64 protein-coding genes (1 of these 64 cut by a window edge) are annotated in these 56,025 nt (G+C 44.9%); 25 read left to right on the top strand and 39 right to left on the bottom strand.

What is annotated here, in order from left to right; genetic code table 11:
* On the bottom strand, positions 1-289 hold the start of the coding sequence (gene uptA / locus FS736_RS14860) for an undecaprenyl phosphate transporter UptA (RefSeq protein WP_144478631.1). It extends 302 nt beyond the left edge of the window; only the first 289 of its 591 coding nucleotides appear in the window; it begins with the start codon at positions 287-289; the stop codon falls past the left edge of the window.
* Between the two features lie 308 nt (positions 290-597).
* A complete protein-coding gene (locus FS736_RS14855; protein ID WP_144478629.1) occupies positions 598-801 on the bottom strand; it encodes a hypothetical protein in 204 nt (67 codons plus the stop codon).
* Between the two features lie 212 nt (positions 802-1,013).
* Between FS736_RS14855 and FS736_RS14850 the strand changes: the two genes are divergently transcribed.
* On the top strand, positions 1,014-2,012 hold the full coding sequence (locus tag FS736_RS14850) for a potassium channel family protein (protein WP_144478628.1): 999 nt from the start codon (positions 1,014-1,016) through the stop codon (positions 2,010-2,012).
* A 20-nt stretch (positions 2,013-2,032) separates the two neighbouring features.
* Here the strand turns inward: FS736_RS14850 and FS736_RS14845 are convergent, their stop codons facing one another.
* From FS736_RS14845 to FS736_RS14835, 3 genes are all read right to left on the bottom strand, one after another.
* A complete protein-coding gene (locus tag FS736_RS14845; RefSeq protein ID WP_144478626.1) occupies positions 2,033-2,440 on the bottom strand; it encodes a YugN-like family protein in 408 nt (135 codons plus the stop codon).
* Between the two features lie 314 nt (positions 2,441-2,754).
* Positions 2,755-4,104 (bottom strand): glucose-6-phosphate isomerase, encoded by a 1,350-nt coding sequence (locus tag FS736_RS14840; RefSeq protein ID WP_144478624.1) that lies wholly within the window; start codon positions 4,102-4,104, stop codon positions 2,755-2,757.
* Positions 4,105-4,391: 287 nt separating this feature from the next.
* A complete protein-coding gene (locus FS736_RS14835; protein WP_144478622.1) occupies positions 4,392-5,555 on the bottom strand; it encodes an iron-containing alcohol dehydrogenase in 1,164 nt (387 codons plus the stop codon).
* Positions 5,556-5,758: 203 nt separating this feature from the next.
* Between FS736_RS14835 and FS736_RS14830 the strand changes: the two genes are divergently transcribed.
* Complete coding sequence (locus tag FS736_RS14830) at positions 5,759-5,992, top strand: DUF378 domain-containing protein (RefSeq protein WP_144478620.1); 234 nt, start codon at positions 5,759-5,761, stop codon at positions 5,990-5,992.
* 38 nt (positions 5,993-6,030) lie between these two features.
* Here FS736_RS14830 and FS736_RS14825 read toward each other — a convergent pair whose 3' ends face one another.
* The 4 genes from FS736_RS14825 to FS736_RS14810 form a co-directional block, all read right to left on the bottom strand.
* Positions 6,031-7,224 carry an ornithine--oxo-acid transaminase gene (locus FS736_RS14825; protein ID WP_144478618.1) on the bottom strand — a complete coding sequence of 398 codons (1,194 nt, stop codon included), beginning with the start codon at positions 7,222-7,224 and terminating at the stop codon, positions 6,031-6,033.
* A gap of 810 nt (positions 7,225-8,034) precedes the next feature.
* Positions 8,035-8,427, bottom strand: coding sequence for a S1 domain-containing post-transcriptional regulator GSP13 (gene yugI, locus FS736_RS14820; RefSeq protein WP_144478616.1), 393 nt, complete (start codon positions 8,425-8,427; stop codon positions 8,035-8,037).
* Positions 8,428-8,550: 123 nt separating this feature from the next.
* Positions 8,551-10,251, bottom strand: coding sequence for a hypothetical protein (locus tag FS736_RS14815; protein ID WP_144478614.1), 1,701 nt, complete (start codon positions 10,249-10,251; stop codon positions 8,551-8,553).
* Positions 10,244-10,801, bottom strand: a complete 558-nt coding sequence (locus tag FS736_RS14810; RefSeq protein WP_144478612.1) for an RNA polymerase sigma factor — start codon at positions 10,799-10,801, stop codon at positions 10,244-10,246. Before FS736_RS14810 ends, FS736_RS14815 begins: the two co-directional genes overlap by 8 nt.
* A 274-nt stretch (positions 10,802-11,075) precedes the next feature.
* Between FS736_RS14810 and FS736_RS14805 the strand changes: the two genes are divergently transcribed.
* From FS736_RS14805 to FS736_RS14795, 3 genes are all read left to right on the top strand, one after another.
* Positions 11,076-12,419 carry a sodium-dependent transporter gene (locus tag FS736_RS14805; RefSeq protein WP_144478610.1) on the top strand — a complete coding sequence of 448 codons (1,344 nt, stop codon included), beginning with the start codon at positions 11,076-11,078 and terminating at the stop codon, positions 12,417-12,419.
* Between the two features lie 93 nt (positions 12,420-12,512).
* On the top strand, positions 12,513-12,770 hold the full coding sequence (locus tag FS736_RS14800; protein WP_144478608.1) for a helix-turn-helix domain-containing protein: 258 nt from the start codon (positions 12,513-12,515) through the stop codon (positions 12,768-12,770).
* 250 nt (positions 12,771-13,020) lie between these two features.
* Positions 13,021-13,878 (top strand): alpha/beta fold hydrolase, encoded by an 858-nt coding sequence (locus FS736_RS14795; protein WP_144478606.1) that lies wholly within the window; start codon positions 13,021-13,023, stop codon positions 13,876-13,878.
* Positions 13,879-13,902: 24 nt separating this feature from the next.
* On the opposite strand, the gene FS736_RS14790 is transcribed toward FS736_RS14795, so the two are convergent.
* The gene (locus FS736_RS14790) at positions 13,903-14,163 is read right to left on the bottom strand and encodes a DUF1871 family protein (RefSeq protein WP_144478604.1); all 261 of its coding nucleotides are present in this window, start codon (positions 14,161-14,163) and stop codon (positions 13,903-13,905) included.
* An 84-nt stretch (positions 14,164-14,247) separates the two neighbouring features.
* Between FS736_RS14790 and FS736_RS14785 the strand changes: the two genes are divergently transcribed.
* Positions 14,248-15,417 carry a MalY/PatB family protein gene (locus FS736_RS14785; protein ID WP_144478602.1) on the top strand — a complete coding sequence of 390 codons (1,170 nt, stop codon included), beginning with the start codon at positions 14,248-14,250 and terminating at the stop codon, positions 15,415-15,417.
* Between the two features lie 54 nt (positions 15,418-15,471).
* On the opposite strand, the gene FS736_RS14780 is transcribed toward FS736_RS14785, so the two are convergent.
* From FS736_RS14780 to FS736_RS14770, 3 genes are all read right to left on the bottom strand, one after another.
* On the bottom strand, positions 15,472-15,921 hold the full coding sequence (locus FS736_RS14780; RefSeq protein WP_144478600.1) for a hypothetical protein: 450 nt from the start codon (positions 15,919-15,921) through the stop codon (positions 15,472-15,474).
* A 259-nt stretch (positions 15,922-16,180) separates the two neighbouring features.
* Positions 16,181-16,393 (bottom strand): hypothetical protein, encoded by a 213-nt coding sequence (locus tag FS736_RS14775; RefSeq protein ID WP_144478598.1) that lies wholly within the window; start codon positions 16,391-16,393, stop codon positions 16,181-16,183.
* 73 nt (positions 16,394-16,466) lie between these two features.
* A complete protein-coding gene (locus FS736_RS14770; protein ID WP_144478596.1) occupies positions 16,467-17,189 on the bottom strand; it encodes a peptidylprolyl isomerase in 723 nt (240 codons plus the stop codon).
* A 104-nt stretch (positions 17,190-17,293) separates the two neighbouring features.
* Here FS736_RS14770 and kapB point away from each other — a divergent pair, with 104 nt between their 5' ends.
* A complete protein-coding gene (gene kapB, locus FS736_RS14765; RefSeq protein ID WP_144478594.1) occupies positions 17,294-17,680 on the top strand; it encodes a kinase-associated lipoprotein KapB in 387 nt (128 codons plus the stop codon).
* 40 nt (positions 17,681-17,720) lie between these two features.
* Here kapB and kapD read toward each other — a convergent pair whose 3' ends face one another.
* Complete coding sequence (gene kapD / locus FS736_RS14760) at positions 17,721-18,344, bottom strand: 3'-5' exonuclease KapD (RefSeq protein ID WP_144478592.1); 624 nt, start codon at positions 18,342-18,344, stop codon at positions 17,721-17,723.
* A 274-nt stretch (positions 18,345-18,618) separates the two neighbouring features.
* On the opposite strand from kapD, the gene FS736_RS14755 reads away from it, so the two are divergent.
* Entirely contained in the window at positions 18,619-20,373 is a 1,755-nt protein-coding gene (locus FS736_RS14755) for a transglycosylase domain-containing protein (RefSeq protein WP_260983612.1), read from the top strand.
* A gap of 60 nt (positions 20,374-20,433) precedes the next feature.
* Here FS736_RS14755 and FS736_RS14750 read toward each other — a convergent pair whose 3' ends face one another.
* Positions 20,434-20,991, bottom strand: a complete 558-nt coding sequence (locus FS736_RS14750; protein WP_144478588.1) for a DUF5366 family protein — start codon at positions 20,989-20,991, stop codon at positions 20,434-20,436.
* A gap of 144 nt (positions 20,992-21,135) precedes the next feature.
* Complete coding sequence (locus FS736_RS14745; RefSeq protein ID WP_144478586.1) at positions 21,136-21,339, bottom strand: hypothetical protein; 204 nt, start codon at positions 21,337-21,339, stop codon at positions 21,136-21,138.
* Between the two features lie 308 nt (positions 21,340-21,647).
* Between FS736_RS14745 and FS736_RS14740 the strand changes: the two genes are divergently transcribed.
* From FS736_RS14740 to FS736_RS14705, 8 genes are all read left to right on the top strand, one after another.
* The gene (locus FS736_RS14740; protein WP_144478584.1) at positions 21,648-24,065 is read left to right on the top strand and encodes a Na+/H+ antiporter subunit A; all 2,418 of its coding nucleotides are present in this window, start codon (positions 21,648-21,650) and stop codon (positions 24,063-24,065) included.
* Positions 24,052-24,474 (top strand): Na(+)/H(+) antiporter subunit B, encoded by a 423-nt coding sequence (locus FS736_RS14735; RefSeq protein WP_144478582.1) that lies wholly within the window; start codon positions 24,052-24,054, stop codon positions 24,472-24,474. Before FS736_RS14740 ends, FS736_RS14735 begins: the two co-directional genes overlap by 14 nt.
* Positions 24,474-24,815 carry a Na(+)/H(+) antiporter subunit C gene (locus FS736_RS14730; protein WP_144478580.1) on the top strand — a complete coding sequence of 114 codons (342 nt, stop codon included), beginning with the start codon at positions 24,474-24,476 and terminating at the stop codon, positions 24,813-24,815. The genes FS736_RS14735 and FS736_RS14730 overlap by 1 nt, the downstream gene beginning before the upstream one ends.
* The gene (locus FS736_RS14725; protein WP_144478578.1) at positions 24,808-26,289 is read left to right on the top strand and encodes a Na+/H+ antiporter subunit D; all 1,482 of its coding nucleotides are present in this window, start codon (positions 24,808-24,810) and stop codon (positions 26,287-26,289) included. The genes FS736_RS14730 and FS736_RS14725 overlap by 8 nt, the downstream gene beginning before the upstream one ends.
* A 6-nt stretch (positions 26,290-26,295) precedes the next feature.
* Positions 26,296-26,772 carry a Na+/H+ antiporter subunit E gene (locus FS736_RS14720; RefSeq protein WP_144478576.1) on the top strand — a complete coding sequence of 159 codons (477 nt, stop codon included), beginning with the start codon at positions 26,296-26,298 and terminating at the stop codon, positions 26,770-26,772.
* Positions 26,772-27,062 carry a Na(+)/H(+) antiporter subunit F1 gene (locus FS736_RS14715; protein WP_144478574.1) on the top strand — a complete coding sequence of 97 codons (291 nt, stop codon included), beginning with the start codon at positions 26,772-26,774 and terminating at the stop codon, positions 27,060-27,062. The genes FS736_RS14720 and FS736_RS14715 overlap by 1 nt, the downstream gene beginning before the upstream one ends.
* Entirely contained in the window at positions 27,040-27,411 is a 372-nt protein-coding gene (gene mnhG / locus FS736_RS14710; RefSeq protein ID WP_144478572.1) for a monovalent cation/H(+) antiporter subunit G, read from the top strand. The genes FS736_RS14715 and mnhG overlap by 23 nt, the downstream gene beginning before the upstream one ends.
* Before the next feature lie 140 nt (positions 27,412-27,551).
* Positions 27,552-28,700: an FAD-dependent monooxygenase gene (locus FS736_RS14705; RefSeq protein ID WP_144478570.1), complete on the top strand. Its 1,149-nt coding sequence runs from the start codon at positions 27,552-27,554 to the stop codon at positions 28,698-28,700.
* Positions 28,701-29,667: 967 nt separating this feature from the next.
* Here FS736_RS14705 and FS736_RS14700 read toward each other — a convergent pair.
* Positions 29,668-30,054 (bottom strand): PaaI family thioesterase, encoded by a 387-nt coding sequence (locus FS736_RS14700; RefSeq protein ID WP_144478568.1) that lies wholly within the window; start codon positions 30,052-30,054, stop codon positions 29,668-29,670.
* Between the two features lie 125 nt (positions 30,055-30,179).
* Here FS736_RS14700 and FS736_RS14695 point away from each other — a divergent pair, with 125 nt between their 5' ends.
* Entirely contained in the window at positions 30,180-30,341 is a 162-nt protein-coding gene (locus FS736_RS14695) for an asparagine synthase (protein WP_144479017.1), read from the top strand.
* 30 nt (positions 30,342-30,371) lie between these two features.
* Here the strand turns inward: FS736_RS14695 and FS736_RS14690 are convergent, their stop codons facing one another.
* Positions 30,372-31,007, bottom strand: coding sequence for a DedA family protein (locus FS736_RS14690; RefSeq protein ID WP_144478566.1), 636 nt, complete (start codon positions 31,005-31,007; stop codon positions 30,372-30,374).
* Between the two features lie 202 nt (positions 31,008-31,209).
* Here FS736_RS14690 and FS736_RS14685 point away from each other — a divergent pair, with 202 nt between their 5' ends.
* Positions 31,210-31,551, top strand: a complete 342-nt coding sequence (locus FS736_RS14685) for a YuzC family spore coat inner layer protein (protein ID WP_144478564.1) — start codon at positions 31,210-31,212, stop codon at positions 31,549-31,551.
* A 39-nt stretch (positions 31,552-31,590) separates the two neighbouring features.
* Here the strand turns inward: FS736_RS14685 and FS736_RS14680 are convergent, their stop codons facing one another.
* The 5 genes from FS736_RS14680 to FS736_RS14660 form a co-directional block, all read right to left on the bottom strand.
* Entirely contained in the window at positions 31,591-31,773 is a 183-nt protein-coding gene (locus FS736_RS14680; protein WP_144478562.1) for a hypothetical protein, read from the bottom strand.
* Between the two features lie 95 nt (positions 31,774-31,868).
* Positions 31,869-32,465: a sulfite oxidase-like oxidoreductase gene (locus FS736_RS14675; RefSeq protein ID WP_144478560.1), complete on the bottom strand. Its 597-nt coding sequence runs from the start codon at positions 32,463-32,465 to the stop codon at positions 31,869-31,871.
* 95 nt (positions 32,466-32,560) lie between these two features.
* Positions 32,561-33,874 (bottom strand): Na+/H+ antiporter family protein, encoded by a 1,314-nt coding sequence (locus FS736_RS14670; RefSeq protein ID WP_144478558.1) that lies wholly within the window; start codon positions 33,872-33,874, stop codon positions 32,561-32,563.
* A 243-nt stretch (positions 33,875-34,117) separates the two neighbouring features.
* On the bottom strand, positions 34,118-35,629 hold the full coding sequence (locus FS736_RS14665) for a leucyl aminopeptidase (protein WP_144478557.1): 1,512 nt from the start codon (positions 35,627-35,629) through the stop codon (positions 34,118-34,120).
* A gap of 86 nt (positions 35,630-35,715) precedes the next feature.
* Entirely contained in the window at positions 35,716-36,093 is a 378-nt protein-coding gene (locus FS736_RS14660; protein WP_144479015.1) for a DUF309 domain-containing protein, read from the bottom strand.
* Positions 36,094-36,221: 128 nt separating this feature from the next.
* Between FS736_RS14660 and FS736_RS14655 the strand changes: the two genes are divergently transcribed.
* Entirely contained in the window at positions 36,222-36,695 is a 474-nt protein-coding gene (locus FS736_RS14655) for a divergent PAP2 family protein (RefSeq protein WP_144478556.1), read from the top strand.
* A gap of 15 nt (positions 36,696-36,710) precedes the next feature.
* Positions 36,711-37,478 (top strand): cobalamin-binding protein, encoded by a 768-nt coding sequence (locus FS736_RS14650; RefSeq protein WP_144478555.1) that lies wholly within the window; start codon positions 36,711-36,713, stop codon positions 37,476-37,478.
* A 35-nt stretch (positions 37,479-37,513) separates the two neighbouring features.
* Here FS736_RS14650 and FS736_RS14645 read toward each other — a convergent pair whose 3' ends face one another.
* The 5 genes from FS736_RS14645 to FS736_RS14630 all read right to left on the bottom strand — a co-directional run bounded on the left by FS736_RS14645 (position 37,514) and on the right by FS736_RS14630 (position 41,061).
* A complete protein-coding gene (locus FS736_RS14645) occupies positions 37,514-38,224 on the bottom strand; it encodes a 3D domain-containing protein (protein ID WP_144478554.1) in 711 nt (236 codons plus the stop codon).
* Positions 38,225-38,443: 219 nt separating this feature from the next.
* Positions 38,444-38,764: a YuiB family protein gene (locus FS736_RS14640; RefSeq protein WP_144478553.1), complete on the bottom strand. Its 321-nt coding sequence runs from the start codon at positions 38,762-38,764 to the stop codon at positions 38,444-38,446.
* A gap of 135 nt (positions 38,765-38,899) precedes the next feature.
* Positions 38,900-39,025: a YuiA family protein gene (locus FS736_RS24365; RefSeq protein ID WP_186326803.1), complete on the bottom strand. Its 126-nt coding sequence runs from the start codon at positions 39,023-39,025 to the stop codon at positions 38,900-38,902.
* Positions 39,026-39,181: 156 nt separating this feature from the next.
* The gene (locus FS736_RS14635; RefSeq protein WP_144478552.1) at positions 39,182-39,664 is read right to left on the bottom strand and encodes an NUDIX domain-containing protein; all 483 of its coding nucleotides are present in this window, start codon (positions 39,662-39,664) and stop codon (positions 39,182-39,184) included.
* A gap of 179 nt (positions 39,665-39,843) precedes the next feature.
* Complete coding sequence (locus FS736_RS14630; RefSeq protein WP_144478551.1) at positions 39,844-41,061, bottom strand: NAD(P)/FAD-dependent oxidoreductase; 1,218 nt, start codon at positions 41,059-41,061, stop codon at positions 39,844-39,846.
* Between the two features lie 375 nt (positions 41,062-41,436).
* Here FS736_RS14630 and FS736_RS14625 point away from each other — a divergent pair, with 375 nt between their 5' ends.
* A complete protein-coding gene (locus tag FS736_RS14625) occupies positions 41,437-42,432 on the top strand; it encodes an NAD(P)/FAD-dependent oxidoreductase (protein WP_144478550.1) in 996 nt (331 codons plus the stop codon).
* A gap of 69 nt (positions 42,433-42,501) precedes the next feature.
* Here FS736_RS14625 and FS736_RS14620 read toward each other — a convergent pair whose 3' ends face one another.
* Entirely contained in the window at positions 42,502-42,864 is a 363-nt protein-coding gene (locus tag FS736_RS14620) for a HesB/IscA family protein (protein WP_144478549.1), read from the bottom strand.
* Positions 42,865-43,039: 175 nt separating this feature from the next.
* Here FS736_RS14620 and FS736_RS14615 point away from each other — a divergent pair, with 175 nt between their 5' ends.
* The gene (locus tag FS736_RS14615; RefSeq protein ID WP_144478548.1) at positions 43,040-43,735 is read left to right on the top strand and encodes a DUF2225 domain-containing protein; all 696 of its coding nucleotides are present in this window, start codon (positions 43,040-43,042) and stop codon (positions 43,733-43,735) included.
* A gap of 99 nt (positions 43,736-43,834) precedes the next feature.
* On the opposite strand, the gene FS736_RS14610 is transcribed toward FS736_RS14615, so the two are convergent.
* Entirely contained in the window at positions 43,835-44,074 is a 240-nt protein-coding gene (locus tag FS736_RS14610) for a YuzB family protein (protein ID WP_079507135.1), read from the bottom strand.
* Positions 44,075-44,324: 250 nt separating this feature from the next.
* Here FS736_RS14610 and FS736_RS14605 point away from each other — a divergent pair, with 250 nt between their 5' ends.
* A complete protein-coding gene (locus tag FS736_RS14605; RefSeq protein ID WP_144478547.1) occupies positions 44,325-45,392 on the top strand; it encodes an NAD(P)/FAD-dependent oxidoreductase in 1,068 nt (355 codons plus the stop codon).
* A gap of 297 nt (positions 45,393-45,689) precedes the next feature.
* On the opposite strand, the gene FS736_RS14600 is transcribed toward FS736_RS14605, so the two are convergent.
* Positions 45,690-46,016: a YuzD family protein gene (locus tag FS736_RS14600; protein ID WP_144478546.1), complete on the bottom strand. Its 327-nt coding sequence runs from the start codon at positions 46,014-46,016 to the stop codon at positions 45,690-45,692.
* Between the two features lie 152 nt (positions 46,017-46,168).
* Between FS736_RS14600 and FS736_RS14595 the strand changes: the two genes are divergently transcribed.
* Positions 46,169-46,405, top strand: a complete 237-nt coding sequence (locus FS736_RS14595) for a NifU family protein (RefSeq protein WP_023626615.1) — start codon at positions 46,169-46,171, stop codon at positions 46,403-46,405.
* Between the two features lie 26 nt (positions 46,406-46,431).
* On the opposite strand, the gene thrB is transcribed toward FS736_RS14595, so the two are convergent.
* The 5 genes from thrB to yutH form a co-directional block, all read right to left on the bottom strand.
* On the bottom strand, positions 46,432-47,385 hold the full coding sequence (gene thrB, locus FS736_RS14590) for a homoserine kinase (protein WP_260983611.1): 954 nt from the start codon (positions 47,383-47,385) through the stop codon (positions 46,432-46,434).
* Entirely contained in the window at positions 47,382-48,443 is a 1,062-nt protein-coding gene (thrC, locus tag FS736_RS14585; RefSeq protein ID WP_144478545.1) for a threonine synthase, read from the bottom strand. The genes thrB and thrC overlap by 4 nt, the downstream gene beginning before the upstream one ends.
* Positions 48,440-49,738 carry a homoserine dehydrogenase gene (locus FS736_RS14580; protein ID WP_144478544.1) on the bottom strand — a complete coding sequence of 433 codons (1,299 nt, stop codon included), beginning with the start codon at positions 49,736-49,738 and terminating at the stop codon, positions 48,440-48,442. Before FS736_RS14580 ends, thrC begins: the two co-directional genes overlap by 4 nt.
* A gap of 186 nt (positions 49,739-49,924) precedes the next feature.
* Entirely contained in the window at positions 49,925-50,902 is a 978-nt protein-coding gene (locus tag FS736_RS14575) for a 2-hydroxyacid dehydrogenase (protein ID WP_144478543.1), read from the bottom strand.
* Between the two features lie 75 nt (positions 50,903-50,977).
* Complete coding sequence (gene yutH / locus FS736_RS14570) at positions 50,978-51,985, bottom strand: spore coat putative kinase YutH (RefSeq protein ID WP_144478541.1); 1,008 nt, start codon at positions 51,983-51,985, stop codon at positions 50,978-50,980.
* 349 nt (positions 51,986-52,334) lie between these two features.
* Between yutH and FS736_RS14565 the strand changes: the two genes are divergently transcribed.
* A complete protein-coding gene (locus FS736_RS14565) occupies positions 52,335-52,844 on the top strand; it encodes a phosphatidylglycerophosphatase A family protein (RefSeq protein WP_144478539.1) in 510 nt (169 codons plus the stop codon).
* Between the two features lie 46 nt (positions 52,845-52,890).
* Here the strand turns inward: FS736_RS14565 and FS736_RS14560 are convergent, their stop codons facing one another.
* From FS736_RS14560 to FS736_RS14550, 3 genes are all read right to left on the bottom strand, one after another.
* On the bottom strand, positions 52,891-53,655 hold the full coding sequence (locus FS736_RS14560; protein WP_144478537.1) for a TIGR01457 family HAD-type hydrolase: 765 nt from the start codon (positions 53,653-53,655) through the stop codon (positions 52,891-52,893).
* A gap of 160 nt (positions 53,656-53,815) precedes the next feature.
* Positions 53,816-54,253: a DUF86 domain-containing protein gene (locus FS736_RS14555; RefSeq protein WP_144478535.1), complete on the bottom strand. Its 438-nt coding sequence runs from the start codon at positions 54,251-54,253 to the stop codon at positions 53,816-53,818.
* A gap of 22 nt (positions 54,254-54,275) precedes the next feature.
* Complete coding sequence (locus FS736_RS14550; RefSeq protein WP_251542863.1) at positions 54,276-55,511, bottom strand: EAL domain-containing protein; 1,236 nt, start codon at positions 55,509-55,511, stop codon at positions 54,276-54,278.
* Positions 55,512-56,025 lie beyond the last annotated feature (514 nt).

Raw genomic sequence — 56,025 nt, 5'->3', positions numbered from 1 at the left:
CCGATAATTCAAGATGGTGTTTGTTGATCAATAAGTATTTCCCGTACTTCTCAAGCATCGGGCGCCCGCCCAAATAACCAAGCCAATAAAGAAAAAGCTGTGCCATCGTCCCTCCGATGGTGCCCGCGACCACTGCCCCTGTAAACCCAATGGTTCCCTCAGAAATCATATACCCACCATATCCAAGGACAATTTCACTTGGGATGATCTCAAGCATCAACCCGAGGGCAATTCCTAAGTATCCTAGGCTCGACAGCCAGTCCAAAACATTCATAATGAATGCATGCATTTTTTTCACTCCAATTCGATTGCATCTTCTCTTTTAAAAATATATTGAACAATGTACAAGTTTATCTCTATTTTTCACTAAACAGAACAAAAAGCGTAAGCGCCTCGTTCAGCCCCGACAAGCGCTGGAGGGCCGACCGGTGAAGTCGTTCTTTGACTTCATTGGGCGGACCGAAGCGACTCGAGGGGCTAGGCGCTGGAGCTAGATTAAGAATACTACATATATTTATCCACACCTAAACAATTTTCTAATTTCATAAACAATGAAAAAGAACCCGCCATTATGACAGGTTCTTTGAAAGAGAAACGTCAGCTGCGCCAACCGCCTCTTAGCAGTACCCTCAAGCCGATAAAAATGATGACGAAAGCGAAAAGTACGATAACAATGACACCTATAATGACGAAAATGCCTCCCGTAAGAGTCAACAGCATTGGACCATATTGAATCAATGCCCATCCAGCGACCATACAGGCGAGAAATAACAAAATGTTCGATCCCCAATTAAATGACATCTGATAATCCCTCCTTTCCCTATTCAGCATATGTCAGGAATAAGTATTGGTACGGGCTAATGAACTATTATGACTTTTTTGTGTAAAAAAGATTTTGCTCGACAAGAATAGAATTACATAAATTTTCCTAAGTCTGTTTTTCGATAGGGAAAAAAGGGAAAAGTAATTATTGCTTTCATACATATTGCGAGAATGAAAGAGGAGGAATAAAAATGTCTAACCTTTTGTATATGCGCTTCATCAGGCTGCCAATTCTGACAAGAATCCTGATGATTGCCGCTTTGATGATTTTCCTTTTTGGATCGGTCATCCATTTTATTGAGCCCAAAAGCTTTCCGACCGTTTTCGATGGTGTCTGGTGGGCGATCATTACCGCATCAACAGTGGGATATGGTGATTATTACCCGGTTTCTACTCCAGGAAGAATAACGGCCATGATCCTGCTCCTGGTCGGGACAGGATTTTTATCATCCTATTTCATTCACCTGTCAGCAGCAACGGTTACCAAACAGAACGCATACGCGGAGGGGAGAGTTGGTTATAGAGGGGGCGATCATATCATCATCATCGGCTGGAATGAGAGGTCACGCACAATTATCAGGTCCCTCATTCAATCCGAATCCATTATCCTGATTGACGACACACTGGGTTCGAATCCAATCAAGGAAGACAATTTGCATTTTATCAGGGGCCGTGCGAACAAGGATGAAACATTACTGAATGCCCGTATCTCAACCGCCAGAAAAGTGATCATTACTTCTGATCAAAATCTGGATGAACTGCAGGCTGATATGAATACGATTCTTACACTGCTTGCGATCAAAGGGCTGAATCCTGATATACGCTGCATTGCAGAAATCCAAACGAGTGAACAGGTCAATAACGCCAGAAGGGCAGGGGCAGATGAACTGATCCCCGCTAATGCTTTGACCAGCGCAGTCCTTTTGAACAGCATCGCCTCTCCTGAGGTTGTGAATCCATTATTGGATTTGCTTGGCCAATTAAACGGCAAACACTTGTCTTATATTGAGCCTGAAACCACTCTGATGGACAAGCACTTCCAGGAAGCAAGCAGCTTTTTGCTGAGGGAACGAAATACGATCCTGATTGGCATAAAAAGAGGGGATGACATAATCGTCAACCCCAAAAGAAATATCAAAATTAAATTTGATGATCAACTTCTTGCCATTTCAAACGATAATGATGAATAGCTTTTGGCCATTTCAAGCAATTAATGACGCAATAAGGCAATTTCTGCTTCGCGGACAAGTGAACGTCCCACTTCAATGTACTTTTCTGGAAAACTCGCATCCTTATCCACCGGTTCCTGGAACTGGTTGAAGGATGCGCTGGCATTTCCAATCTCCGCATGGTCATCAAGTCCACGCTGATATTTATGCGAAAGAAGGAATGGACGCTGAAGTGCTACAGTGCAGCCTTTTGAGTCGAGTTGTCCATCAATCGCCTTAAAGGGAAGACGCAAAAATTGATAGCCCACCTCGTCATCAATTTTATAGTCAAAGGCTCCATGGTCATAATCCCAGTTTCCCCCCACGGAATACCCCAACGGTTTAAGCAGCTGTTCCAGTTTATAAAGATCAAAATGTTTGCCCTCAAGCTCAGATTGTATCTCAATCAATGGTTTGTCCGCCTTTCCAAATGTTTTTGCTTAGTTTTAACCAAAACAGGCGAATTAATGAGCGGTGAAAGTTTGGATTGGCCAAGAATCCGGGTTTGTTCGGGGTATTAGCGTTGTGATTAGTGCCTTTATTGGCGAAAAGATGATTTTATTGGCGATTCCCACTATTTTTTTGGCGAAAATTTCTTTTTATTGGCGATTTGCACATGTTTATTGGCGAAAATCCAAAATTTATTGGCGAACTGGAAATTATTCCTTATTTTTCCAATTTCAAAACAAAAAGGAGCACCACTACGGGTACTCCTTCTTCATCATTATTTAAGTCGCTTTTCCAATTCAGCTTTCTTTTCTTCAAAGCCTGGTTTTCCAAGCAATGCGAACATGTTCACTTTGTATGCTTCGACGCCCGGCTGGTCGAATGGGTTCACGCCAAGCAGGTAGCCGCTCATCGCGCATGCTTTTTCAAAGAAGTACACAAGGTAGCCAAATGTGTATTCATCAAGCTGAGGAATTTCTACAACCAGATTCGGTACGCCTCCATCAGTATGGGCAAGCATTGTGCCTTGGAACGCTTTGTTATTCACGAAATCAACTGTCTTGCCGGCAAGATAATTCAGGCCGTCAAGATCGCTTGCAGCTTCTTCGATTGTCAGCTCATGGCGAGGCTTTTCCACCTTGATGATCGTCTCGAACAAATCGCGGCGTCCTTCCTGCACATACTGTCCAAGGGAGTGAAGATCTGTTGAGAAGTTAGCTGATGACGGGTAGATTCCCTTCTGGTCTTTTCCTTCACTTTCGCCGAACAGCTGCTTCCACCATTCAGAGAAGTACTGAAGGGATGGCTCGTAGTTGATCAGCATTTCGATTGTTTTGCCTTTGTTGTAAAGCGCGTTACGGACTGCCGCATACTGGTATGCAGGATTTTCTTCAAGCTCTGACTTGCCGAAGTCTTCCCTTGCCTGTGCCGCACCATTCATCATGGCTTCGATATCTGAACCGCTGACAGCGATCGGCAGCAAGCCTACTGCAGTCAATACAGAATAACGGCCGCCAACATCATCAGGAATCACAAATGATTCATAGCCTTCCTCGTCAGCGAGTGTCTTTAATGCACCGCGTGCTTTGTCTGTAGTCGCGTAAATGCGTTTGCGTGCTTCTTCCACACCATACTTCTCCTCAAGCATCTTGCGGAAAATGCGGAAAGCAATCGCTGGCTCGGTTGTTGTACCGGATTTTGAGATCACATTGATGGAGAAGTCTTTTCCATCCAAAAGATCCATCACATCAGTCATATAAGTTGAGCTGATGTTGTTGCCGATAAAAATAACCTGCGGAGTGTTTCGCTTTTCTTTTGGAAGAGCGTTATAGAAGCTGTGCTGTAAAAATTCAAGTGCAGCACGTGCTCCAAGATAAGATCCGCCAATCCCGACAACTAGCAGGACATCAGAATCACTTTTGATCTTTTCTGCTGACTTCTGGATGCGGGCAAATTCTTCTTTATCATAGTCGACAGGGAGATCGATCCAGCCTAAAAAGTCGCTGCCTGCACCCGTTTTTTCATGTAATGAATGGTGTGCTACTTTTACAAAATCCCTTAAATATGTAACTTCGTGTTCACCAAAAAAGCTAAGCGCCTTTGAGTAATCAAAACGAACATGTGTCATGTCTGATCCTCCATTATTTTATATTCTCTATCACTTTATCGAAATGAATCTTAATAATCAAGAAACACCACAGTATGAAAGCGTGACCAATTATGAAATATTTTTAAACTTCTATGACTCGCTTTATCTTTTTCCTAATTTAAGGGTTTTAAACAATGAAAAAGAGAAGGTTCCTGCACCCCCAAACGATGTTTATTTTCCATTGTTCCTATGTCAATTCCCTCCAGATTATTTTCAAAATAGAAAAAGGACCCGGAAATCATTCCGGGTCCTTCGCTATTTCAGCTTTACAATGACATACGATAGATTTCCACTACGTCGTCTTTATTCATTTTTGCAAAGTTGCCAAATTCACCGTTCGCCATTGCTTTATCGGCCATCAAATCTAGTTTGCTGTCGTCAATGTCATAATCAGCGAGTCGTGATGGTGCGCCGATGCTGTTCCAGAATTCACGAAGCTTTTCGATTCCTTCAAGTCCAGCTTCTTCGTCTGTCTTGCCATCAGGATTCACACCGAATACTCTGACAGCCATTTTCTTGAATCGCTCTGGTTTTACTTTGAGATTATGCTTCATCCAGTTCGGGAACAGGATCGCCAGGCCGCCTCCGTGAGGGATATCGTATACTGCAGATACAGCGTGCTCGATATTATGGGTAGCCCAATCACCGCGGTAGCCCATATTCAGGATGCCGTTCAAGGCCATCGTTCCAGCGTAAAGGATTGTTGCACGGTACTCATAGTTTTCCAGGTCATCAAGCAGTTTTGGGGCTGTTTCCATCACAGTCAACAGCAGGGATTCGCACATGCGATCCTGGAATTCCGTATTCTCGGTCAGATGGAAATAGTGTTCGAAAACATGCGACATCATGTCGACAATACCATAAATCGTCTGGTTCTTCGGCACTGAATAAGTGTTCACAGGATCAAGGATCGAGAATTTCGGAAATGTTACCGGGCTTCCCCAGCCGTACTTTTCATTCGTTTCCCAATTTGTAATGACAGAACCGGCATTCATTTCTGAGCCCGTTGCTGCCAAGGTGAGCACAGTTCCAAACGGTAGAGCTTCAGAAGCAAAAGCTTTCTTGGTTACCAGGTCCCATGCATCCCCCTCATATTTTGCTCCGGCAGCAATTGCCTTTGTGCAGTCGATGACGCTGCCTCCGCCTACTGCCAGAAGGAATTCAATACCTTCTTCTTTGCAGATTTTCACGCCCTTATGGACAGTCGAAAGCCGGGGATTCGGTTCCACACCGGAAAGCTCGAATACTTCAGCTCCAATTTCTTTAAGAGTGCTCATCACAGAGTCATAAAGTCCATTACGCTTGATGCTACCGCCGCCATAAACCAGCAGTACCTTCTTTCCGTATTGCGGAACCTCATTTTTAAGTTCCTCAAGCTGGCCTTTGCCAAAAATCAGTTTTGTTGGATTATAAAAAGTAAAGTTGTCCATTTAAATCACCTTCCTCTAGGGATTATTATGTTCTTTTTCCAAACGCATTGCAAAAAATACACTCCTTAATGTTCTCTAATGTGCTGCAAAAAGTTACAACTTTTTTTAGAAGGGTAGGTAAGAAATATAGGGCGGATGAATAATTCATACCGTGCTGAAACATTCTATAAAAGAACAAATTTAATTTTAAGGAGGAAATATCCATGAGCGGTATTCAACGTGCAGCACTTGTTCTTACCATAATCGGGGCCATCAACTGGGGCTTAATCGGATTCTTCCAATTTGATCTTGTAGCAGCAATCTTTGGCGGCCAGGATTCAGCGTTGTCAAGAATCATCTATGGTTTGGTCGGACTTGCTGGCTTAATTAACATTGGACTTCTTTTCGCACCAAGCGAAAGAGAGGAAAGAGCAGCAGAACCACGCGCTACCCGATAAAAACCAAAAACCCGCCAACAGGCGGGTTTTTTATCGTTTTATGATAAAACTTTCTTGATTCGCTCGATGGCCCAGTCCAGTTCTTCAAGGCTGATGACAAGCGGCGGTGCGAAACGAATGACTGTATCATGCGTTTCTTTGCACAACAGGCCTTCTTCTTTCAATTCTTCACAGTATTTGCGTGCCGGTTCTGTCAGCTCGACGCCAATGAACAGGCCGCGGCCGCGGATATCCTTGATCATTGGATTATCGATTTCGCGAAGCTTGCCGACAAAATATTCTCCGAGCTCAAGGGAACGGTCAGCAAGTTTCTCATCAATCAGCACATCAAGAGAGGCGATGGAAACGGCACAAGCCATTGGATTGCCTCCGAAAGTCGATCCGTGTGAGCCAGGGTTGAAAACTCCTAACACAGCATGATCCGCCACTACACAGGAAATCGGGAATACCCCGCCGCCAAGTGCTTTTCCGAGAATATACATATCAGGCTCAATGCCTTCCCATTCGCATGCAAACATTTTTCCGGATCTGGCCAGACCAGCCTGGATTTCGTCCGCAATGAACAGGACATTGTTTTCTTTACACACATCAAAAGCCGCTTTCATAAAGCCTTCAGGAGGGATGACGATGCCTGCCTCGCCCTGGATCGGCTCAATCAGGAACGCTGCAGTATTTGGTGTGATGGCTTCCTTCAGGGCTTCAAGGTCTCCGTAAGGAATCAATTTGATGCCTGGAAGCATTGGCCCGAAACCGCGCTTATATTCTTCCTCAGAAGATAACGAAACAGCTGTCATCGTGCGGCCGTGGAAGTTGCCGACGCATGCGATGATCTCTGCCTGGTTTTCCACGACACCTTTTACATCATAAGCCCAGCGGCGAGCTGCCTTCACTGCCGTTTCCACTGCCTCAGCTCCAGTGTTCATCGGCAGGGCCATTTCTTTGTTCGTCAACTTGCAGACCTTCTCATACCATGGTCCAAGCTGGTCATTGTGAAATGCCCTTGAAGTAAGCGTCACGCGATCTGCCTGGTCTTTTAACGCCTGGATGATCTTCGGGTGACGGTGCCCCTGGTTGACAGCTGAATAAGCGCTTAGCATGTCCATATATTTGTTGCCTTCAGGATCCTCTACCCAAACTCCTTCTGCCTTCGAAATAACGATCGGCAGCGGATGATAGTTATTCGCACCATACTTTTGAGTCTGTTCAATCAATGAACTCGTTTTTGTCGTCATGAATCTTCCTCCGTTCCAATGAAAAAATTGGTTAGACAATCATATTGTAACCTGTAAGCTCTTTCATTTTAACCCCCTAAAAGAGAATTGAGGCGGAATATCGGTTTTGGTTATGCCAACTTGGGGTTTTCACTGATGATTCTTGTCCGAAGACGTGCCGGGTTCGGACAGCTTTTTGGGTTTCTCTTTGAAACTTGTCCGAAGTCAGGCCTAGTTCGGACAGCTTTTCGGGGTTTTCTCTGAAACCTGTCCGAAGTCGTGCCGGGTTCGGACAGCTTTTCGGGGGTTCCTCTGAAACTTGTCCGAAGCCACACCAACTTCGGACAGCTTTTCGGGGTTTCCTCTGAAACTTGTCCGAAGTCAATCCATGTTCGGACAGCTTTTCGGGTTCACTCTAGAAACTTGTCCGAAGCCACACCAACTTCGGACAGCTTTTCGGGATTTCCTCTGAAACTTGTCCGAAGTCAGGACATGTTCGGACAGCTTTTCGGGGGTTCCTCTGAAACTTGTCCGAAGTCAACCCATGTTCGGACAGCTTTTCGGGTTCACTCTAGAAACTTGTCCGAAGCCACACCAACTTCGGACAGCTTTTCTGGGTTTCCTCTGAAACTTGTCCGAAGTCAATCCATGTTCGGACAGCTTTTCGGGTTCACTCTAGAAACTTGTCCGAAGTCACACCAACTTCGGACAGCTTTCCCGAATTCACTCTAAACCTTGTCCGAGCTTGGCCCAGGTCAAACAATATATCCTCATCAAAAAGCAAACCAACAAAAAAAAACCGGACGCAATGTCCGGTTTCTGCTTTGAAGCTTATTTCTTAGCCATATCTGACTGGTTGATCCACTCTTGAAGCTTATCCTTCAACGTGTTGAAGCCTTGTGCTGAGTCGTCTTGCTGCTGTACGACTGCAGCAGGGCGCTTGCTGCGTGGCTTTTTAGCGCGTTGTGGCTGTTCTGGAGCTTCTTCAGTTGCACGGATTGATAAGCCAATTTTTCCAGCAGCTTCATCAATTGACAATACTTTCACTTTCACTTCGTCGCCAACTGACAGGTGCTCGTTAATATCCTTAACATACCCGTGTGTGATTTCTGAAATGTGCACAAGACCTTGTGTATTTTCATCTAATGCTACGAAAGCGCCATATGGCTGAATTCCTGTTACTTTACCTGTTAAAACACTGCCTACTTCGATTTTCTCTGACATGGAAACACTCCTAAATATTGTTTTATTTTATCCCATTAATACGCAATTAAAAATTATATCATATTCTGTAGCATTTATCAAAAGGAATAAGTTAATTCAATATGTGAGTGTTTCCATACCCTCTTACTGGATTGGCATATATTGTACTTTCCAGAAGCCATCCTCCTGAACCATCTGGAAGACTGGACCATCTGTACGGTCTGAGTAATGAAGCTGGATGCCGATGACTTTTTCCGGATCATCTGCTGGATGGTATAGCGAAGCGAACTGATACCCTTTCAATATTTTACTTAGATTCATACCAGGTTCGGCTTCCTCCCTTTCTTTTATATATTGTTCTTTTGGCGGGAGGGTGCTTTGCCTGCTGTATAATGCGTACTTTGTCTCATAATCCCCGACTTGGTCAGCATGGAAATACAATTGCATGATTTCAAACGGGCCATAATGTTTCAGGATATTGAAATTTTTCTTGGCAGCGAATTCCTTGTAGCTGGACAGCAGGGAATCCGGAATCGGCAGTATCTTGCTGTTAATTATATCCTCTGCCTTCAGATTCGACGGAATCTTCATATACAACGGATAAATCAGATTCAATTTTATTTCCAATTCATCTGTTGGCTGCTGGAACTGCTTTGCTTCCATCTTGTCATAAACTTCTTTCATAGCTGTTGCTGTGTCGGTCTCTGGATAGGAATCCATCAGGTATAAATAGGCTTCTTTCACCTCGTCTTTGAGAAACTTGTTGTCACCATATATCGAATTTCCTGGCGAACCTGCCGCAAACTGGACATAAAGCGATTGCGCCTCATCACAAAGGATATCCTTGATTTTTCCATCCTCCATTGTGCCAATTGCTTTTTCAAGCTTCACCAAGACATCTGCATAATTTTTATAGGAAATCACTTTCCCCATCCTGTCATGGATTCTGTTGCTCTTCAATTCAAGATACATCGCATAGTCGTCATCAACCTTGCCGCGGAGGCGGTCTGCAATATCCTTAAAGTTAACATAAGGCATCAGTTTCCCGTCTTCTTCCCGGAATGCATAGCCATTGGCCACTGCCCCTGCCGCCATCTTTCTCAAATCCTGATTTTCAAGCCCTTTTCCGCCGGCATTCATTTTTTCTACTACAGCTTCCAGTCCTTCCTTCTCGATGGCCTCTTTGATATCCCACTCGTAAAATACCATTCCGTAAAGATAGGCACCGTTAAATGAATCAAGCTGGGAAAGAAGGGGGAATTCCTCTTCAACGCTCATAGCCTTGTCATGCTTTTCAATGCGGTCAATGATTTCCGATGGAAGAATGAACGACTCGTCAATCTGGTTTATTAAAGCCTGCTTCGTATCTGTCAAATCTTTGGGATCATGGTCTTCGAGATAGGTCAAATATTCATTTTCGACTGATTCAATATCCTCAGCAATGGATGGATAAAGGTACTTTTCGAACCCTGCACCAAATCCTAGGGCCGCTTTCGTCTTGGCAACTTTTTTTGCATGGTATTGCCGCAACTCATCAAATATGATTTTCACTTCTGATTTTTTCAGCTCACGGGAACTATTTTCACCGGGGGCTGCCTGGTGCTGTTCTGTTTTCTCTTCAGAAGGTTCCTGCTCCCCGATATATTGCATCATCAGGACTCCGGCGATCATGCCGACGCCGATAAAGCTGGCGGCATATGGCAAGTGAAACCACTTTTGCTTTGTATGCTTCTTCTGGTCTTTTTTGATGGCCGCCAGGATTGCTGAACGGTTTTCCTCTTCAGGCATCTCGTCGTATGCTTTTTTCAGGCTGTCCAGCCGCTTTTCCAATAATTGATCATCCATGGTTTTCACCTTCCTTCTTCTCAGCCAGTGTAAGCAGCTTCTTTAAATGTTCCTTGCCTCTCATCATCCTGGTCTTTACATTTGCGAGCGAAGCGCCGGTAATCTCAGCGATATCGTCATAGCTTTTATCGTGAAAATAAAAGAGAATGATCGGAATGCGATACTTCTCATCGAGCTTCTGGATGCACTCATGAAGTACCTTGTCCTCTTCAAAGCGGAGGATGCTTTCCTCTGCTGTCTTCCCGTTATATGTCCTTTCCTTGCCGATTTTCAGGACCTTCTTGATCTGCCTTTGCTTATTCCGGGAAAAATCCCTCGTTACATTCAAGGTGATTTTATAAAGCCATGTGGTGAATTTTGCGTGCGAAAACTGGTCGAGGAAACGATAGACCCTGACAAACACTTCCTGTGTGATATCATCTATATCGTCATATTTGTTTCCGAGCTGGAAAGCAAAGCGGCGGACGGTCGGAGTGTGGATATCAATCAGCTCCGCAAACGCCTGCATATTTCCGTTCCGGGACCGGAATACTAATTCATCATCATTCATTTGGCTCCCCCAAACTTCTACGTATCTTTAATCAGGTGCTTCACATGGTTATTCTGGGACGGCTGCGGCCGATTGCGTCACGCAGTTACAATGTGAATGCTTTACCTATAAAACGGCGGATTTAGGTTTTTGTTTCAAAAAAATAACAAAAAGCTTAATAAATGTTTAAAATCTGAAAATGCTATGCTTTTTCCTGAAAAAATAGTAACATGAAAAGGTATTTTTTTATTTTGTCAGACAATATAAATATTCAGACTATTAAAGGAGTTTTCTTATGAACAAGCACGAACAATGGACTTCTAAGCTCGGGTTCATTCTGGCAGCCGCGGGGTCGGCCATTGGACTCGGGGCAATTTGGAAATTTCCTTATATGGCAGGAACCAATGGAGGCGGAGTTTTCCTCGTATTCTTCCTTCTGATGACTATATTCATAGGAGCACCGATTTTGCTGGCTGAATTCATCATTGGCCGGAATACCCAAAAGGATGCGGTCATGTCCTATAAGCATCTCGCGCCGAAAAGCCTGTGGCCATTGCTGGGATATGGCGGTGTTGTTGCTTCCTTCCTGATTCTTTCTTTCTATAGTGTCGTTGGTGGCTGGATCTTGTCCTATCTGGCCCGCAGCTTTACCGGATCTCTTTCGGGGCTGACCCAGGCAGAATACGGAGCCGCGTTCGAACAGACGATTTCAAATCCTGTTGAAGCGGTCGCTGTTCAGCTATTATTCCTTGTGATGACCATCTGGGTTGTGCAGGGCGGTGTCCAACAGGGGATTGAAAAAGCGAGCAAGTACATGATGCCATCTCTGTTCATCCTGTTCATCATCCTTGCGATCCGATCATTGACACTCGATGGAGCCATGGACGGGGTTGAATTTTTCCTGAAGCCTGATTGGTCCGCTGTAACAGGGCAGACCATCCTGATGGCCCTGGGACAGTCCTTTTTCGCATTGAGTGTCGGGCTATCTGTCATGGTGACATACGCTTCCTACCTTCCCAAAGGCGAAAGTCTCGCTAAATCAGCTTTTTCAGTCGTCGGCTTGAATATCCTGATCTCCTTGCTTGCCGGACTGGTAATTTTCCCAGCAGTATTCGCGCTTGGTTTTGAACCCGAAGCAGGTCCTGGCCTTGCTTTTGTCGTGCTGCCAGCGGTTTTTGATCAATTGGCTTTTGGCGGATTGTTCTTGACGGTTTTCCTGGTTCTGCTGTTATTCGCAACGCTCACATCCGCTTTTTCAATCCTTGAAATTATCGTTGCCGTCCTCTCCAAGGGCGATAAAGCCAAACGGAAAAAATTTGCCTGGATTGGCGGGATGCTCGTGTTTGTTGCTGGAATACCAAATGCCCTGTCCTTTGGTGTCCTATCGGAAGTGAAGTTTTTCGGAAAAACGTTCTTTGACCTTGCCGACTTCCTGACAAGCAATATTGCCCTGCCGCTTGGAGCATTTTTCATCGCCATTTTCGTCGGATATGTGCTGCCGAGGAAATTGGTCAGGAATGAACTTGAGGAAGGCACCGGTAACAATCCGGTACTTTTCAAGGTATGGTACTTCTTGATTCGCTACATCGTGCCTATTGGAATCGGCTTTGTTTTCTTACAGTCGATTGGTATAATCTAAAGTTAAGAAAACGTTCACATTATTGTCGATATTTTCAAAAATTTAGTGATAAAATTATAGTAAGAGATGTATTATTTTTGGAGGTGAAGAGCGATGACTGCAATTGGACAGAATATCAAAGTGTGCCGTGAACGAGCCGGAGTTTCCCAGGAGGAGCTCGCTTTAAAAATCAGGGTAGGTACCCAAACAATCCAAAGATACGAAAGCGGCGAGCAAACACCTAACTCTCAGACGATTTTGAAGATTTCTACAGCCCTTGATGTCCCAGCATCTGTGCTCATGGGAGACATTTATTACGCTGCACCGCCAGAACTAGGACAAAAACCAACCAGTTTATTAAAAGAAACGTGAGCAGGCTAAGATGAATGCCTGCTTATTTTTTTCTTGCCAAAAACTTTAGACAATAAGGTATATGATTCTGCCAAACTGGCTATCCTAATCACATAAGGCTTTCTAGTATTCCCCCCTTTTTAATGGATACCAGTAATGGTGTCCATCTTTTTTTGTTTTCCGGGCAATTTTTTGTGTGAACTTTCGATTCGCGGGGAAAATAAAGAACATACCTATCTCAATTCGTTCATAATGTCAGGAGTGAAAGCCGATGGAATTCGCCAGGAATAAGACAGTAAGAGGAATCGATCTTTATTATGAGCACTATCATAACCCTGACGCTAAAGAAAGCCTGGTTCTGCTCCATGGTTTTCTTTCTTCCTCTTTCAGCTTCAGGCATTTGATCCCGCTGCTGAAAGAAGATTATAACGTCATATCCGTCGACCTTCCTCCTTTTGGAAAAAGCGGCAAGCTATCGAGTTTTAAATATTCCTATGAGAACCTGGCCGCGACAGTAGTGGAGTTGATGAAATCCTTAGGAATCCATGAGTTCAATGTCGTTGGCCACTCAATGGGCGGACAAATCGCCATGAATATCCTGCTGCATCATCCAGATCATGCGAAAAAGGGGATCCTTCTCTGCAGTTCAGGTTATTTAAAAAAGGCGAGTCTGCCACTGGTCCTGTCCAGCTACATTCCTTATTTCCACCTTTATGTAAAGTTCCATCTGGCCCGCTCGGGAGTGAAGCAAAACCTGCAGAACGTCGTCTATGATCATTCGATGATCAATGATGAAATGCTGTATGGGTATCTTACGCCTTTTCTGGAAGATGATATATTCAAAGCGTTGACGATGATGATCAGGCACCGTGAAGGAGATCTTTCTGCCGAAGAACTGAGAAAAATAGAAGCTCCATGCCTGCTCATATGGGGGGAGCATGATAAAGTGGTTCCGGTGCGAATCGGCAGGAAACTGAACAAGGATCTGAAGCATTCCGAGCTTTTCATCTTAAAGGAGACCGGCCACCTTGTCCCCGAGGAGCGGCCTGAGGATGTGCATCAGCTTATCAATCGATTCATTGCTGTAGAGGAAATAGTTGAAGAAGCAACAGCAAACGGCAGCCGCTGATGGCTGCCGTTTTGTTCGTGGCTCTTATAAAGAGCATACATCTTCATTCTTGATGGCAAGTAAAGTGTTTGCGATTGCCAGGCATTGATCATATGGCAGGACCTGTTCGAAAGAAAACTCGAAAACAGACTGAATCCTTCCGGCGATTTTATTCGCTTCGTTATAATCATGAACAGCCTGGAGAATGTCAGCAATTTCCGGATCAAACTGGCCTTCTCCGACTTTGAATGGATCCCATTTGTTCAAAACATCTATTAATTTATAGCTAAGTTCTCTCGATTCCAATCCAATCACCTGATTATTTTTTAAAAATATTTTATCATAAGTTTAGTGTCAGATAAATTTTCAGGAAAAAGGCGGTGCGTACATATGGAAAATAAAGTTTTTGATAAGGTAATCGACCGGAACAATACGCATTCAGTAAAATGGGATGCTGTCGGAAAAGTGTTTGGCATAGACGATGTCCTGCCAATGTGGGTTGCAGATATGGATTTCCACCCTCCCCAGGCGGTCACCGATGCTTTAAAAAACCGGATTGACCACGGAATATTCGGATATACTTTTGTCCCGATGTCTGTGACAGAGACAATCCAGGACTGGATGAAAAAGCGCCATGACTGTGAATTCAAGAAATCATCCATCCTTTTCAGCGAAGGCGTCGTCCCTTCGATCAGCACGGCGATCCGCGCTTATACGGAAAAAGGTGATAAGGTGCTCGTTCACTCCCCTGTGTACACACCATTTTTCAACATGGTTAAAAATAACGACCGCACCCTGGTTACTTCGAATTTATTGGTTGAAAACGGACGCTTTGAATTGGACTTTGCCGACTTTGAAGCCAAGCTGCAGGATGGCGTGAAACTTTTTATCCTCTGCAACCCGCATAATCCTGGTGGAAGGGTATGGACGAAGGATGAACTGGAGAAAATCGGTGACCTGTGCGTAAAGCATGATGTTCTGATTGTTTCCGATGAAATCCATTCAGATTTGGTGTTCAAGCCAAATGTCCATATTCCCATCGCTTCGATCAAGGAAGAATTCAGGGAGATTACGACTACATTCATCGCGCCAAGCAAAACCTTCAACCTTGCCGGGCTTCAGGCATCTGCAGTCCTGATACCGAACAAGGAGCTGAAGGCAAAGTTCAAGGAATTACAGGAGCAGCAGGGCTTTTTCACATTGAACACCTTTGGGATCGCAGGAATGGAAGCGGCCTACCGGTACGGAGAAGAATGGCTTGAGCAGCTGCTTGTCTACCTTGATGAGAATATGAAAATCACGACTGACTTTATTGCTGAACATCTGCCAGCACTCAAACCAATGAAGGCCGATGCCACTTACCTTCTCTGGATCGACTGCCGCGAGCTTGGTTTGAGCGACGAGGAAATCAAAAATCAGCTTTTGGAGAAAGGAAAACTGGGCCTGGAACCAGGAACGAAATATGGCGAAGGCGGTGAAGGCTTCGTCCGGATGAACCTCGCCTGTCCGCGGGAAACCTTATATGAAGGACTCGAAAGATTGAAGAAGGCATTCAGTTAGATTTTTAGGCACGATATAAGCAATGGAGCCACCTATATCAGGCTGGCTCCATTTTTATGCGCTCACTTCAAGCGCTTCATAATATGGCTGGAGGGAATAGTGGATGATGGTGTCCATGAAAGGATGAAGCTTTGACGGTATCAGCGTCCGGGCAAAATCCCAGGCATTCATCTCAATCTGAAGGGCAATCCCCTTTTTCGAAACATCATTAGTGGTTCCATCCATCTTCTGAATCAATTCTGCAAGTTCACGGTCCTCAGCATGTCCGATCTCATGCGCGAAAACAACGGCAAGATAATTTTCATACTGGTCCAAAGAGGAAAAAAGCTGCAGGCACTGCGCCTTGATCTCTTCAATATATAAAGTAATCGTATGACTGCCAAAGTTATATTTCCCGCCCGCAAACCGGTCTCCTGGGAAAAAATCCTCAAGTTCAACTTTCACACTGCTGCCAGATTGGACAAGAATTCGTTCAACAATCTTCTCTATCTGTAAGTTCTTCAATTTATACCCCTACTCTTGATTTTTAGAATATAAATTGTATTATAACGTTTTAGTAAAATAATGAAAAGATGAGTTTTACCCCAATTTTTAATGAGTTAAACCTTTTCGAAACAAGATAATTGCCTTTTTTTCGTGAAAATAGTTAATAATCCCGCGAAGTCGGCGCTTAATTCCGCGAAAAACAGACTGAATTCCGCGAACTGGAAATTTCACTCGATTTTTACCAATTTTTCACCCGCAAAAAAGAACAGCCATTGAATCAGCTGTTCTCATTTGTATCATTCATTCGCTTCATGACTGCCCGCTCGTGTTCCTTTGCTTTCTGGGCTTCTTTCTTCGATACTTTGATGATGAATCGCATCGTCAGGATGGCCCCGATCAGGAAAACGAGTGAAGTGATTGCGGCGGGAATGTATTCTGTTTTATCTTCCGGAAAATATAAAAACAATGAGATGACAAACCACTTACTCATTCTCATCTTCCTTTCATCAGCTCTCCAAACATTATAGCAAGGTTTGGTGTTTCGTCCAACCGCAAACAATTGCCTACTTCAGTACATTGATTTTTTCGATTACAACGTCTTTTTCCGGCTTGTCCCCGGCACCTGTTGGGACAGAAGCGATCTTGTCAACGACATCCATGCCTTCGATTACCTGGCCGAAAACCGTATGTTTGCCGTCCAGATGTGGGGTACCTCCATTTTCATACATCTTAAGTACCTCTTCTGGATAGCCTGCTTCCTTCATTTGTTCCGGTAAGCTTGGATCCAACTCTTTATTCTGGACGATGAAAAATTGGCTTCCGTTCGTGTTTGCACCTGCATTTGCCATTGACAATGCACCGCGGATATTAAAAAGTTCTCTTGAAAACTCGTCTTCGAATGGATCTCCATAAATGCTCTCACCGCCAGCTCCAGTTCCTTCAGGATCCCCGCCCTGAATCATGAACCCATCTATAACGCGGTGGAATGTAACTCCTTCATAGTAACCCTCTTCACTATGCTTGATAAAGTTTTCAACTGCTTTTGGCGCCTGCTCAGGGAAAAGCTTGATTTTGATTTTCCCCATCGAGGTGACCATTTCAACAAGCCGCTCATTTTCCTGGACTTCTGCATTCGCTTGAGGGTAGTCGAGATTTTCATCGGCTGCTTGTCCGCCATTCGTCGTTTCTTCCTTCTGCTTGTCTGCTTCTTGCTTCTCACCCGCCGTGCCGCAGCCAGCAAGAACCAGCATCATCACAAAGAGTACTGCCATTATTTTTTTAGTCATTATATGTATCCCTCCTATAGACACTTTATACGATTGCAAAATGTTTTGCATCTTTGATTTTTGCTATAATGAAAGAAATCCAAGATTCCGAAAGGGGCATCTTTATGGCTGAATTGAATATTGGCGATCAGGTAACCGCCATTTATAAAACCGGTAAGTATATTGGTGAAATCACGGAACGGCGCCCGCAGCATTATCTTGTCCGAGTTTTGGCTGTTGCAAAACACCCAATGCAGGGCGACCTTCACAATCCCAAGGATGCAGCGGTAGGTTTTTTCCACGAAAGGAAGGCACTTTCCTTCCGCGAACAAGCAAATATCCCGGAAAAAATGGTCAAGCCGTTCGAGGGTGAAATTCCGGATTATCTAGAGTCTCTAAAAGAAGCGACAGGCAAGCTCCGTTCTGAGCTCGAAGGCGATGATTCCGCCTGGGCACAGCAAAGCCTGAGAAACCTGGACTCCCTTGAGAAGGATTATTTTAAAAACCAGTGATAACGCCAAAAGCCAGATTGTTTATTCCAATCTGGCTTTTTTATGCGAATTTATTGAGCAACTTGGAAAAATCGACCATGTCCCCGATTGTTGCGGGTTCAGGCTTCTGAAGATATTGTTTGTCTTTCTCTACGAGCTTGTAAATATGGTAGGTCGTCAGCGCATCATCCAGGGCGCGGTGATGTTTCCCGGTCCCTTCCCTTCCATATTCCTGCACTGCCTTCCAAAGACCCGTCTGATTCTGGTCGCCAAAGAAACGCTTATACTCCATTGAAAGATCAATTTGCTTCCCAGGCAACGGAAAAGCGACCGAAGCCTGCTGACAGTTTTGCTGCAGCACCTTCATGTCCATATTCCCCCAGGTCACGACCTGGCAATTTTTGTTCCCGCCAAGCAATTTCAGCTTTTCAGCCAAATCCTTGAAGGTAATTCCAGAGTTCACCTGTTCCTGGGAAATATTCAGGAATGAACGGCAGCGTTCTGTCAAAATCGGAAACCGCATTGGTTTTACATAAGATGAAAATTGTTCTACCACCTTATTGTTCTCCACCAGGACTGCCCCAGCTTCGATGATTTCCTGGTAAAATCCCCGTCTTTTGCTGTTCCTGTCAGGCATCGTGAACTCAAAATCAATAAATAATGTTGTCCTTTCCTTTTCGCTCATGCTTCCCCAACTTTCTGAAAAGCCAGTAGTTGTATGTAACCATTATATGCTTTTCGGTGCATTATTTTTTCTATTATAGCACGTTTCTTTGTAAATTTTTTAATTTTCTGCATTTTAAGCTTGTCATTTTTAAGAAGTAAATAATTTCATCCCAGGTTCCGATATTATGAGGAGTAACAGGAAAACATTCTGAAGGAAGAAAGGAAGCACCGTGCGCATTTTCACAGGCTATCTAATGATATTTCTTTTGGTTCCCGCTTTCATGGCGGTGGTCATGTTAACTTATACAGAAGCAGGCAAGGCTGTCAGCTTCAACAAAACATTGGATGAAGAGATTGACCTGGCGGAGACCAAGCTTTCCGAAACGAGTTTCATCCTTGCAGGAAACGGCGAGGTCATAACGGAGATTTACCGGCCGATGAACCGGAGTTATGCAAAGGGAAATGAAATACCAGATTTTATAAAAGATGTGTTCATAGTTTCTGAGGACCGGAATTTTGAAAAACATCCAGGTTTTGACCTGCCGGCAATTGGCCGCGCTCTCGCCATCAACATGCAGGCAGATGGAATTCAGCAGGGTGCAAGCACAATTACCCAGCAGCTGGCCAGGAACCAGTATTTGAACCATCATGAATCGTACAACCGGAAACTGAGCGAGGTTTTATATGCATACCAGCTGGAGAGGACTTTTTCAAAAAAAGAGATTCTCGAACAATATTTGAATGCGATTTACTTTCATAATAATGCGTATGGCATCAAGGCTGCCGCTGATTTCTATTTTAAGAAAGTGCCGGCGGAGCTATCAGAAAGTGAGCAGGCATTTCTTGCCGCGATTCCAAATAACCCAACATATTATAATCCTCTAAAGCATTTCAAACGGACAAAAGAGCGGCAGGAACGGCTGATCGACCAGCTTGCGCAATTCGAAAAAATTACGGCGGAAAAAGCAGAGGAGCTGAAAAAGGAGCCTATTAAGCTGAAGGTCGATTCCCGTAAAAATCTCTATCCTGATTATTCTTCATACGCGCTTTTCGAAATGAGGGAATTGATTGCCCAACAGGAGAACATACAGGATCCGGAGGAGTTAAGCCTGAAGATTGAAGATTTGCTTCGCTCAGGTGTGAGCATCCACACCAGCCTTGATATTGATAGGCAGACACAGGCAGTCCAGGCACTCTCGGCTCATTTGCCGGATGCATCGGTCCAGGCTGCCGCAGCCGTTATAAACCATGAGAACGGCAGGATCGTTGCCCTGGCGGGAGGAAAAAAATATCAAAGCGGCGATTTCAATCGGGCATTCCAGGCGTTCCGCCAGCCGGGTTCGGCCATCAAACCGCTCCTTGTGTATGCACCCTATTTTGAAAGATTTGATGTGAACACCGATTCTAGAATCAATGGGGGCTCTCTTTGCATAAAGGGGTATTGCCCAAAAAACTATGGAGGTTCAACCTATGGGATGGTTTCGCTTGAAAAAGCATTCACCCATTCGTACAACACCCCTGCCATAAGGGTTTTGCAGCAAGTAGGCATTGACGAAGCGTTCAGTGAGCTGCAGCCTTTCAAATTTAAAAATGTAACAAACCAGGATCATGTACTCGCAGCGGCAGTAGGAGGATTCACGACTGGGGTAAGTCCGCTTGAGCTGACATCCGCTTATACGGTATTCAGCAACAAAGGACTTTACCTGAAGCCAAGGGCAATCGTGAAAGTAACCAATCAGGCAGGCGAAGTTCTTTATAAATGGGATGAGCAGCCTGTTCAGGTATGGAATCCAAGCACCATCGAAAAAGTTCGGACGCTCATGAAAAAGACTGTTTCCTCGGGAACAGCCAGAAAAGCTGCAGGTGCAGGACCAGAAGCTGGCGGGAAGACGGGGACGACAAATGATTACCTTGATTTCTGGTTTGTCGGATTCAATGGTCCATTTACCGCAGGCGTGTGGGTCGGCAAAGACCAGCCGCAAAGCATGGAGGCCATCAACAATCAGTCCCCGCACCTTTTGATCTGGCGTGATATCATGAAAAAATAAACCGGGCCTCAGCCCGGTTTTTTCATATAAAAAATACCGACCAAATGAATGGTTCGGCACTTAAATCGGCAAGCTTGCAAGCAGGCTGTTATATACTTTTACCGCCAGGTACACTACACCAAGCACGAGGGTGCTCCAAAGGATGGTCTGAAAGAAGACGGTTCCGATCAATCCTGCCATTGTGAGTTTGGGACTGATTTTGTAGACAAAATAAATGAAATAAATCATCGTGGCTAAAAAGAATATGGCTCCGATCCCGATGAAACTGAAGAAGCTGACAAGCGCTGCAATCCCGCCTGCAAAATAAATGACGGCTCCTTTGCGGATGAATTTCAGGCTTTCTCCCTCGTAATCTACGGAAAACAATAACAGGCTAACCTCATTAATCGTATCGGCAATCAGCTTCAGGGCAGCGAATACCATAAAAAAAACGACCATCAGCAAGGCAAGCAATGACAGCTTGATGCCAGTATGCGAAAAGAATTCCATCATTCCATCATAAATTCCGGCATTTTTCAGGACTGTCAGCAGCTCTATTTCCGTACGGACAGAAAGAGCCAGGCTGAACATCAGGATGGACATCAAAGGAAAGTAACTTGTAAAATAGGCATTTTTCATGTTGTTTTTTCACTCATTCCTTTCATAATCATTATGAAAGAAATGGCGAAAGCTGGCAATAAAAACAAAAAGAAAAAAGCCCCCAAAAGGAACTTTTATTTTTTTGAAACCTTTTCGCTTTTCATCCGTATGAACAGGTTGGAGTTATTGCGGCACAATCCGGACGTATTCTCTTGAACCGAATGGAATATATTCAGCTGTTTCAACCTCGTCCATATCTGATTGCTGGACATTCAGCACTCCAGGTCCTTTATTTGACAACTCTTTGTTGTCCCTTTGCTCGAGTAACATGAACCCCGTAAACAAACTCAGGAATATCCCAACACATACAATCAGCTTTCGGGCCATGGCTTATCCCCCCTATTCACTGTTAGTATGCAGAAAGAATCAGGATTTTATTCAGCATTCGACAACAAGTGCCAGTGAATTAAACTTCCAAAAGCTGTCTTGAAAGGAAGCATATTCAGGGATGTACCAGGCCGCGTGCTGGTGCTGGATTCAGAAAACATTGATTTATCAAGGCCGTGGACATGCATCCCCGCCTTTTTTACGATATAATTTTTACAACAGGGAGTTAGGAGCATGAAGTTGGGTTAAATGGCAAAAAATATAATGTTAATCCATGAATTTGGAATTAAATAAGGAGGTATTATCATTTGTCTTTACTACACCTTGCAGTTTTATCACCGCTTTTACTCGCGATCTTAATTCCATTTATACATAAGTATTTCAAGAGTATCCATACAGGCTGGTTCCTGCTGCCGCTGCCGGCCGTGCTGTTTGCATACTTCCTGAAGTTCATTGGTACCACTGGCCATGGCGGCACAGCCATGGAAACGGTGCCCTGGATTTCATCCCTTGGGATTGATTTCACGTTAAAAGTTGACGGCCTTGGGCTGTTATTCGCCCTGTTGATCACCGGAATCGGCGCTCTGGTTGTTCTGTATTCGATTTATTATCTGTCACCAGACAAGGAAAAGCTGAATACCTTCTATGTCTACTTGCTTTTATTCATGGGCGCCATGCTCGGCGTCGTTTTGTCGGACAACCTGATCGTCCTTTATACATTCTGGGAGCTGACCAGTTTTTCATCATTCCTGCTGATCGGGTACTGGAACGATCGTGAACGCTCACGCTACGGTGCGCAGAAATCGATGCTAATCACAGTTTTCGGGGGACTATCAATGCTCGGGGGCATCCTGATGCTCTACATCATCACAGGGACCTTCAGCATTTCCGAAACGATTCAAATGTCCAATCAAGTCATGAACCATCCTTTATTCACCGTTACCTTGATTCTATTTTTGCTCGGTGCTTTTACAAAATCAGCGCAGTTCCCGTTCCACATCTGGCTGCCTGATGCCATGGAGGCTCCTACTCCTGTCAGTGCGTATCTGCACTCAGCGACGATGGTCAAGGCCGGCATCTATCTTGTTGCCCGCATGACACCTGTTTTTGCCCATTCAGGCACATGGGTATGGCTCGTCGCCGGAATCGGTGTGCTCACATTGTTCTGGGGTTCTTTTTCTGCAGTAAAACAGACTGATTTAAAAGCAATTCTCGCATTCTCAACTGTCAGCCAGCTCGGTATGATTATGTCGCTTCTTGGAGCTGGTGCCGCTGCACTTCATTATGGCACGATCAAGGATGGCTATTTTATCGTGGCGGTCACTGCCGCTGTCTTCCATCTGATCAATCACGCCACGTTCAAAGGGAGCCTTTTCATGGTAACAGGAATTATCGACCATGAAACTGGGACAAGGGATATTCGCAAGCTTGGCGGTTTGATGAACTTCATGCCAATCACATTCACGCTTGCCATTATCGGAACCTTCTCCATGGCAGGAATTCCTCCATTCAATGGATTCCTGAGTAAGGAAATGTTCTTTACAGGGATGCTGCGAGTGGCGGAAATGGATATTTTCAATATGGATACTTGGGGCAACCTGTTCCCGGTGATTGCCTGGACCGCAAGTGTTTTCACATTCCTTTACAGCATGATGTATGTATTCAAAACCTTCACTGGCAAGTATCAGCCTGAAAAGTTGGAAAAGAAACCGCATGAAGCACCTATCGGCATGCTGATTTCTCCGGTTATTCTTGCATCACTTGTGATCATTTTCGGTATTTTTCCGAATGTACTGTCTCATAACATCATTTCGCCAGCCATGGGAGCCATCCTCCCTTCATTGCTTGAAAATGGCGAGGGATTCGATGTTCATATTTCACACTGGCACGGACCGACAGCTGAATTGTTCATGACGATCGGTGTCATCGCGATCGGAATTCTGCTTTATAAATTCTTGCCAAAATGGACAGGCGTTTATCGCATATTCCCTGAGCGCCTGGCACTTAATCATTTATATGACCGAGGACTGGAAACCATCCAGCTGGTATCTAAAAATATCACAAAGTCTTATATGACGGGGTTCATCCGGTCATATCTAGTGTATATTTTCTCATTCTTCATTTTGATCCTGGCTTCGACTCTTTTCTATAAAAATGCATTTAAGATGGATCTCAGCAATATTGCCCCAGTCCACATTACTGAAGTCATACTGGTGCTGATCATTGCTGTATCATCGATTATGATTTTATTTGCCAAATCAAGATTGACTTCAATTATCCTGCTCGGTGCTGTCGGGTATACAGTCGCTCTATTCTTCGTCATTTTCCGGGCGCCTGACCTCGCACTGACACAACTAGTGATCGAAACGGTTTCTGTAGCGCTGTTCCTGCTCGCGTTTTATCACTTGCCTCAGATCAGAAGGAACGAAGAGCGAATCCGCTTTAGGGCTACGAACGCTGTAATTTCAATTGGCGTCGGAGCAATCGTGACGATGATTGCCCTATCTGCCCACAGCAATAAAATGTTTGGGTCGATTGCGGATTATTATATTGAGAATACCTATAAAAAAGCTGGCGGCGAAAACATGGTCAACGTCATCCTTGTTGATTTCCGCGGCTTTGACACAATGTTTGAAATTACCGTACTTGGCATCGCTGCCCTCGGGATTTTCGCGATGATCAAGCTGCGCATGACTAGGGGGAAAGAATTGGATGAAAACAAATGATATAATCCTCCAGACTGTCACGAAGTTAACCTTGTTTGTCATCATCCTGTTTTCTATCCACCTGTTCTTTGCAGGCCATTACCATCCGGGTGGAGGATTCGTTGGCGGGTTAATGACATCCGGGGCAATCGTCCTCCTGCTGCTGGCTTTTGATATAAAGACGGTCAAGGCAATCTTGCCTGTCGATTATATTAAACTGATCGCGGTCGGACTGATCTTTGCAATCGGAACTGGAGCAGGAGGTTTATTTTTCAATAAGCCATTCCTGACGCATGCCTATACTTATGTTTATTTGCCGCTCCTCGGCAAAACATCTCTGCATACGGCGGTATTGTTTGATACCGGAGTTTTCCTTGTCGTCATTGGTGTGACAATGACCATTATTCAAACGATTGGAGAGAGCGAATAATGGAAATCTTAATGGCATTTCTAATTGGAATCTTATTTATGACAGCCACCTACCTGATGCTTTCGAAAAGCCTGCTCAGGATTATTATTGGTACGGGCCTGTTAAGCCATGGAGCCCATTTGTTGATTTTAACAATGGGAGGTTTGAAGAGGGGGACAGTCCCTTTGCTGGGTGAACATGCCGAATCCTACGTTGACCCGCTGCCACAGGCGCTGATTTTGACTGCGATCGTCATCAGCTTTGGTGTGACGGCATTTTTCCTGGTGCTGGCCTATCGTGCTTATCAGGAGCTTGGAACGGATAATATGGATCGCTTGAGAGGAAAGGAAGGACATGAATAATCTAATCATCTTACCCATCTTAATTCCTCTGATAACAGGGGTTATACTCATATTTTTCTCAAAAAATATCATGGCCCAGCGCTGGATATCTGCAATAAGCGCGGTAATCACTGTTATTGCAGCCTCCATGCTGGCAAACCATGTATATAGAGATGGCATCCAGACAATGGACCTCAGTAACTGGGAAGCGCCTTACGGGATTACGCTCGTATCGGATATGCTTTCCTCCCTGCTTGTATTGACGACGAGCATCATCGCTCTTGCCGCTTTATTCTATTCCTTTAAATCTATTGGGGAAGCGCGCGAAAAATTTTATTATTATGCGGTTGTCAACTTTCTGCTGGTAGGTGTAAACGGTGCCTTTACAACAGGGGATATATTCAACTTGTTTGTATTTTTCGAAGTAATGCTAATGTCTTCGTATGTGCTGCTGGTATTGGGCGGGACGAAAATCCAGCTTCGCGAATCGATAAAATACATACTTGTTAACGTCATTTCATCAGCACTGTTCGTCATCGCAGTCGCTTATTTGTACTCAGTAGTAGGGACATTGAATATGGCACATATCTCGGTGAGGATCAGCGAACTTGGAGACATGGGCATCATTACGGTCATTGCTGTATTGTTCCTGATTGTATTTGGCCTGAAGGGAGCGATTTTCCCGCTTTATTTCTGGCTTCCAGGATCTTATTATGCACCCCCTGCACCAGTAATGGCCTTGTTTGGAGCATTGCTGACTAAGGTCGGTGTCTACTCGATCACAAGGACTTACACGCTGTTCTTTTACCATGATGCCGGCTATACGCATCAATTGCTCCAGATTCTTTCCATCCTGACGATCATCGTCGGTGCTATCGGAGCAATTGCATATTCGGACATCAAGAAAATCATCATTTATAACATTATCGTGGCAGTCGGGGTTATTCTTTTCGGGGTCTCTGTACTGACCCCAGAATCTCTAACAGGCTCCGTGTTTTACCTGATCCATGACATGAACATCAAAGCCGCGCTCTTCTTGTTGATTGGAATCATCATTGCAATTACAGGGACGAGTGACCTGAATAAGATTAGCGGTCTGATCAATGGATATCCCGCTTTAGGATGGACCTTCTTCATCGCTGCGCTGGCACTCGCAGGAATACCGCCGCTCAGCGGATTTGCAGGTAAAATCATGCTGATCCGATCCGGCTTCGAGAATGAAAGCTATCTTGGTGCGTTCGTTGTCCTGATGTCTAGTTTACTGGTCCTGTTTTCCGTCATGAAAATATTTATCCGAGGCTTCTGGGGAACACCTCGAGCTTATAAGAATGAGGAAAAAGCTCCAGTGAAATGGCTGCTCATCGCACCGGCCGTCCTGACCGCGTTCGCTGTCCTGTACGGCTTCGGAACTGAAGCAATTTATCCGGTCATATCCAATGCAGCAGAAACGCTGGCGAATCCGGAAATCTATATCAATGCTGTTTTAAAGGAGTGATGAGACATGGCTTTTCAAATCTTGCTGAATTTCATTCTGGCCTTTGTGTGGATGTTCCTTAAAACATCCTACTCCCCGGCTTCGTTTTTCGTCGGGTATTTCTTCGGCCTGCTCATCATTTATATTTTCCGCCGCTTCTTCACTTCCCGTTTTTATTTGTTGAGGGTAGTGGCAGTAGTAGAACTGATCTACATTTTTACGAGGGAATTAATCCTTTCAAATATCGATGTCCTAAAGGCAGTTCTAAGGCCCAAGCTCAATATCAAGCCCGGAATCTTCGCATTCCCGACAGAATTGAAGCAAGACTGGGAGATTACAATGCTCGCAAACTTGATAACCTTGACCCCTGGAACACTTGTCGTCGATATCTCTGATGATAATAAGATTCTGTATGTACATGCGATGGACATCAGTGATGCGGACGAAGCGATTCAGAGCATCAAAAATACGTTCGAAAAGGCAATTATGGAGGTGAGCCGATAATGTTCGATACCGTCATGTGGATTTCAGTTACCTTCATATCACTTGCGATGATAGGCCTGATTTACCGTGTTATCAAGGGGCCGACAGTGGCTGACCGGGTAGTTGCCCTGGACGCGATCGGCATCAGTCTGGTTTCTGTGGTTGCTTTAGTGTCAATCCTTCTCGATACGAGTGCATTTCTCGATATCATCCTGCTGATAGGGATCCTGGCATTCATCGGAACAGTCGCCTTTTCAAAGTTTCTTGAGAAGGGAGTAATCATGGAATATGACAGAAATGGAGATCGTTAAGTTTTTTGCAGGCTTATTCATCCTGATCGGCGCATTCCTCAGCCTTGTGACGGCATTCGGGCTTATCAGGCTGCCGGATGTTTATACGAGGAACCACGCGGCATCAAAAAGTGCCACGATGGGGGTAATGCTTGTATTGCTTGGAACCTTCCTTTATTTTTGGCTAATTGAAGATCATTTTAATTCCCGATTATTGTTGGGAATTGGCTTCATCTTCCTTACATCCCCTGTTGCCGGGCATCTGATTTCAAGAGCAGCATATAACAGCGGGGTAAAACTGTCGGACCGTACTGTGCAGGACGACCTTGCAAAGGCACGGAAAGAGATCGCTGAAAATCAATCCAAATAACGATATGAAAGGCCATCAGGTACATCCCCCTGATGGCCTTTTTTTGTACATGGAAAATTCAAAGTTTATCCATACCAACCTCAGAAGCACCGGAGTATAGTTAAGATGATAAGTCAGTCTGACAGAATGGAGGGAGAAAAATGGAGGATGAAAAAATTGCAATCGTCGGCGGCGGAATCAGCGGATTATGCACAGCCATTGCCCTGCAGAAAAATGGAATCCATGCAGAAGTTTATGAAAAAGCAAAAAAGGTCAACGAACCGGATACAGGAATTATTTTAAGCGGTAATGCAATAAGGGCCTTTTACATCATGGGTTTGGGATCCCAATTACGGAATAACGGACTTGAATCGGATGCCTGTCTGCTGAAATCCGACTTTGGGAACAACATTGCAAATTTTCATTACCAGCCTCCCACCCCTATACCAAATTACTTGTTCATCCAACGATCTGTCCTTCAAAAGATATTATTGGATGCACTCCTCCCAGGTTCTCTTCATTTAGAAAAGCATGTAACTGATTTTACAGATGATGAAGCTGTTACATTATTTTTTAAAGATGGCACCAGCGCAGAATCAGACTATCTGATTGCCTGTGACGGTGCTTCATCTTCCGTCCGCTCTAAGATGTTTCCAAACAGCTCACTTACCTACACAGGTTTTTCCTGCTGGCGAGGCATCATCGAATACGCACCATTCAAAGTCACTGCCTATACTGAAACCTGGGGAGCCAGAGGAAGATTCGGCATCGCTCCTTTACGAGACCAGCAAATCTTTTGGTATGCCTTAAAAAAATCGCCAGAAGCCAGCAGCCTGCGCGAATGGACTCCAATCGACTTATTGTTCAACTTTTTCTACTATCATGATCCAATCCAGGAAATACTGGAAAACACCCCAAACAACCAGATTATTTACGACGATTTGTATGAACTGAACCCCTTAACACCCCTGCAATCCGGAAATATTCTATTACTCGGCGATGCAGCTCACGCCTCAATGCCCAACATAGGCCAGGGAGCTTCACAGGCAATTGAAGATGCAGTATACCTGGCAAAATGGATCAGTAAAGAAGACTCGGTGTTAAATGCTTTTAAAAAATACACTCAGCACAGACAAGAACGGATTAAGCTGATTAAAGATGAAATGAAAATCTACGGGTTGGCCTCACAAATCGATTTCCCGATTCTCAGCTCCATTCGAAATAAACTGCTTCAAATGACACCAGCCTCCTTCCACAATGAGAAGCTGCGGCGAATCATTGAAATCGAGGAGGATATGGAAACAATGTGATTGACACTGTGCAGGTTTCAGGGGCGGACAATCTATTGGTATCAGGCAGGAGTAGGGAGCACTAGCCTGATACATGACCAGATTCCTGCTGAAAGCTGCGAAAAGCAGCCTTCGTTTTTGACAGATTATTGTCGTTTCTCTTCATACCTGTCAAAAATACGATGGTTTCTTGACAGCTTTTCGGCTTATACCTTCAGACTTGTCAAAATAATGATGGTTTCTTGACAGCTTTTCGGCTTCTACCTCCGGACCTGTCAAAATAACGTTGCTTTCTTGACAACTTTTCGGCTTCTACTCACAGACCTGTCAAAATAACGTTGCTTTCTTGACTGCTTTTCGGCTTGTACCTTAAGACCTGTCAAAATAATGATGCTTTCTTGACAGCTTTTCGGCTTCTACCCCTGGACCTGTCAAAATAACGACGCTTTCTTGACAACTTTTCGGCTTGTACCTTAAGACCTGTCAAAATAACGACGCTTTCTTGACAGCTTTTCGGCTTCTATCTTCAGACCTGTCAAAATAATGACGCTTTCTTGACAACTTTTCGACTTCTACCTACAGACCTGTCAAAATAACGATGCTTTCTTGACAACTTTTCGACTTCTACCTCCGGACCTGTCAAAATAACGTTGCTTTCTTGACAGCTTTTGCCCTTCTATCTTCAGAACTGTCAAAATAACGATGTTTTCTTGACAGCTTTTCCAGTTTTTCCTCCCTACCTGTCCGAACTTCGGGCTACTTCGGACAGCTTTTTCAGGTTTCCTCCTTAACCTGTCCGAACTTCGAGCTACTTCGGACAACTTTTCCAGTTTTTCCCCATAACATGTCCGAACTTGGGGCTGCTTCGGACAGCTTTTTCAGTTTTTCCCCATAACCTGTCCGAACTTTGGGCTACTTTGGAAAGCTTCACCATTTTTCCCTCCAACCATGTCCGAACCATAAAAAAACACCAGCCAACTCGGCTGGTTTATTTTTTGCGTTTGATCACAGCGATGGTGCATCTGGATATGCAGACAAGATTGTCGTCTTCGTCTGTTATTTTTATATCCCAGACCATCGTCGTTTTTCCCTGATGGAGAACGGTGCCAAGGGCTGTGACTACTCCGTCTCTTTTTGCCCTGATGTGGTTGGCGTTGATTTCAAGACCGACCACGACTTCGTTCTCTTTGTCGACCAACTCGAAAGCGCCTACGCTGGCGACAGTTTCTGCAAGGGCAACAGATGCTCCGCCATGCAGCAGGCCAAATGGCTGCCTTGATCTTTCATCGACCGGCATCGTGGCGACCACTTTTCCTTTTTGCAGTTCTGTTACTTCAATTCCAAGTGAGCCCAGCAATGTGTTGTTCAAATCCATATTCTTTAGCCTCCTTATATTTGGCAAACAATTCACAGGTGCTTGCGGGAAAAACTAATATTGTCCTTACCACTAAGGACCAACAAAATCATGGGGGGATTCATTTGAACCGAATTCGCGAAGGCATGATCCCGACAGTTTTAGGTACAGCTGTCACGGCTGCAGGTTATGCGATGAAACAAAATCGCAAGATCGACAAAATGGTTTCCAACACGGTATTCGGTTTCGGATTGGCTCATATTGTTCTGGGGGCCATTGATTTGGTTGAGCACAGGAACGATTTTTAGCAAAAATGGACAAGTTCCAGGTGAAGGCGGCTATTTATGCTGCCTTTCCTGATATATGGCTTGATCCATTTCAGTAGCTGTTTCCTTAACTTTTCTCCGCCGTACCATGATAGTAATAAAGACAATCACACCAGCAAGAACCACAAGCCACAGCTCATCGCTATATCTCATGATCAGATCCATTTTATCGCCAAATAGATAGCCTAACACAAAAGCAATCAATACCCATATAAAAGCACCGCTATATGCGAAGATGGCAAACGTTCTGAACGAAAGCCTGCTGATACCATAAAGAAATGGCACCAAATAACGGGCTCCAGGAACAAAACAGCTTAATGATAAGGAGAATGCATGGTATTTCTGCATTAACCCCATAGCGGATTCAATTGAATTTGCAAACCGCTTTTTTCTTCTCATTATCTGTAATAATCTTCTTCCTATCACCCTTCCAAAAAAATAGCTGGAAGTGAAAGCTGCAGAGATCCCCAAATATGTAACACCAAAGGCAAGCATTGGGGTTAAAGCCCCCTGGGATGAAGCCATGCCGACAGTCATCATTATAACCTCGTTTGGTACTGGAAGGATGAACACCCCAAACCACAACCATAAAAACAACCCTAAATAGCCGTTTTCGTCAATTATATTGACGACCAGATCTAAATCCATGAGGTCCCCCCCTTTCATGCTACCTTGGTCCGATTCTATTTCAACCGGGAAGTTATTATGTATAACAATTCTCCTTTTACGTTGGTATACCCTTTTTTTCAAGCATATAAGTATTTTTGAGCTTTTCCCTCCTTCATACTTGAGAGTCAGCTTTCATACATTGAATCATATTATGAAATACCCGGCTGGAGGGAGGGTACCTATGCATTGTTTATTTTTTTATAAGAATCAGCATCCCGATACTCGTCCATTTCCTGAAGTGAGCTCAACCCTGTTCAAAACATCGGCGTTAAAATCAATTGCCCTGATGAAAGATGCAAATATCGTAATGAGCAAAATCACGTCTTCGTCCTCTTTTTCCAGGGATTTAATGTCTGCTGCGCAGCAATCAAATACAAAAGAAGTGGAGCGAATGATTAGAGCAACAGGAATCAAACGAATGCCAAAAATCGATTATGACCCCGATGGAATCACCATGAATTTCACGGATTATGCAGGGGAAAAAGAATGCTGCCATATTATCACACAGCTTAGGTGGCACTAAATGGAAAAGGCCGCTGCATTGGAACAGCGGCTTTTATTATTAATAATAAGGGTATCCATAACCATAGCCATAAGGCGGGAATCCCCCATAACCGTAGCCATAGCCGCCGGGGTACAATAACGCGCTGCCTAAAAGGCCTCCCAGCACTCCGCCAATAAACGGACCTCCAAATCCAAAACCAAATGGACGCCGGCCGCCATAAAATGGTCTTCTTCTATTCATAAAGCTGCCTCCCTCTTTTTCTATGCCTATAGTACTTCATATGCATACAGAGGGACAGTTGGATAGGCGTTTGTCCATTGTACTGAAAAAAATGCCTAGTCCCAGGTCATCCGCTGCTCTTTCCACGGGTCTCCATACATGTGATAGCCATTTTCCTCCCAGAAACCAGGCCGGTTTTCAGAGGTGAATTCTATGCCCCTGATCCACTTTGCACTTTTCCAGAAGTAGAGGTGTGGAATGACCGCCCGCAATGGATAGCCATGCTCAGGAGTCAATGGTTCTCCATTATGGGAATGGGCAAGCAGGCTCGTATCCCTGAGGAAATCCTCAACAGGAAGGTTGGTCGTCCAATTTTCTTCAGCATGGAGGATGACATATTTAGCTGCTTCCTTCGGTTTGGCCAGCCTCGCCAGTTCCAGCGTGGAAACTCCTTTCCAAACATTGTCAAGCTTGGACCATCCAGTCACACAGTGTATGTCATTGCCGGAGGACATTTGCGGCAAATCCATCAATTCTTTATATGATAAAATCACTTCTTTTTCGACTAGTCCAAAAATCTTCAGGGTCCAATCATCAAGACTTTTATAAAAAGGGACATTGCCATAATGCAGGACAGGGAACGATGTCGTAACATTCTGGTTCGGCGGGACTCTGTCCGAAGGGCCCTTTTTCCGTGTTTTCCCAAAGTACATGTTAATCACCTCTTTTTATTATCCTACCGAATTTTCATTTTAAAATAAACAAAGCCATCCTCCCTGTAAAAAAGGAGGACGGCTCTTTTTTAAAATTATAAAATCATTGCGGCAATCCAGCCGAAAATGATCAAAGGAATATTGTAGTGCACGAAAGTCGGTACTACTGTATCCCAGATGTGATTGTGCTGAGCGTCCGCATTCAAACCCGCTGTCGGCCCAAGCGTACTGTCGGATGCAGGAGAACCGGCATCACCAAGTGCGGCAGCTGTTCCCACAATCGCAATCGTAGCCATCGGGCTGAAGCCCAATTGAAGACTTAGCGGCACGAAAATCGTTGCAATGATTGGAATCGTCGAGAACGAAGAACCGATTCCCATTGTGACGAGCAATCCGACAACAAGCATCAACAAAGCGCCCATGGCTTTATTATTGCCGATTGCATCGGCAGCCTGCGTAACAAGGGACTCCACATCCCCTGTTTCTTTCAGGACCTCAGCGAATCCGAATGCTGCCAGCATGACGAATCCGATAAACGCCATCATTTTCATACCTTCTGTTAAAAGATTGTCGGCTTCACGCCACTTAATCGCTCCGCTTGCATAAACGACGATGATTCCCGCAAGCGCGCCCATGATCATCGAATCGAAGAACAGCTGTGCTGCAAGGGCTGCGATAATCGCAACAAAAGAGAAAATGATGCCAGTTTTTGAGTACTCATTTCTTTCCATTTCGACCACTTGGTGATCTTGATAATTTCTAGGTTTGCGGTAGGATACGAAAATCGCAATCAGCAAACCGACTACCAGGCCTGCAGTAGGAAGCAGCATCGCTGTGGGGATGTCACCCTTATCAATGTTCATTCCGCCTTCAGCCATATTCGTGGCCAGGATATCGTGGAAAATCCCTCCGAATCCTACCGGCAGCAAGATATATGGCGCCGTCAGTCCGAATGTCAAAACAGATGCTATCAAACGTCTATCAATCTTCAGTTCATTGAAGACAATCAACAATGGCGGAATCAAGATCGGAATGAACGCAATGTGAATCGGAATCAGATTTTGCGAGAAAATCGACATCATTAAAATTAAAATCACGATAATCGCTTTTGAATAAGTCTTTGCTTTTGACTCGCCTTTTTTGCCAATCATGCTGATCATCCAGTCAACGATCAGGTTAGGCAATCCTGTTTTGGAAATAGCCACTGCGAACCCGCCAAGCAAGGCATAGCTCAGCGCAACCTCGGCACTTCCGCCAAGTCCTCCTGAAAAAACTTCAATTGTCTTTTCTATGCTCAAGCCGCCAGTCAACCCGCCGATCAGCGCTCCGGCAATCAATGCTAATACAACATTGACACGAAGCAGACTCAGAATCAGCATCGCCAGTACGGCAATAACAACTGCATTCATTATACGTTCTCCTCTCGGTGATTAAATACTTTAGTTTGGTAAATTGGTAGAGAATTAAAATGACAAGTATTAAATTATCATAGAATTGTTTTTTATGTCAATGGGTTTGTTTGATTTAGTGTTTTGATTGCCATTGAAATTTATGTTAAAAATGGGGGAAAGTACAGATGTGGTAGTTATGCCTCTGTCTGTTCACAAAAAAACCCCAAAGTCTCATGTGAACTTCGGGGTTTTCCATTCTATTTATTTTTCATCTTCTTCTGTCTCGAATCGTTCAACCAGCAATGCGAGTGTTCTGGCCATGACGCCAGTTGCGCCTGCTGGTCCCAGGTCATGCTCTTTGCTAGTAGTAGCCGTTCCAGCGATATCGAGGTGCACCCATGGAGTGCCTTCTGCAAACTCACCGACAAAAGCTCCGCCCATAATCGCATGGCCTTCCGCACCTGGTGAATTGTTCAGGTCGGCAATCTTGCTGCCCCTCACGCGCTCAATGTCGCGCTCGAACAATGGCAGGCGCCAGATTGGCTCTCCTGACTCATAGGAAGCCTCAAGCACTTGTTCAAAGAATTCCTCGTTATTCGTCAAAGCTCCTGATGTATGCAGTCCTAAAGCAGTAATCACGCCGCCTGTCAGAGTTGCTATATCAACCAGGTAATCTGCGCCGTGATGCTTAGCGTATGTCATGGCATCTGCAAGTACAAGCCGTCCTTCTGCATCGGTATTCAGCACTTCAATTGTTTTTCCGCTCATGGATGTGATGACGTCATCCGGCTTGAATGCAGTGCCGCTGATCATGTTGTCAGTAGACGGAATGACGGCAACGACATTGCGCTCGGGTTTCAGTTCACCGATAATCTCCATCGCGCCAAGAACGGCCGCTGCACCGCCCATATCTGACTTCATTCCGACGATGCCGGCCTTCGTTTTAATCGAGTAGCCGCCTGTGTCAAATGTGATGCCCTTGCCGACCAGCCCGATGACATCCTTCCATTCTTCCTTGCCCTGATATTTCAGGACAATCATTTTCGGCGGCTCAGCTGAACCCTGATTGACGGCCAGCAACGCACCCATGCCGAGCTTTTCCATTTCTTCTTTTTCTAAAATTTCTGCTTCAAACTCATATTTTTCTGCGAGCTTCAGCGCATATTCCGCCATATCTGTCGCAGTCAACAGATTGCCCGGTATATTGACGAGCGTTCGTGCTGAATTCGTCCCTTTGCCGAAAACATAGCCGACCTCTAGAGCTGCTTCCACATCGCCTTCTTCATCGGCACTGTAAACAGTAAGGCTCTCAATGCGCTTTTCTGGCTCGTTCGATTTTTGCTTGTAGCCTGCGAATTCATATGTAGCCATCGGGAAAGCTTCTCCAAGTGCGTGTGCTGCATCGTTCAGCTCGACGCTGTCGCTTGTAAAAGTATCCAAAAGCACTGCTGCTTCCGTCCATTTCTCCTTTTTGGCTGTCTTGAACAGACGGCCAAATGCGTCCCTCAAAGTCTCGAATTTATATTCTTTCTCATGTCCAAGCCCGACAAAATAAATCTTCTTCGCGCCAATTTTACCGAAAGTATGTATTTTGGAAACCTCTTTTTTCCTTGTTGAAATATCTCCGCTTTTGATCAGTTCAGTCAATTGTCCGTCAAAAAGCTTGTCTGCTTCCCCAACCACGCCTTCAAGTCCTGATGGCTTATTGAACAGGCCAATCACAAGACAGTCATGGCTTTTGGTCAAATTAAATTGATTGCTAACAGTAAACAAATCCTTCACCCCTCCAAATTTATACTTTCATTATATCGAAACAGCTGAAATATTTCGACTTCCGCAGTTTATTTTCACTTTAGCTCCTAGTCTTCCAGATATAAATATAAAACCGGCAGCTCTGGCAGTGCCCCGACGTCTTCATAGGGAACACGGTCAAGTCCATCTGGGAATGTTTCCAGGCACTTTTCGATGAAGGGATATATTTTTTCCAGATCAAGTCCCCAGTGGATTGGACGGTATGTTTGAAGGTAATCATGCGCTGCCTGCATCATGAGCCGCGCCCCCTTAACATTTCCGTAGCTGTAATGATAGATCGCAACACTCATTTGCAGCAGCCCTTTTAAAAAAAGATTGCCTTTATCCGTCATCCACATATCTTCAAGCAAGTCATGGCAGGTATAATAGTCCCCTTCGTTGAATTTAATAAAGAACTCATAGTACTCTTCAGGGTAGCCTGTCAAATCCCTCACCTCCATCCATCCTGAACGTTAGAACTATTTTATCAAACATCGGCCGCTGGCTGTAATGTTATCATTGAACTTAGGGTATTACTGAAAAAGGTACTTTTATATATAGAGGGGGAACAGCCATGGAATTATTAACGAATTTTCCATTATGGGCCTCGCTGGCGGCGATTTTTTTCGCGCAGTTCGTGAAGGTCCCGATCCAATATATTGCGACGAGGAGGATTGACTGGTCGCTGCTGACGAGTACGGGCGGTATGCCAAGCTCACACTCCGCTGCTGTGACAGCATTGTCGACAGGGGTGGCTCTTCAAGCAGGTCTCGATTCAGCTGTATTTGCTGTTTCGGCTGTCTTTGCGATTATCACGATGTTCGATGCCTCGGGTGTACGCAGGCAGGCTGGAGAGCAGGCTATTGTCCTGAACCAGCTAGTGGCTGATTTTGGCCGCTTCGCCCAGGAAGCAAAGGGATGGCAAAAGAAACCCGAGCAGGAAAAGCAAAAAGAGCTGAAAGAGCTGCTGGGACACAAGCCCATCGAAGTTTTTTTCGGCGGATTGACTGGCATTGTGCTGACTTTGCTGCTGCATTATCTTTTATAAGGCAGGTGGATTTGTATGAAAGTAGTGTCATTATGTCCCAGCAATACCGAAATCATGGAATTTCTCGGGCTGTCTCATCTTCTCGTCGGAGTGGATGATTTCTCCGATTGGCCCGAAGCGGTAAAATCGCTGCCTAAGCTTGGCCCGGACCTTTCGATCGATCTTGATCTTGTTGAAGAATTGAAGCCAGACCTCGTGCTTGCATCTTTAAGCGTGCCTGGTATGGAAAAGAATATCGAAGGCCTGAAGGAACGCAATATTCCCCATATCATTCTGAATCCGCAATCGCTTCAGGATATAGAGAAAGATTTATTGGTCACGGCCGAAGCATTGAACATGCCAGAGCGCGGGCAGAGTGCTGCAGAAAAGTTCAGAAACAGACTCGAGAACATCAGGCAAAAAGGGGAAGCAGTTAAATGGAAACCGAAGCTCTACTGGGAGTGGTGGCCAAAACCTGTATTCACTCCCGGCAGGATCAATTGGCTGACAGAAATATCAGAAGCTGCCGGTGCTGAAAATATTTTTAATGATGTTGAACTTGCCAGCGTACAGACTGACTGGGATGATGTAAAATCCCGGAATCCGGATTATCTGTGCATTGCCTGGGTCGGTGTCAGGAAACAAAAGGTGAAAAAAGAATTGATTACAAACAGGCCCGGCTGGAAAGAACTCGACGCTGTCAAGGAAGACCGTCTTTTCATTCTAGAGGAAGAACTGTATTGCCGGCCGTCCCCCAGACTTCTTGATGGTCTGGAAAAATTGCACCATCTCATCCACAAATAAAAAGGCACTTTCCGCCTGGGAAAGTGCCTAACCTTTTAAGATTTCTTTCCGCTAATATACTGCTGGCGGAAAACCTGCATGGATTCATTTTCGTTGAGTGCTTTCAGGTCATCTTCTGTAAGCTTGCCGTTACCCATTTCAATTATGTATGCGTCCAGCGTCTTCTTGCCCCATTGTTCGTATACATCCTTAACAGTATCATAATATAAATCCACTTTATTTCCCTTGATTGCCCCGCCTTTATCGGCGACAACCCCAAATCCATATCCAGGGATGAAAAGGATGGTCCCGATCGGGAATACATTTAAGTCAGCGGCTACGGTCGAGTAGAGGTCGCGTTTGACCTTCACACCTGAATAAGTAATTCCATAGCCTGGGTGGCCAGGATTTTTACCAGTGGATTCAATTCCTGCCGTATAGCCCGTTGCAATGATCTGCTTTGTCGGGTATTGCGACCAGTTCATTGATTCCTCAAGCGTCGGCGGTGCGCCGGCTACTTTTTCACTAGAAGAGATCTTCGTCGTGAAGTCCGAAACTTTTTTCAAAAACTTAAGGGCAAGCCCCATTGACTTTTTTTTATGATCAAAACTTGAATTTTCCTCTTGTTGTGCGCCAGCACTGTCAAAAACGTATGTAGAAACAGTGGAAGCTTCCACTCCTGAAATCGAGTGGAAAGTTGAAGTTATAGCAGCAAAAAATAAAACTGCCATAGCTGAGCGTTTTGCCCACATTTTTAAAATATTCATATAATTTTTCACTCCTCCCAAATCTATTAATTTCCCAACGAAACAAGAAATATTCCAAAAGGAGCAAAAAAGGGACCAAAAGACCTATTTACACTTCCATTAAAAGTAAAATTTTAATCATTGGATTAATATCTTGACTTTACTAAATTAGTAATAGTCTCTGACCAATCCCTATTTTTATGCATAAAAAAAACCCTCAAAAAATTGAAGGTCACATTCTTAAAACATTTGATATCCTTTTTTTCGTAAAAGTTTGATTACAACACCGGCAAGTATTGCACCTGCAAGCCCGCTGCTCAGAATCAGTATATCTGCGACAGCCAGCTGCGAAATCCGCTGTCCAAGATCACGGAAAGCTTCCCCGCTGTTGCGGAAGTAATCGATCAACCGATATTTATCAATAATGAATATCGCAATCAATGGATAAACGATCGCCATTACCCAGGACATCCTCAGCAGCATATTCAATAAAAATCCAATCCCGAAAAACAGGACAAAAAACAATAACATCGAAATGATCAGTGTGACAACCGTCATCATGTCTATATCCCCCCATTAAACATCATTTCTAGTTTACTGTTAGTCCGTTTTCGAGTCAATGAAATGGTGCAGTATCTCAAAATTCGAGGCAAAAAGAAAAACCCCGCAAATTGCGAAGGTCAAAGATGCTTTGCCTTAATTTTTTGATTTTCCTGAGCCGCTGCAGCAAGTGCATGTTTCTGATCCGCCAAGAAGTAGTTGGAAGTAGCCTTTACCTGAGCAATAAGGACATTCCTTTGAATCATGTGCCTGCATTTTCATAAATGAATCTCTCCTTTATATTATAGAATTTTCTGATAATATATCAGAGATTCCCCATTCTTGAAAAGGTCCGAATTTGACCGAAAACCCCCTTTGAAAACGGATACATCCTATTTTTCCTTTAAATATCTGTCACTTTCTTTAAATTTCAGAAAATTATAAAAATAATTGATATGCGCTATAATGAAACTGCTTTCCCGGGTCCATTCCCTGTTTGCCGCTGATCACATTAGCTATGGGTTTACTCAAAAGGTAATGCAGCAGCATTGAGGTATCAGGGTCTGATTTTAAATGATCAGGTGACAAAAATCCTGCTTCATATAATTCCGTTTCTTGTGCCATTACTTCCTGGTCCGGCAATGGTTTTAATAAAAAAACGAGCATATTATCGCTGATCGACTCCCTGATTACGCCGGTTCGCACCCCTAGAAGACCGATGACAGTGCACTCTATTCCTGTTTCTTCCCTCACTTCCCTGAGAACAGCCTGGTCAGCGGTCTCCCCTTCCTCAACGAAGCCTGCCGGAAGGGACCAGCTTCCTTCCAGGCCGCCGTAGCGCTTTTTGACAACAAGCCAGCGGCCATCCTCATCCATGACAACTCCGGCAACTCCCAGCCAGACATTTTCCCGTTTCCCCATTTCATTCCCATCCAATAACTCATTTTACGAATATTGTACACGATCGAATCTCGCTTAGTCATACATTCCGACTGGGCGAGAAACTTATTATTCCTTCCAACCAGGTCAGCGCGGCTTACCATTTAAGCCATGGACAAAATAAAAACAGGCCCCGCAAAGAGCCTGTTTCAGTACATCTATTATAGAATGTTGAATTTGCCTTTTTTAAGAACCATTGAAGGTCCGCCAATCATATAAAGCGCACGGTTGTCGATCATCTTTTTCATGAAGGAAGCTTTCGTGCCGACCATTTTCTTGCCGAATGCAACGCCGATTGCGTCATCTTCACCAAGGGAACATACTGTTCCTTTGATATCTGGAGTGAAGGTTTCAAGCTCGGTTTTGCCACGGACAAGTGCTGCAAGGTTCCTTGCGCATACTTCACCCTGCTGCATCGCAATTTGTGCAGTCGGAGGGAATGGACGATTGATTTCTTCATTGATGATCAATGAGCAGTCACCGACGATGAATACATCATCTGAACCTGGCAGGCGAAGGTCCGGCTGGACTTTCACACGACCGCGCATTGCTTCAATGCCCGATCTTTCGATGACAGAGCTGCCGCGTACACCAGCTGCCCAGACCACTGTGCCAGCTTTGATTTCTTCGACTTCTTCCTCACCTTTTGCGACGATGATTCCTTCTGGAGTGGCTTCCTTGATTGCTGTTCCGATGCGGAATTCCACGCCTTTTTTCTCGAGCGTAGCAACCGCATAGTTGACAAGTTCAGGGTCGAAACCAGGCAGAACCATTGGCGCTGCTTCAACGCATACGATTTTTACTTTATGGTAATCCACATCATATTCACGGCAAAGTTCAGGAACCCGGTTTGTCAGTTCACCAAGGAACTCGATTCCTGTGAAGCCCGCACCGCCGACAACAATCGTCAGGCGCTCATCTTTCCTCTCGGCTTCAGTATTATATGTTGCGAATTGATATTCGATATGCTCACGGATTTGTCTTGCTGAGTTGACATTGACGATAGAGAAAGCATACTCTTTCAAGCCTTTAATACCAAAAGTTTCAGGTTCAGCACCCAGGGCGATGACCAGATAGTCATAGACGATGTCACCGTTCTCAAGGATTACACGCTTCTCATCCATCTTGATCTCTTCAACAGATCCCTGGACGAATTCAACCTTATGGCGATCGATTACATCACGAACATCATAGCGGACTCTGTCATGATGCAAAGTTCCTGCAGATGCTTCATGCAGCCATGTAGTTTCATAGTGGTAATCATTTTTATTGACAAGGACAATGTCAGCCTCGTTTACTCCAACAGCTTTTTGTAAACGGGTAGCTGTCATTAATCCCCCGTATCCTGCTCCTAAGATTACGATCTTTGGCTTTCTCAAAGTGATCACTTCCACCTTTTTAAAATATTTTTGGTCGACTGGCTTCTCTCTCTTTGCTGCCATCATTTCCCGGATAAGTTTGTGATATTATTCACTAAAATGTTCAAAAAAATGTCCTGAAAATGTCACAAAATCTTAACATTCTTACCTACAATCCATCTTATTCTTTTTACGCCGCATTTTCAAGCGATTCATTTAACTTGGAAATATTCAGAAAATAGGATAATTTCACTATTTACCCGTTTTGTAAAGAGAATTTTCTATGAAATATATTGTTCCACAAGCTTTCTTCTATTATGATTAGGAGTTTATTTTTTCAATTTATGGTATTATAACAATTGGAGCAATTTTACTACATAGTGAGGGGGATATGGAGTGAAAGAAGATCAAAAAGTTTATGACATCACGATTATCGGCGGGGGGCCTGCTGGTCTGTTCACTGCTTTCTACGGCGGAATGAGACAAGCATCTGTTAAGATCATTGAAAGTTTGCCACAGTTAGGCGGGCAATTATCTGCACTTTATCCAGAAAAGTACATATATGATGTTGCCGGCTTTCCAAAAGTCCGTGCCCAGGAGCTGATCAACAACCTGAAGGAGCAAATGGCGAAATTCGAGCCTGCGACTGCTCTTGAACAGTCTGTTGAAAAGCTGGAGAAGCTGGAAGACGGAAATATCAAGCTGACTACTGATAAAGAAGTTCATTATACAAAAACAGTCATCATCACTGCCGGAAACGGTGCGTTCCAGCCACGCAGACTTGAACTTGAAAGCGCTGCACAATACGAAGGCAAGAACCTGCACTATTTCATCGACGACTTGAACCAGTTCGCTGGACAAAAGGTCGCTGTACTGGGCGGCGGGGACTCTGCTGTTGACTGGGCATTGATGCTTGAACCAATTGCTGAGCAGGTAACCATCGTTCACAGACGCGATAAGTTCCGCGCCCACGAGCACAGTGTTGAAAACCTGCAAAATTCAAAGGTTGATATCAAAACACCTTACGTTCCAGCAGAACTGATCGGTGATGGAGAAAAGATCAGCCAGCTAGTACTAAAGGACGCAAACAGCGAAGAAACAGTCGCTGTGGACGTTGACGCGGTCATCTGCAACTTCGGTTTCGTTTCATCTCTGGGACCAATCAAGGAATGGGGCCTTGAAATCGAAAAGAACGCCATCGTCGTCAACTCCAAAATGGAGACGAATATCCCTGGCGTTTACGCTGCAGGCGATATTTGCACATACGAAGGAAAAGTCAAATTGATCGCAACCGGATTCGGTGAAGCACCTACAGCTGTCAACAACGCGAAATCCTATATGGATCCAAAAGCGAAGACACAGCCGCTTCATAGTTCATCTATGTTCAAATAAACAAGAAAAGCGCAAGCGCTTCTCTTATGAAAAAAAGCAAGGTCCGTGGACCTTGCTTTTTGTTTTAGTTTAGCATTCTTCAGGTGTTCCTTCACGTGTCGCTGTCTTAAAACTGGAACCACAGCCGCATGATGCGATCGCGTTCGGGTTGTCGATTGTGAAGCCGCCGCCCATTAAAGACTGCTTATAGCTGATTGTTGTGCCATTCAGCACTGGAGCGCTTTCCTTATCGACAAGGATCTTGATGCCGTGCTGCTCGAGCTGGCTGTCACCCTCTTCGACTTCATGCGCGAAACCCATTCCGTAAGACAGGCCGCTGCAGCCGCCGCCTTTTACAGAAACACGCAGGAAAGCGTCTTCCGTTTCATTTTGCTTCATCATATCTTTAATCTGCAATGCAGCTTCTTCAGTAATAATTACGATATTTTCCATTTTATTAAAACCTCCTTGTTCCCTTTCTTATAGTATATACAGCATTTTTCCAATCCTCAACCAATCAGGCTGAAAAAGAATATTCTTCAATTTTTTCCTCCAACAGCCAAATAACTTGGTATAATAGACCTAAACAGATTCACAAAAATCATAGGATATTCGGCAGGTGACAAAGATGTCTCAACTAGTACCTCTTTTTGATAAAAAATACACATGTGCCATGTGCGAGCATTCTTTTACGACCAAGAAGGTTCGCTCCCGTTTTGTGAAAGTCCTCAGCTTTGATTCTGACTTTGCCCCTCAGTATGCCGACGGTTTTGAAAATCCCAATCTTTACTATACCAATGTCTGCCCTGACTGCGGCTATTCTTTTACCGATGAGTTCAGCACTTATTTTCCGCCAGGCGCCAAGCAGGTCATCCAGGATAAAATCTGCAATCAGTGGGCTCCTCATAACTACGGCGATGAGCGGACAATCCAGGAGGCAATGAATACTTTCAAGCTGGCAGCCTATAGTTCGACACTGAAGAAAGAGAAACATATTGTTGCGGCCGGTCTCTATATAAGGCTTGCCTGGCTGTATCGCTCCACTGAAAACCATGAACAGGAAAACCGTTTTTTAAAACTGGCCCTTAAGGAATATACCGAGTCGTATAGCACTGGTGATTATAAAGGCACCCAGGTCTCAGAACTGCGCCTCATGTACCTGATTGGCGAGCTCTCAAGAAGAATCGGTCAAACGCAGGACGCTGTCCGTTTTTTCTCGAAGGTAATAGAAAAACAGAGACAGTCTGTCGAACCGCAAATCATCCAGCTCGCCAAGGACCGCTGGCAGGAGATGCGGGAAAGACAAGCCGTTTCCGGAAACTAAACTATCTATTTCATGGAAACAAGTGCAGAAACTGAATTTCTCTAAATCATGAAAAAAGCTGGCGAATGGAACGATTTCCATGCCAGCTTTTTTTCTATATTAAAACATAGGATTTTCATCCAGATATTTATAAACATTTTCAACCAGCTCTTCTGGGGTGTCACCGACTACCGGATCACCGTTTACAAGCGCAAACATGGACATGGCGCATTTTCCACAGTAACCAAGGCACCCATATTCAATGACGTCAAGATCAGGGTCCCGTTCAAGCTCTGCCCTTGCTGCCTGAGAACCGCTCGCAAGATTGCTGATACAAAATTCAATGATCGGCTTAATCATTTGTTTCACCTCTCTACTAATTTTTAATCGTACCCTTTTTCAGGTAAATCGTCAATTTCTCCGGCTTACAGCCTCTATAAAATTGTTGTTATTTTGTCACAATTTCGTTATACTTTTTATGGATTAAAACGAATCAGAAAAAATATTGTAGAATAATTTCGAATTATGTATCCGTTTACCGTTTGCAAGAACGAGCTTAAAAAACCTACATCATTGACTGTCTGTGATGAGTTAAAAAGGGGAAATTCACATGAGAAATCTCGTTATTCTTGGCGGCGGCTATGGCGGCATGCGTGTCCTCCATAAATTGCTGCCTAATGATCTGCCGGAAGATGTATCCATTACATTGATTGACCGTGTTCCTTACCATTGCTTGAAAACTGAATACTATGCGCTGGCTGCAGGCACGATTTCCGATCAGCATATTCGTGTGTCATTTCCTGAACACCCCCGCCTTCAGGTAAAATACGCGGAAGTTACGGCCATCAATCTGGAGGAAAATAAGGTTGAGCTGCAGGGTAATGAAGCTGTGGAATATGACGATTTGATCATTGGTCTCGGCTGCGAAGATAAGTACCACAATGTTCCTGGTGCCGACACGTTCACGTACAGCATCCAGTCAATCGAAAAATCACGCGCTACTTATCAGGCACTTAATAATCTGCCAGCAGGTTCAAGTGTTGCCATTGTTGGTGCAGGGTTGAGCGGTGTCGAGCTTGCGAGTGAATTGGCTGAAAGCCGCAAAGACTTGAAAATCAAGCTTTTCGATCGCGGAAACCATATTCTGTCCGCGTTCTCCGAGCGCCTGAGCACCTATGTGGAAAACTGGTTTGACAACCATAATGTCGAAATCATCAACAATGCAAATATTACAGAAGTACAGAAAAACGTCTTATACAATCATGATGAGCCGATTGTATGTGACGCGATTGTCTGGACTGCCGGAATTCAGGCAAACAGACTTGTCCGTGAAATGGATGTCGAAAAAGACAGCATGGGCCGGGCCGCGGTTACTGCGCAGCACAACCTGCCAGGACATGAAAATGTATATGTAGTCGGGGATTGTGCGAGCCTGCCGCATGCACCGAGCGCCCAGCTTGCAGAAGGCCAGGCTGAGCAAATCGTCCAGGTGCTGCAAAAGCGCTGGAAAGGCGAAGAACCACCTGAATCCTTCCCGCCGATCAAGCTGAAAGGCGTCATCGGTTCACTTGGCAAAAAGCACGGTTTCGGTCTGGTTGCAGAACGTCCGATCACCGGCCGCGTAGCACGATTGCTGAAGTCAGGTATTTTGTGGATGTATAAGTATCATAATGGATGATCATTTGTGAACCGGGCGCGGGTGCCCGGTTTTTTTATTTTTTGGTAACTGGTAAAAATCAGCGGGAATTTCCAGTTCGCTATATAATTGAATTTTTCGCTATATAATCTTTAAAGTCGCTATAAAAATGAAATTTTCGCTATATAATTTCAAAAGCCGCTATAAAAACAAAAAAGTCGCTATATAATTTTAAAATCGCTATAAAAGGTTTTTCGCTTTTTTAATAAATCGGTATTTTAAAGAGATTCTTCTCAAAAAGAGAAAAAAGCACTCCGTTTCGGAATGCTTTTAACAGAATTACGCTGAAATGTATCCGTATTTCTCTAATTCGGCGTAAATCGTCTTCAATTTCGGATTTCCTTCGCCGACAACCTTGCCTTCGAGCAGGACGACGGGATAAAACATGTCTTCTTCGATTACTTTTTCAGCAAATTCCCGCTTATCTTCATCTGCAGGAGGGTTGTAGATATCGACATAAGTAATTTTAAAAGGCTGGTCTGCATATTTGCGGCCGATTGCGGCTTCGAGCCATTCATATGTTTCTTTTGAGGATGGCAGGTTGACACAGCTAGGGCATAATACTTCTGCGCCGTAAACGACTATTTCTACTTCTTTGCGTTCCATTATCAATTACCCCCTGTTATTTTCTTTTATTTTACTATACGATGAAAAGGATTCATAAGGAAAAAACTGTTGTTCTGAGGTTTTTCATTCAATTGGATAGATTTTTCCGGCTGATGAGATTATAATAAGTATTATGAAAGGAGTCGATTTGCATGACTGAACAGCAAATGTTTGAGCAAGTACAAGAAGTATTAGATAAATTGCGTCCATTCCTTCTTCGCGATGGTGGAGACTGCGAACTAGTGGATGTAGAAGATGGCATCGTAAAACTTCGCCTGCTGGGTGCATGCGGAAGCTGCCCGAGCTCCACAATCACGCTTAAGGCTGGAATCGAACGCGCCCTTTTAGAGGAAGTACCTGGCGTTGTTGAAGTTGAACAGGTATTCTAATTAACCAATAATAAAGCGGTTTTGCCTTAAATGGCAAAACCGCTTTTTTTCATGCTGGAACTGCATCCGTTCCGGTCGATTTTTAAAGTTAAAATTTCCATTCCATCGACACACCGCTTCATTTTTCCCCCGACTTCATCCCCTTTACCGGGTTCCGCCAGACACAAAATCGATGGCCCGGCCCCGCTCAGTGCAACGCCGAATGCTCCTGACTGAATGGCTTTTTCATGCACATCATCAAAAAATGGCACAAGTTCTTTCCTGTATGGCTGATGGAACAGGTCGGCAGCCATCATCCTGCCTGCAAGCGTCCAATTATGAGTTAACAATGCAGCAAGCAGCTGATTGGCAACGGCACTTGCCCGGACACTGTGCTGGAATTCCATGTTTGCCGGCAACACGTCTCGTGATATTTCGGTCAGCAATTCCTCCCGGGGGACAACCAGTATCGGATCGAACTGGACCTGGTCAAGTACCGTCAGATCGACTTCATCCCCTATTTGGCTGCCCACCACGACACCGCCAAAAAGGCTGGCCCCCGCATTGTCCGGGTGGCCTTCAAACCCTGCAGCGATTTTTAATTTTTCAAGCAGTGACAATTCTAAATTGCAAAATTCATTGGCCAGTTCCACTCCGGCAACAATCGCCGCAGCGCTGGAACCCAGCCCTCTTGCCAGCGGAATATCGCTTTTGACAGACATTCGGAGAGGCGGCATTTTCTGCTTGTACATTAAAGCGGTTTTAAGCGCGATCTGGCAAATATAATTCGTTTCATCACGCGGAAAGTCTGTTAAGGATGGTGAGAGGAACTCCACCTCCCAACGATTGCTTCGCTCTGCCTCGAGCTCCAGGTATAGGTCCAATGCGACTGCAAGGGAATCAAAGCCGGGGCCAAGGTTCGCTGAGCTTGCCGGGACTTTTACCGCAAAAACCTGTCTTGCTGTAATGCCTGCAGCATGTGGTTCCCCCAGTCCGTTCATTGTCTGACCACTCCCCTGATATGCTCGCTGACGATTCTTTCGTCATTCGGAAGCAGCACGGGTGAGATGGAGCTGATATCGATGGCAGTTGAAGGGTCCTTCAATCCATTTCCCGTCAGTACAGCAACAATCCGGGAGCCACGAGGAATTTCCCCTTGTTTCAGAAGCTTGTGGATTCCTGCCAGCGAGGCACATGAACCCGGCTCAGCAAATATCCCTTCTGTAGAGGCCAGTCGGCTGTATGCCTGTAAAATTTCTTCATCGGTGACGAAGTCAATTGTTCCTTCTGATTCATCCCTGGCAGCAACAGCAAGATTCCAGCTGGCAGGGTTGCCGATTCGTATGGCAGTGGCGATCGTTTCTGGCTGCTCAATCGGTTTTCCCTGCACGATTGCTGCTGCACCTTCTGCCTCGAAACCGAACATCCTCGGCAATCCTGTCCGCCTGCTGGAATTGTATTCTTTGAAACCTTTCCAGTAAGCACTGATATTCCCCGCATTACCCACCGGAATCGCCAGGACATCTGGTGCACCGCCCAGCTGGTCACAGATTTCGAAAGCAGCCGTTTTCTGTCCTTCGAGCCGATATGGATTCACCGAGTTTACGAGTGTGACTGGTTCATTTTCACTGATGGCCCTGACCATTTTCAACGCCTCGTCAAAATTGCCTTCAATCGAAACGATGCTGGCGCCATACATCACCGCCTGTGCCAGTTTGCCCATCGCGATTTTTCCTTCGGGAATGACGATGATACACCGCATTCCTGCTCTCGCCGCATATGCAGCTGCAGAAGCCGAGGTATTGCCTGTGGAAGCACAAATCACCGTATCACTGCCCTCCTCCTTGGCTTTCGCGACCGCCATCACCATGCCTCGGTCCTTGAATGAACCCGTCGGATTGGCCCCTTCAACTTTTACATGCAAATCAATGCCCCACTGCTCTGACAGCTGGTCTAGCCGGATCAGTGGCGTGTTTCCTTCATGCAGTGTCAGCATCGGGGTCTGATCATTGACTGGCAGGTATTCACGATATTCACTCAACAGTCCCCGCCATCTCATCGATTGACACTCCCCTCGACTCTGTATGAGCTCTTGATTTCTTTCACGACCCTGAGGTCACGCAGCTCCATCAGGATATTTTGATAGTCTTTGAGAGAAGCACGATGTGTAACGACTACGATTTCGGCAAGTCCCTTTTCCTTCAAAGGCATCTGGAGGATCTTTTCAAAGCTGACATTATGGTCAGCGAAAAGCGAGGTGACCTCCGAAAAGACACCAACTTCATCATGGACATGCAGACGGAGGAAGTGCTTCGAACTTACTTCTCCATCATCCTTCAGCTGCTTCTCATATTGCGGGGTGACCATAGAACGGCCATTAACTCCTAGGCGCATATTCTTAACGACGCCAACAAGATCTGACACAACAGCAGTGGCGGTTGGCAGACTGCCGGCACCCGGGCCGTAGAACATGGTTTCCCCGACCGCTTCACCGTATACATATACCGCATTGTACTCATTATTGACAGACGAAAGCGGATGGGAAGACGGCAACAGGGCAGGCTCCACACATACCTCGACTTTGTTACCTTCACGGACAGCGATGCCAAGCAATTTCATCGTATAGCCAAGCTGTTTGGCATACTGCAGGTCTTCCTCTGTGACCGAAGTGATTCCTTTAAACTTCACATCATCTAGGTCAATCTTCATGGAAAATCCAAGTGTACCCAGTATCGCCATTTTTCTGGCTGCATCTAGCCCTTCCACGTCAGATGCCGGATTCGCCTCCGCATATCCCAGCTCCTGCGCTTCCTTCAGCACGCTGTCATATGGAAGTCCCTCCTGGCTCATCTTCGTTAAAATATAATTTGTTGTTCCGTTCACAATTCCCATCATCTTTGTGATCCTGTCAGACGCAAGCCCATCAACGAGACTTCGCAAAATCGGGATGCCTCCTGCCACGCTCGCTTCAAAAAACAGATCGCAGCCATTTTCACTCGCAGCCGTCAGCAGCTCTGAGCCATGGACAGCCATCAAATCTTTGTTTGCTGTCACCACGTTCTTTTTGTTCCTCAGTGCCTGCAGCATATGTTCACGGGTATTCTCGATCCCGCCCATGACTTCAATCACAACTTCGATTTCCGGATCTTCGATGATGTCCGCTGGGTCCATCGTCAGGAGAGAAGGGTCGACCTTTACCGACCTTTCCTTTTCTACATCCTGGACGAGGATTTTCTTTACCTTCACAGGGCAGCCAACCTGGTGCATCAACTTATCCTGGTGGTTCTCAATGATTCTCACTACCCCCGACCCAACTGTTCCTAATCCAAGAAGTCCTACCGAGATTGCCTGCATATTCTCTTCCCCTCTCCCTTTGTCTTTTCTAAAAATACATTTGTTTTTGTATAGTAGACATTATATAGACGACCAACCTCTTTTACAAGGGATATTTAAGAAGCCTTTCTCCATGAAAACGCTTAATCGCAAGGGGCTGTAAGTGTAAAAAAAATCCTCCCCTGCATGAAGGGAAGGATTGATGAGTTATTGAATCACTTCTTTATTAACAATAGTCTTCGGACTGTCTCCGGTGAGGACAGCTTTGACGTTCGTGCAACAAAGCTTGATCATCTTTGTCCTCGTTTCTGTACTTGCCGATCCGATATGCGGGATTGCTGTCACATTTGAAAGTTCCAGCAACGGATGCTCTGTTGAAATGGGCTCTTTTTCAAAAACATCAAGTCCTGCAGCGGCAATCTCTCCGCTTTTCAGGGCTTCATACAATGCCTGCTCGTCCACAACCGGCCCGCGTCCAACATTGATGAAAATCGCGCTTTTTTTCATTTTCGCAAAAACATCTGCTGTAAAAAGATTTCTGGTTTCATCTGTAAGCGGTGCGAGTGATACCACATAATCAGCCTTTGATACAAGATCCTCGAATGAACTGTAGACCGCACCGAGTTCCTTTTCAGCTTCCGGTTTACGGGAACGGTTATGGTAAAGAATATCCATTCCAAAGCCATTCGCGCGTCGGGCAACAGCCTTACCAATTTTCCCCATACCGACGATTCCGATCGTCTTTCCATATACATCATGTCCTGCAAGCAGGTATGGGCTCCAGCCTTCCCACTTGCCAGCTTTGATATAATCTGCTGCTTCGACGATGCGCCTTGCCGCAGCCATCAACAAAGCAAAAGTAAGATCAGCGGTTGTCTCGGTCAGCACATCTGGGGTATTGCTCACAACGATTCCGCGCTCGGTGGCTGATTTGAGATTGATATTGTCAAAACCCACAGCCAGGTTGGCGACGACTTTCAGGTTTTCACCAGCTGACAGCAATTCCTCGTCAATTTTGTCAGACAGCATGGTGATCATCCCACTGGCTTTTTTTGCTTCAGCGAGCAAAACCTCTCTCGGGGCAGGGATATCTTCATGCTCCCACATCTTCACCTCAAATTGCTCGGTGAGCTCTACAATCGTTTCTTCAGGAAGTTTCCTGGTAATATAAATATACGGTTTCATCGTCTGGCTCCTTTTTGTAAGCGGTTAATATAATAGAATAATATTCATTCTATCACATTTACGCAAAAGCTTCGACTACCGTAATAACCACTCAACCGGAGGAAGCTTCGCCATTTTCACAGGTGCATCGCCAATCTGGTAAAAATGGCTTAAAAAACGTTCGTAATCACTGCTTTGGTCCAGATACTTCCGCAAACGGTCCTCAAGCTGGCGCTTTGTCTGTTCTGACTGGGTAATATAGTAATTTTCGATTGCTTCATAGTAGTGAAGCGGAAACAGCAGCCTGGAGTACAGAAGCCTCCATGAAAACGGCGACAGCATTGTCAGACTCTGGTACTCATTAAGGAAGTTTTTGATTTCCGGCTGGCTCGTCTGGATGTTGGCAAAATAACGCTCCCTTACCCACTCTGCCAGATCGCGGCTTCCATGGTCGAACACCCACTCAAATGGATTTTTCACAAAATACGGCCCTCTCCAGACTGTATTGGTGAAGCGCTCATGGCAGACAGTGCCGTGGTCAATCTTTGTCGGCTTATCATCGATCTCCGTATCTGCAAGATATTGGATGGCATTTTCCGACAATCCCATATAATACGGAAAAGACTCCATGAACATTCTCTCAAAATCGTTCTCAGGCTCAGTATAGAGTTTGCCGCTCCACACCTTTTCCATCTGGTCCAGCCGCTTTTCCCAGAGCTGTTTCCACTGTCCGACCCTGTTCATCCCTTCAACCTTGAAAGGGATTTGCCTGCCTCTTGCATGGAATCTGGCCAGCTTCCTGCCTGTTCGCAATTTCTCCGGCATCGGTGCGGCACGACTCTGCAGCACACAGTACTTCCTTCCCTCCCATTCGCAAATCTGGCGTCCTTCCTTGTCTGTAAGCAGCTGCGAAACGTTGCGGTCACCAGCTTTTTGCATATGGTCAGCGATTCTCGAAAGCTCGCTTATCTCTTGCTCTTTTGCCCCATTAGCGTCCATAATCAAATAAAGCCCTTCATTCTGTTTATATCCATGATATCTTCCAAGAGATACTTCTGAATCCGGAAAAATCCCATATACTTCTTTTAACATCTTTTGAAACATCAAACAGCACCTCTCTCCAAGCCATTCTTTTACAAATATATGTGCCGGACTGTAAAACAATGAAATGAATAACTGGCTTCATTCGGGAAATGATTTAAAGGAATGAATTCTTTCACTAAAACGGATTAAGCGGAATAATTTAGGTTAAATAGGATATGAAGATAGCTATTAGAAAAGCGTAAGCGCCTTGGTCAGCCCCGACAAGCGTTGGAGGGCTGACCAGTGAAGTCGTTCTTTGACTTCATTGGGCAGACCGAAACGTCTCGAGGGGCTAGGCGCTGGAGCTAGACAGTTACCAAAGTGAGATACACACTTTCTTATCTGAATTAAAAACAGAAAGGTGATGCAGATGTTAGAAAAGAAACGCGCCATTCATATGACAGAGGAAACTGCCCGGAAATGGCTTCACGAACGCGGGGTTGAAATAGAGGATATTGCGAAACTTGTGTTCTTCTTGCAGGAGAAGTATCATCCGAACCTGCAGATGGACGATTGCATCCAGAATGTCGAGCGAGTATTGTCCAAACGTGAGGTCCAGAATGCCATCCTGACAGGAATCCAGCTTGATATCCTCGCAGAGCAGAAGAAGCTTGGCGAACCGCTTCAATCCATTATTGAAACAGATGAGAGCCTGTATGGCGTGGATGAGATTCTCGCTTTCTCAATCGTCAATATCTATGGTTCGATTGGATTCACCAACTACGGGTTCATTGATAAAGCAAAACCGGGTATCCTTGAACTCCTTAATGATAAAGAAAAGTCAGGCAAATGCCATACATTCCTGGATGATATTGTGGGAGCTGTTGCAGCGGCTGCTTCAAGCCGACTTGCACACCGAGCGGCGAATGTAGAGGAATAATGATAAAGGGACTTGCAGCCGGCGATGGCACAAGTCCCTTCTGTTTTTATACTTCCCAGTCATCCAATGAATCGACTGTATAGGTTGGCATTTCATCGTAACCCTTCAGCAGTTCCTTCGTTGTGACCCCCGTGTGTACAAGCAGAGTATCCATTCCGGCCCTCATGCCTGCGAGAATGTCGGTATCATAATAGTCCCCGACCATCAGCGTCTCTTCCTTCGCAGTTCCCAGGACCTTCAGTGCCTGTTCCATGATCACTGATTCCGGCTTGCCAATGAAGATTGGGTCTGTTTGCGTGGAAACAGCGATGACTGATGTTAGTGATCCATTTCCCGGAAGCAGGCCACGTTCTGTCGGAATTGCGATATCTCCATTAGTTGAAATGAAAGTGGCCCCGTTCCTGACCGCAAGGCAGCCAACTGCCAGCTTTTCATAGGTAATGCCGCGGTCAATTCCGGAAACGACGAAATTCGCTTCTTCCCCTGCAAACCGGAGCCCTTTTTCCTCGATAGCTGTCTGAATCCCCTCTTCGCCAATCACGTATACGGTCGCATCTTGCTTTTGCTCATAAATATAGTTGGCCGTTGCCTGACTTGTCGTAAAAACCTGCTCCTCAGTGGTTGGGATATCAAAGCTCCGCAGCTTTTTCGCCACCTGGGCCGGTGTACGCGAAGAATTATTTGTGACGAATAAATAAGGAATTCCAGCTGCAATCAGCCTTTTTATAAAATCCGAAGCCGCCTCGATCCGTTCTGAGCCCCTGTACATCGTTCCATCTAAATCAATCAGATAGCCTTTATATTTTTTCATGATGATCACTCCTATGCATAATGTTCCCTTGTTGTGCTAAAACGAATAATCCCATTTTATTAAAGTAGAGCAGGCAGTGCAAAGGACAAAGCTCACAGCAAAGAAAAAGAGACCGACTTATGAACTGCTCAGTTCATCTTATCGGTCTCTTCATCCAGCTTTACTTTTTAAAAGCGGAAACCGGGCCTAGTTCATTCGTTAGATATTCCCTGACCTTCACCGGAAACAGCTTGAGTTGCGGAAGTTCAGACTTGAAGGTTTGGATCAGGCTTCCATGGTCCACATCAGTGTATTGCTGGACTAGCATCTTCCTGAACAGGACGATTTTTTTCAAGCCTGCGCTCATGTCAGGCGTCACGACTTTTTCATCATCGAGGATATCGATGATGTCTTCATAGCTGCCCGGGTCACGCATGATGAAGCCATCAATCATCGAATTGCCCACATCAAGAACAGCCTCCACCATCGTATGCGCTGCACGCTCGAGGGCCGCTTTTTCCATAGGCGTTTCCCATGATCCATTGCTTTCAAAAAAATCAATCTGCCTGTCCAAAAACTCCAATGTTTGCTCAATTTGATCCCTGTCGACAAAATACATTCCTTATCACCTCTCGAAGATGCTAGACGGTTTTCAATAATCCAGGACGGGCGTAAAAATAACCTTGTGCCAGTTCAACCTTGTTCCGTGAGAGGACTGATGCTTCATGCTCATTTTCGATTCCTTCGGCTATGACAGTAGAGCCTGCTTCCTTTGCGACAAGCAGAAGCCCTTTCAGCATCGACTCCTTCACAGAGTTCTTGTCGATGTTCTGGATGACGGATCGGTCGATCTTGATGACATCCGGCATGATCTCACTGATGGTATTCAGGCTGGCATATCCCGCTCCTGTATCATCCACCGCAATCTTGATACCCATTCCTCTTAACACCTTTATATTATAGATAAAATTATCGATTCCCTCAATCGAGTCCCGTTCGGTGATTTCCAGGGTGATCTGATTCGGCTTGATGCCTTCATAGGATTTCATCATTGTTTTCAAATCACGGACGAATCGAAAATTGCCAAGCGTGATCGGCGTAAAATTAATGAAGATATCATCCTGGCAGCCAGTTGATGTAATTTGGTCAAGCGTTTTCCTCAGGACAATCATTTCAAGCTCATACAGCATATTCGTCTGCCTCGCGACTGAAAAAAGCTGCAGTGGACTTTCGAGGGCTGTCCCCTCAGGACCGCGGGTCAGCATCTCCCACGCACGGACCTCCTTAGTGGCGACGTCAATGATTGGCTGTGCCAAAAGTTTTATATTCTGCCGGGAGATGATTTTGTTCATTTCATAAACCATTTCATTGAATTCCGTCTGAATCCGCTTTTCAGCCATCGCAAACGCCTGCTGATGAGCCTTCAAGACCGCTTCATGTACGGACCCTACTGATTTATCAATAAAAATGAATCCCGTGTCAAAGATAGGCTGGACGGTCGGATACTCATGAAAAATCCTGCTTTCCGCTTCCCTGAGGATTTTCTTCATCTTCCCATCAATCTCCGAGATACAATGCCTGTTATGGTCAATCCTTATAAACAGGCTCAAGCTGTCACTATAGTAATCATGCAGGACAATCATGTCCTCTTTTTCAATTTCCAATTCAATCACAGCTTTGAAATGACGCTTCAAAGCCTTGTGGTACTTCCACGTCTCCCCACCAAGCTGAGCCGCCAGCTCGCGGTGATTTTTGATCGTATAGGCGATGACTGCCACTTCACAGCCACTGTTAAAAGCCTTCTTCACCCCTGTTACAACAGGATCCCTCAAGATGAACTGAGGCGGATAATAACAAAGCGATGAATGAGGCAACATTATTTTCCCCCAACCAAGCAGGTTGTCCAATATGCTAGTAACACGGCGGGCCATAGGTTTCAATCCTCTCAGACGATGACTAGAACTTTTTCTTAATTGTACCATATTTCGCTAAAATAGACCTTTTTTACTAGATAGTTATTTCAAAATATTTTTACTCTTTGTTATGGTAGGGAATGTAGGGAAGGGGCATCACGAATAAATTCTTGTTTATGACAGCTTTTATGGCTTCTCCCTCAAACCTGTCAAAATTACGAGGTTTTTTTGACAGCTTTTTTTGCTTCTCACCTAAACCTGTCAGAATTACGGGGTTTTTTTGACAGCTTTTTTACTTCTCCCTCAAACCTGTCCGAATTACGGAGGTTTTTTGACAGCTTTTTTTGCTTCTCCCTCAAACCTGTCCGAATTACAGAGGTTTTTTGACAGCTTTTTTTGCTTCTCCCTCAAACCTGTCCGAATTACGGAGGTTTTTTGACAGCTTTTTTTGCTTCTCCCTCAAACCTGTCCGAATTAC

Origin of the sequence: Cytobacillus oceanisediminis 2691 (assembly GCF_007678455.1) — a bacterium.
Lineage (GTDB): Bacteria > Bacillota > Bacilli > Bacillales > Cytobacillaceae > Mesobacillus > Mesobacillus oceanisediminis_A.
Note: the sequence above shows the minus strand (reverse complement) of the source record. Positions and strands in the feature narration are given on the sequence as shown.

Coding starts and splice junctions, on each gene's coding strand:
- FS736_RS14855 (WP_144478629.1), bottom strand. CDS start 801: ATGTCATTTAATTGGGGATCGAACATTTTGTTATTTCTCGCCTGTATG.
- FS736_RS14850 (WP_144478628.1), top strand. CDS start 1,014: ATGTCTAACCTTTTGTATATGCGCTTCATCAGGCTGCCAATTCTGACA.
- FS736_RS14840 (WP_144478624.1), bottom strand. CDS start 4,104: ATGACACATGTTCGTTTTGATTACTCAAAGGCGCTTAGCTTTTTTGGT.
- FS736_RS14835 (WP_144478622.1), bottom strand. CDS start 5,555: ATGGACAACTTTACTTTTTATAATCCAACAAAACTGATTTTTGGCAAA.
- FS736_RS14830 (WP_144478620.1), top strand. CDS start 5,759: ATGAGCGGTATTCAACGTGCAGCACTTGTTCTTACCATAATCGGGGCC.
- FS736_RS14825 (WP_144478618.1), bottom strand. CDS start 7,224: ATGACGACAAAAACGAGTTCATTGATTGAACAGACTCAAAAGTATGGT.
- yugI (WP_144478616.1), bottom strand. CDS start 8,427: ATGTCAGAGAAAATCGAAGTAGGCAGTGTTTTAACAGGTAAAGTAACA.
- FS736_RS14815 (WP_144478614.1), bottom strand. CDS start 10,251: ATGGATGATCAATTATTGGAAAAGCGGCTGGACAGCCTGAAAAAAGCA.
- FS736_RS14810 (WP_144478612.1), bottom strand. CDS start 10,801: ATGAATGATGATGAATTAGTATTCCGGTCCCGGAACGGAAATATGCAG.
- FS736_RS14805 (WP_144478610.1), top strand. CDS start 11,076: ATGAACAAGCACGAACAATGGACTTCTAAGCTCGGGTTCATTCTGGCA.
- FS736_RS14800 (WP_144478608.1), top strand. CDS start 12,513: ATGACTGCAATTGGACAGAATATCAAAGTGTGCCGTGAACGAGCCGGA.
- FS736_RS14795 (WP_144478606.1), top strand. CDS start 13,021: ATGGAATTCGCCAGGAATAAGACAGTAAGAGGAATCGATCTTTATTAT.
- FS736_RS14785 (WP_144478602.1), top strand. CDS start 14,248: ATGGAAAATAAAGTTTTTGATAAGGTAATCGACCGGAACAATACGCAT.
- FS736_RS14775 (WP_144478598.1), bottom strand. CDS start 16,393: ATGAGTAAGTGGTTTGTCATCTCATTGTTTTTATATTTTCCGGAAGAT.
- FS736_RS14770 (WP_144478596.1), bottom strand. CDS start 17,189: ATGACTAAAAAAATAATGGCAGTACTCTTTGTGATGATGCTGGTTCTT.
- kapB (WP_144478594.1), top strand. CDS start 17,294: ATGGCTGAATTGAATATTGGCGATCAGGTAACCGCCATTTATAAAACC.
- kapD (WP_144478592.1), bottom strand. CDS start 18,344: ATGAGCGAAAAGGAAAGGACAACATTATTTATTGATTTTGAGTTCACG.
- FS736_RS14755 (WP_260983612.1), top strand. CDS start 18,619: ATGTTAACTTATACAGAAGCAGGCAAGGCTGTCAGCTTCAACAAAACA.
- FS736_RS14750 (WP_144478588.1), bottom strand. CDS start 20,991: ATGAAAAATGCCTATTTTACAAGTTACTTTCCTTTGATGTCCATCCTG.
- FS736_RS14745 (WP_144478586.1), bottom strand. CDS start 21,339: ATGGCCCGAAAGCTGATTGTATGTGTTGGGATATTCCTGAGTTTGTTT.
- FS736_RS14735 (WP_144478582.1), top strand. CDS start 24,052: ATGAAAACAAATGATATAATCCTCCAGACTGTCACGAAGTTAACCTTG.
- FS736_RS14730 (WP_144478580.1), top strand. CDS start 24,474: ATGGAAATCTTAATGGCATTTCTAATTGGAATCTTATTTATGACAGCC.
- FS736_RS14725 (WP_144478578.1), top strand. CDS start 24,808: ATGAATAATCTAATCATCTTACCCATCTTAATTCCTCTGATAACAGGG.
- FS736_RS14720 (WP_144478576.1), top strand. CDS start 26,296: ATGGCTTTTCAAATCTTGCTGAATTTCATTCTGGCCTTTGTGTGGATG.
- FS736_RS14715 (WP_144478574.1), top strand. CDS start 26,772: ATGTTCGATACCGTCATGTGGATTTCAGTTACCTTCATATCACTTGCG.
- mnhG (WP_144478572.1), top strand. CDS start 27,040: ATGACAGAAATGGAGATCGTTAAGTTTTTTGCAGGCTTATTCATCCTG.
- FS736_RS14705 (WP_144478570.1), top strand. CDS start 27,552: ATGGAGGATGAAAAAATTGCAATCGTCGGCGGCGGAATCAGCGGATTA.
- FS736_RS14700 (WP_144478568.1), bottom strand. CDS start 30,054: ATGGATTTGAACAACACATTGCTGGGCTCACTTGGAATTGAAGTAACA.
- FS736_RS14695 (WP_144479017.1), top strand. CDS start 30,180: ATGATCCCGACAGTTTTAGGTACAGCTGTCACGGCTGCAGGTTATGCG.
- FS736_RS14690 (WP_144478566.1), bottom strand. CDS start 31,007: ATGGATTTAGATCTGGTCGTCAATATAATTGACGAAAACGGCTATTTA.
- FS736_RS14685 (WP_144478564.1), top strand. CDS start 31,210: ATGCATTGTTTATTTTTTTATAAGAATCAGCATCCCGATACTCGTCCA.
- FS736_RS14680 (WP_144478562.1), bottom strand. CDS start 31,773: ATGAATAGAAGAAGACCATTTTATGGCGGCCGGCGTCCATTTGGTTTT.
- FS736_RS14675 (WP_144478560.1), bottom strand. CDS start 32,465: ATGTACTTTGGGAAAACACGGAAAAAGGGCCCTTCGGACAGAGTCCCG.
- FS736_RS14670 (WP_144478558.1), bottom strand. CDS start 33,874: ATGAATGCAGTTGTTATTGCCGTACTGGCGATGCTGATTCTGAGTCTG.
- FS736_RS14655 (WP_144478556.1), top strand. CDS start 36,222: ATGGAATTATTAACGAATTTTCCATTATGGGCCTCGCTGGCGGCGATT.
- FS736_RS14650 (WP_144478555.1), top strand. CDS start 36,711: ATGAAAGTAGTGTCATTATGTCCCAGCAATACCGAAATCATGGAATTT.
- FS736_RS14645 (WP_144478554.1), bottom strand. CDS start 38,224: ATGAATATTTTAAAAATGTGGGCAAAACGCTCAGCTATGGCAGTTTTA.
- FS736_RS14640 (WP_144478553.1), bottom strand. CDS start 38,764: ATGATGACGGTTGTCACACTGATCATTTCGATGTTATTGTTTTTTGTC.
- FS736_RS24365 (WP_186326803.1), bottom strand. CDS start 39,025: ATGAAAATGCAGGCACATGATTCAAAGGAATGTCCTTATTGCTCAGGT.
- FS736_RS14635 (WP_144478552.1), bottom strand. CDS start 39,664: ATGGGGAAACGGGAAAATGTCTGGCTGGGAGTTGCCGGAGTTGTCATG.
- FS736_RS14620 (WP_144478549.1), bottom strand. CDS start 42,864: ATGGAAAATATCGTAATTATTACTGAAGAAGCTGCATTGCAGATTAAA.
- FS736_RS14615 (WP_144478548.1), top strand. CDS start 43,040: ATGTCTCAACTAGTACCTCTTTTTGATAAAAAATACACATGTGCCATG.
- FS736_RS14610 (WP_079507135.1), bottom strand. CDS start 44,074: ATGATTAAGCCGATCATTGAATTTTGTATCAGCAATCTTGCGAGCGGT.
- FS736_RS14605 (WP_144478547.1), top strand. CDS start 44,325: ATGAGAAATCTCGTTATTCTTGGCGGCGGCTATGGCGGCATGCGTGTC.
- FS736_RS14600 (WP_144478546.1), bottom strand. CDS start 46,016: ATGGAACGCAAAGAAGTAGAAATAGTCGTTTACGGCGCAGAAGTATTA.
- FS736_RS14595 (WP_023626615.1), top strand. CDS start 46,169: ATGACTGAACAGCAAATGTTTGAGCAAGTACAAGAAGTATTAGATAAA.
- thrB (WP_260983611.1), bottom strand. CDS start 47,385: ATGAACGGACTGGGGGAACCACATGCTGCAGGCATTACAGCAAGACAG.
- thrC (WP_144478545.1), bottom strand. CDS start 48,443: ATGAGATGGCGGGGACTGTTGAGTGAATATCGTGAATACCTGCCAGTC.
- FS736_RS14580 (WP_144478544.1), bottom strand. CDS start 49,738: ATGCAGGCAATCTCGGTAGGACTTCTTGGATTAGGAACAGTTGGGTCG.
- FS736_RS14575 (WP_144478543.1), bottom strand. CDS start 50,902: ATGAAACCGTATATTTATATTACCAGGAAACTTCCTGAAGAAACGATT.
- yutH (WP_144478541.1), bottom strand. CDS start 51,985: ATGTTTCAAAAGATGTTAAAAGAAGTATATGGGATTTTTCCGGATTCA.
- FS736_RS14565 (WP_144478539.1), top strand. CDS start 52,335: ATGTTAGAAAAGAAACGCGCCATTCATATGACAGAGGAAACTGCCCGG.
- FS736_RS14560 (WP_144478537.1), bottom strand. CDS start 53,655: ATGAAAAAATATAAAGGCTATCTGATTGATTTAGATGGAACGATGTAC.
- FS736_RS14555 (WP_144478535.1), bottom strand. CDS start 54,253: ATGTATTTTGTCGACAGGGATCAAATTGAGCAAACATTGGAGTTTTTG.
- FS736_RS14550 (WP_251542863.1), bottom strand. CDS start 55,511: ATGTTGCCTCATTCATCGCTTTGTTATTATCCGCCTCAGTTCATCTTG.